Below are 57,671 nucleotides of genomic sequence, written 5' to 3' on the forward strand. Positions count from 1 at the left end.
ACCTTATCACTGCCTCCTGCATCAGGGGTCATCACACGGATAAATTCTGTGGTATCCTGTCCGTTCTGCCAGTCAAACTGAACCTGTATGCGGCCTTGATTTAATGGGTCTGTATTGGAAATTACCTTGGCAAACTGTGGTTCAGCTTTCGGGACTTCAAATTCAGGACGTGGAATAAAGCCTGTATCTGCCGCTATAGCTTCAAAATTTCCTGTGTAATATCCCCGTGCATCTACCTCGTGACTGATTTCCGTGATCATGAGCTTGGTAAAATAGGCGGTTTGATTAGTTGCAGATTTCCGCATTTCCACATCAGCAAGACATCCGGGATATAAAAATGGGACCGAAGTGCTTCCGGAAGTGATAAATACATTGACAGCTTTACTTCCTGCCGTTCCTTTTTGTGAGGCATCAATATCCATAAAGGTTGAAGCCTTGATAGGAGCTACTCTCAATGAAGGCGTGGTAAAGGTTGTTCTCGATATTTCATAAGCACGCTTTGCAATATCTGACTGATGGTTTATTTTTGAATCCCCTGTGGTAAGTTTTTCATTTTTGCTGCTGTTATAGCCATAAAAAGTAGGATTTACATGCTGGGCTTTCATTTTGATCTTAATGTCATGTACACTGCTTCCATACACCAGCTGAACCGGTTTTTCCTGTGGAGGGAGTTTTCCGAAATGGAGTACTTCACCGTCATAATAAAACTGCTCCCCATAGGCTTCTGCTATTCTTGCCAGATAATTGTAGTGCGTTTCTTCGTATTGTGAACTGTAAGAAACATTTCCATGCTGGGAATCTACCCTGAAATCAAATTTATTGGAGCCAAGACCTTCTTTGATCACCCAGTCTGCAATACTGTTCAGGCTGATTTCCTGGCGCCCGCCAAAACTCTGAATATGCGGGGCCGCATCTAAAAGGATGGTAGGACTGTTTCCACTAAGGACAATATTCCCCAGACTTCCTTTATCCTGACTGAATCCTACTTCTGTAATAACTCCCACGAAGTTTCTTTCAGGACTTTCCTCAACGTCTTTGTATTTGAACACGACTGTGATCCTTTTACCCAGGAAATTCTGCGCCTGTTCCAGATTGTGGTTTTCGGCACCTCCCAATGTATCATGGGCAAGGGTGAGATCAAACTCATGATGCTTAACGGCACTCTGGGTAAGTTTGAAATGCTTGAAATGTTTGATAATTTTACCTTCAATAATAATATCAAGCTTAATAACCCGGTTGATCCCTAAAAGCTCACTTTTGGGAATAGATCCGGCATTATGTATTTTAGAGGTTGGCTGGTCCGACCAGATTTTACTTTCCTTTATCAGTGGGGTATTCGGCCCGGAAGCCTGATTCAGAAATGTATTGCTGTAGGAGAGGGCCTGTCCGGCTGTCTGTACTGTTTTTTGAATTTTACTGTCGGCCTTTTTTACTGCTTCTTTGCCTGCATTATTAGCTGTAGCCTGCAGATTATCCAAACTTTTCTTGGATTTTGGATCTGGCTTTTTTGATGACTCATTATCTTGGAACATAACATATTTTTTCTGGGTTCGGGTTTTAAACAACAGTCCGGCTTACGGGTCTGTTTGAGATCTTTCTTATCACTCACGTCAGATAAAATACTGTATGGTCATGTCAACAGAATTAGTATCTTTTGTGAGGAAATTATCGTTCTGTTTTCACTTAATGTCCGGGTATATCCCGATATATTTTTTAACTTTAAAATAGAATTAATATTTTATTTACATGAATTTAATATTCTGAATTACAGACCTATAATATAATAATTAAAATCACGTACATGTGAAACAAATATAAGCAGCAATGAGGCAAATAGGAAAAAAGTAGATGCCAATTTCAGTTTTTGTCGTAGTTTTACTACTAACAGTTGTTAGGTTGTTGCTTTCTTATCTGAAAAACTCTCATTAATGTTATAAAAAGTAATTTATCAGGGGAAAATTTATAAAATAAATGGTTTAATTTTACCGGATCAAATTTCTTTTTTTCCTTATCTAAAGGAGAAATAAACAGATTAACACATGAAGAAAACAGGAATTATCGGCTGTGGATGGCTTGGATCAAAAATTGCCGATTCCATGTCAGGCAGGTACACTATATATACTACAGCAACAACGAAAGATAAAGCAGAAGACTTGTCAGCTAGAGGATTTAATGCTTCTGTGGCTGTCTTTCCGGATTTTCAGCTTGAAAAGAAACTCGAAGAATGGAGTGAGATTAAAGAGATGGATGTTCTGATTATTACCATTCCTATTTCCGGGAAAAGTTGCTGTGTAAGTTCACTTTATAACAGGATGCAGCATTTATTATCATTTATAGGTGATTTCAAAGGACAAATGTTTGTGATGAGCTCTACAGGAGTGTATCCGGATACTCCGGGAGAATATGCAGAAGAAAGCCTTTCGCCAGATGAGGTTGCGGGAGAGAGGATGATCAGAAATAAATATCCGCAGGCTAATATTCTCAGGCTGGCCGGATTGATGGGGGATAACAGGCTTCTTAAAAACTATAATGTGTCCAACCTTGATGCTCCGGTAAATCATATTCATTATGAAGATATCTGCAATATTATTGAAAAAATGATTGAAAGAGGTTCAGAAGGGAAGCTTTACAATATAGCAGCACCTAAGCATCCTTCAAAAGCACAAGTGATCAATACGCAGAAAGATCTACCTTTTCCGAAGGAGGATATAGCTGAAGGGAAAATAATTCTATCTTCAAAATTAACATCGGAATTAGACTTTATTTTTAAATATCCGGACCCGAAGGATTTTCATTGAAAAACTTTTTTTAAATAAAAAAATCTGCGAGAGAAAAAGATATTCTCTCGCAGATTTAGCAGATTACGCTGATGCTTGCGTTATATTTTTATTTAATGATTCTTTCCAGCACCCAATCAATAAGGTTCTTTTCAGAGGCATGATGATCTGCAGAGAATTCTCCACGTCTTCTGTTGGCGATAACGTTATTGACGGTAATGGCTTTGTGACCTAATAATTTTGAAAGTGCATAAATGGCTGAGGTTTCCATTTCAAAGTTCGTAATTCCAAGGTCATTCAACGTTTCCAGGAACTTATCATCAACTGCTTTTAAACGAAGCTGTCTTCCCTGAGGGGCATAGAATCCCGGGAAAGTGGCTGTATTTCCATGGTATTTGGCATCTTTATAATATTCTCCCATTTCTTCCGCCCAGTCCGAGAAATAAAGCATCGGCTTGATCTTTTCATAAGGAAATTTCTCCATAAAACTTTTGGAAAATTCATTCTCAAAACTGTAATCCTGATAAAAATGCATCAGTCCGTCCAGACCAACCACATTCTGGGTCACCAGCATATTATCTACCTGTACATCAGGGTTTACACTTCCGCAGGTTCCCATACGGAAAAGTTCCAGGGCTTTGTGTTCTGTCTTGAATTCTTTGTTTTTAAGATCAATATTCACCAAGGCATCAAGTTCGTTCATCACGATATCGATATTCTCTGTTCCGATACCTGTGGACATTACGGTAATTCTTTCCCCTCGCAATGTTCCAGTGTGAGTGTAAAATTCCCTTTTGTTTTTTTTGATCTCTACTTTGTCAAAATATTTTGAAACTTTTGCCACTCGGTCCGGATCTCCCACAAGGATGATCTTATCAGCAATATCTTCAGGTAAAAGGTTTAAGTGGTATACACTTCCGTCGTCATTCAGCACCAGCTCTGAGGCAGCAAGTTTATTTAGCATAATCTATATTTTTGTTTTTTTTAATTAATGAAAATAGCGTCTTTGTAAGGAGATCCGGCAAGATCATAAATAGTATCGTATTCTTCTACAATTCTTTTCTGACCCTGGAAAATCTCGTAGACTGTAACAATGGTCTTTTCAAAATTTTTCGGGTCTTTTCTTTGGGTAGTGATTTCATAAAATTTGTCACCTTTCTTTAATACGGAAACCATTTCTTCCTTGGTTGAGTTGTTGGAATCCATCATTCCCGGAAAATCCATCACAACATCTTTAAGGTCTGTATAATTTTTATAAGGCTTTGTCACCCCGTTTGAATAGACATATACATTGGGAATTTCCTTATTTTCTTCCAGGCGTATGAGGTAATAATCGTTGCCTTTTTTCTCTGCATAAACGGCCATTTCTTTCTTTTTCTGTGAAAATGCACAAACTGAAAGAAGACCCGCCGCCAATGCGAATAAAACTTTTGTATTCATGATCATATTTTGTTTTTAGTGAAATAATGTTAAAAATCCTCGCCCAATATCTTACGTCATCATTTTTTAACCGGCTTTTAGAAATCAGCCGTTTCCAAGTATAATGAATTTGATTTCGGGGTTTAAAATTAATAAAAATATTTTATCTGAAATGATAAACATTTTTTAATCTGTGCTTAAACTTAAGATAATATCGGAACAGTACTTTTGCCGCTAAAATTCCATGAGATTATATCCGCTGCTCGCTGTAGTTGTATTGATAGGTTTGGCTGTCATGTCCTTTAACCCGGTTGATAAAGGAAAAGAAAGTGAAAATACCTTTGTTAATAAAGGTTTGTCAGATTTTAAAAACAAGCTTGAGCAGCTGAAGTCGGATGTCTATAAATTCTCAGAAGATGAGATTTCTGTTGAAGAGCTCCGGAATTCTTTAAGCAATACCAGAAATTCGTTTAAGGAAATTGAGTTTTATGTTGCCTACCATTATCCGGAATTTACAAAAACACATCTTAATGCCGCTCCGCTGTTTCACATAGAGGCTGCAGGCACTTCTGCCTACACCTTGCCACCAGAAGGGCTTCAGGTACTGGACGAACTGATATTTTCTGATGAAGCTCCGGAAGAAAAAGAAAAGATTAAAACCATTACAGATTTTCTGTATAATTCTTATTCAGGTTTTTACCTGAGTGCCGTGAAGAATGGGTTAAGCCGCGGAAACAACAAAACACTGCCTTTAAGGATAGAACTGATAAGAATATATACTCTTGGAGTTACAGGCTTTGATACACCGGGTTCCCTGAATATTTCCGAAGAAGCTGCCCATGCATTGACAGGAATTAAACAATACATCAACGATGATGCTTATTTTAAGAACTATAATGTTCAGAAAGCTAATCAAATCCTTACTGAAGGGATAAGCTATCTTTCGGATCATAAAGATTTTGAAGCTTTTGACAGGATTGAGTTTTACAAAAAATATATCCAGCCTCTTTATGAAGAGTTGGGAAAATGGGACGGAAGAGAAGATGATCTCAAGGAGTTTTCCGGCTGGAATGTAAAGAGTAAGAATCTTTTCAGCAGCGATTTTCTGGATCCATATTTTTATACCCTGCTGAAATCTTCAGAAGACAATGCCAATCTCAGAAGTCTTGGAAAATCCATTTTCTATGATCAGAATTTAAGCCAGAACGGTAAAATGAGCTGTGCTGCCTGCCATCTTCAGGAAAATGCGTTTACAGACCTCAAAGTAAAATCGCAGAGTAATGTGGAAGGGAAAACTGTCCTGAGAAATTCTCCGTCCTTATACAATGCTGTTTTTGCCAAAAGATTTTTCTACGACCTGCGTGCATTTTATCTGGAACAGCAGGCGGAACATGTGATCTATAATGATGATGAATTCAATACCAGCTATGAAGAAATCATTCGGAAATTAAAAACAAAACCTGAATATAAAAAAGCCTTCCGTACTGCCTTTAAAGATGGCAAAATAAATAAGGAAAACTTCTCCAAGGCTTTAAGTTCCTATGTAGCCTCCTTGTATTCTTTCGACAGTGATTTTGACCGTTTTATGAGAAATGAAAAAGACATTTCTGAAGATGTCAAAAAAGGATATAATCTTTTCATGGGAAAAGCCAATTGTGCCACCTGTCATTTTGCTCCGCATTTTTCGGGTCTTGTGCCTCCGTTTTTTAATGAGAATGAATCCGAGGTCCTGGGCATTACAACAAAACCTGTGAATCAGCTTCCTGTTGAACTGGATTCTGATCCGGGAAGAGGAAACAGTCCTGTGAAAAAAGAAAAATCATGGATCTATGATTATTCTTTCAAAACAGTTACGGTTCGAAATATTGCGCTTACAAAACCTTATTTTCATAACGGAGCTTTCAATACCCTGGAAGAAGTATTGGATTTCTATAACGAAGGCGGAGGAGAAGGACTGGGCTTAAAAATGAAAAACCAAACCTTACCGCCGGATAAGCTGGATCTTACAAAAACGGAAATAAGACAGATTATTGCTTTCCTGAATTCTTTGACAGATATCAGCAGAGCGAGGTAATTGCGTTTCGGGTTTCGAGATGCGGTGTAAAGAAACTTTAAACTGTAAACTCGGAACTTGTAATCCGTATCATTTAACAATTATTTAATTCCCTTAACATTGGGTTATAAATTAATTAATATTCTCCTCTTTATATTTAAAGTCCTATTAACAGAGGTGCCGGGCCAAAAAAATAGTTTTGCAATGTCTAATAAATCAATAGAAAATGAAGAAAAAATTACTTACAATTGCGGCATTGGCAATGGTTGCCGGCTTTAGCGTACATGCGCAGACTTTTTTATTCAATAAAAACTCGTCATGGAGCTATAAAGACAATAACCAGGCGCTGGCAGATTCCTGGAAAGGGCAAACATTTGACATTTCAACATGGGCAGTCGGAAACGGACCTCTTGGATATGGCGACCCTGTAACTACAACGATCAGTTCAGGTCTTACAACAGCTTATTTTGCTAAAGATTTTACTGTGGACTTATCAACTCTTACTGATAATATGGAGCTTGGAGTGATGAGAGATGACGGAATTGTAGTTTACCTCAACGGAGTAGAGGTGGTGAGAGACAATATGCCTGCAGGTAGTATTGCTTTCAGTACACCGTCCAGCACTACAATTGATGGTGCGGCAGAAAATGTTTACAATATTTTCTCTATTCCGAAATCGAGTTTTGTAAATGGTACCAACAGGATTTCCGTAGAGCTTCATAATAGAACCGGAGCCAGTTCAGACCTTAGAATAGATGCTTATTTAAAGACTGTACCGGCTGTTCAGGGATGTACGGGAACACATATCAGTTGCTTTACTTCAATTGTTCCTACTGCACAAACCAATAAACTGATTATTCCGGCAGAACACAAATACCAGCTTATCTTAAAAGAAGGCGACAATTATACAGAAGGAGGCGGAATGGTAGGCGGCCAGAATGATTTTACAGCTTATGTTGACAAAGCAGGAAGCAGCACAAACGGGTATCTTTCTGTAAACCACGAAACAAATCCGGGAGGTGTTACCATGGCTGAGGTAAACTACAATGCCTCTACCAAACTTTGGCAGCTGACCAGATCCAGAGCTGTAAGCTTTTCAGATCCCAGCCTGGTTCAGACCATCAGAAACTGTTCAGGTGGAATTACTCCTTGGGGAACAGTAGTTACAGCCGAAGAATCTGTTACTTCCAATGATGTAAACAATGACGGTTATAAAGATTACGGATGGTTAGTGGAAATTGATCCAGCTACGGCACAGGTTATTTCTAAAAATGCCGACGGTTCCAAGGGAAAACTTTGGCAGATGGGTATTATGAACCATGAAAACGTAGTGATAAACAGTGCAGGAACTACAGCCTACTACGGAGAAGATGGTGGAACTCATATGGTTTATAAATATGTAATGGATACTCCAAATGATCTTTCTTCAGGAAACTTATATGTTTTAAAAGTTGATCAGGGATTAACCACAGCAGGAGATCCGGTAGGAACTACAGCTACCTGGGTTCAGGTTCCGAATAAATTGAAAGCGGATCAGAATAACACAACCGCTCTGGCACAATCGCTTGGAGGAACAAGATTCAACGGAGTGGAAGATGTGGATATCAGCCCATTAGACGGGAAAATCTATTTTACGGCAAAAGGCTTTGACAGAATATACCGTCTTCAGGATAACGGAACGACTGCTTCTCAGGTAGAAACCTTTGCAGGAGGTGCCGCTACAACCTATTCTTTCAATACTTCTCAGGGAACGAAAACTGAAGCGTGGGGCGATGGGAATGACAATCTTACTTTCGATGAACTTGGTAACCTTTGGGTTCTTCAGGATGGCGGAAAAAATTATATTTGGGTAATTGCCCCGGATCATACCCAGGCTAATCCTAAAGTAAGACTTTTTGCTTCTATGCCGGCGGGATCGGAGCCAACGGGACTAACGTTTACTCCTGATCATAAATTCGGTTTCTTCTCAATCCAGCACCCTGACTCTACAATTGCGACAGATATAGATGCAACAGGAAATACCATCGATTACAGAGGGAAATCCGCTACGATTGTTATTGCCTTAAAGCAAAACCTGGGAACTGCCGGAGCATTGGGAACTACTGAAACCCAAAAAGCTGAAAATACCGTTGAGGTTGCTCCGAATCCTACTTCAGGTAACGTAAAAATCAATTCACCAAAAGGACTGAAAGACATTTCAGTAACAGCATACAGCATGGATGGAAAGATTGTTTATACCAAGAAATTCAGCGGACTCAACAGATCATTGGATCTCGATTTTACCCAGCAGCTTGAAGGATCGCGAATTCTTGTTCTGAATATTGAGGCAGAAGGCGGTTTCCAGAAGACTGTGAAATTATTGAAAAAATAAATTATTAATATCCGGTTTCGGCGGCGGCAAAGCCGCCGCCGAAACCCTTTTACTCTATGAAAAAGCTTGTTTTATTGATTTCCGTTTTATCTTTATGCCATATCAGGGCACAGATTGATCCTGTAAAATATCCGACCTTTACCAGCATTGATGAGGCGTTAAACAGTGAAAAAACGGTTTATAGTATAAGCTTCAGGCAAAAAGGACTGTTCAACCTTCCACCGCAGATTTCCAAGTTAAAGTCCTTGTTTTTTCTAAACATTATGGGAAACAAGCTTGAAAAAATGGATCAGGAGATTTTTACCCTAACTGAGCTTGAGATTTTGAACGTGAATGAAAACAGTATCAAATACATCCCTGATGAAATAGGAAATTTGAAAAAGTTGAACACTTTCTCAATGAATCTCAATGGCCTTACAAGCATTAATCCCAATATTGCAAAACTTCAAAATTTGAAGGCGGTGCATCTTGATGCCAATAATCTCAATGTATTTCCGGAAGCGTTGATGGAAATTCCGGCTTTGGAAGAAATTAACCTTCAGGGAAACCAGATCAGTATTATTGTAGACCGTTTGTATGGGATCAAAAATTTAAAGTTTCTTAATTTATCTGAAAATCAGATTAATGACTTAGGGAATCTTTCCTTTCCTAGAAATTTAAAATATCTTGAGTTGCAGCAGAATGCTATTGTAAAGCTCCCTGAAAATCTTTTCAAAGCTCAGAATCTTGAATTTTTGAATGTAAGCAGCAATCATATCACAGAAATATCTCCTAAAATAAAAGGATTGGAAAATATAGTCAGCATGAATCTGGCCCATAATCATTTGAAAGATCTTCCTTCAGAAATAGCCCGGCTGAAAAAGCTGAAAACCCTTATCCTGACAGGAAACCCAATAGAAAAAATAAAGATTGAACGGTTAAAAAAACTGATGCCGGAAACCCAGATCTATTTCTAGATTTATCCGCCGACTCTTTTGGTTTTGTATCCCATTTCTTTAAGGATATTCATTATTTTGTCACGGTTATCCCCCTGAATAATGATCGTTCCGTCTTTCTCTGAGCCACCTATTCCCAGGGTGGTTTTTATTTTTTTAGAGATTTTCTTTAAATCTTCTTCACTGCCTTCCCAGCCTTCAACAATCGTTACAGGCTTGCCGTTTCTGCCTTTCTTCTCAAATTTGCATACCAAAGGCTCCTGCTGCTTAAATTCTTCTTTAGGCATTTCAAAATCCTGTTCCTCATGCTCAGGAAATAGGTTCTTTAACTGATCTCGTAAATCCATAAAGCAAAATTAAATAAATAATTTAGAAAAGTACATCAGCAAGTTTGAAAATTAATTACGCAATTTCTATTGATATAAGTAGCCTAAAAAAACATCATTTTTTCTCCTGATCTTTTCAAAATAAACCCTTCAAATTCGTCCATTCATCCGAAATTAGGTAAATTTGTGTAACAAAAAGTTATACAAAATGTCAAAAAAAGCAATATTAGCAATCCTTGACGGATGGGGACTGGGAACAAATCCTGAGGTTTCTGCCCTGGATAAAGCAAACACTCCATTTATAGACAGCTGTTATCAAAAATTTCCACATACAACATTAGAAGCCAGCGGCCTGGCTGTAGGGCTTCCTGCAGGACAGATGGGGAATTCTGAAGTAGGACACATGAATCTGGGAGCAGGAAGAGTGGTCTACCAGAACCTTGTAAAGCTGAATATGGCAGTTGAAAACGGAACACTGGGACAACAGCAGGTGATTCAGGATGCCTTCGAATATGCTAAAAGAGAAAATAAAAAGCTTCATTTTATCGGATTGGTTTCCAATGGTGGGGTGCATTCCCATATCAACCACTTGAAAGGATTACTTACTGCCGCTCATGAGTTCGGATTAAATGAAAACGTTTTTGTGCATGCTTTTACAGACGGAAGAGACTGTGATCCTCATTCAGGGCTGGGCTTTATAGAAGAGCTTCAGAACCATATGGCAGCTACCGTGGGTAAGCTGGCAACCGTGATCGGAAGATACTATGCCATGGACCGTGATAAAAGATGGGAGCGTGTAAAACTGGCGTATGATGCAATGGTAGAAGGTGTGGGGCTGCAAACGACAGATGCATTGGCTGCCATTAAAGATTCCTACAATAATAATGTAACTGATGAGTTCTTAAAACCCATTATTTTAGTCAATACCACAGCGACAGGAAATATCGTTCCGGTGGCAAAAATTGTGGATAATGATGTGGTGATCTGCTTCAATTTCCGTACAGACAGAGGGCGTGAAATCACAGAAGTGCTTTCCCAGAAAGATTTCCCTGAATTCTTTATGCGTAAGCTGAACCTTCACTATATTACTTTAACCAATTATGACAAGACCTTCCAGAATGTACAGGTTGTATTTGATGAAGAAGTTTTGAAGGAAACGATGGGTGAAATTCTTGAGAGAAACGGAAAAACACAGATCAGAATTGCGGAAACAGAGAAATACCCTCACGTAACATTCTTCTTTTCCGGAGGAAGGGAGGAAGAATTCAAGGGTGAGAGAAGACTCCTTTGCCCAAGTCCGAAAGATGTACCTACCTATGATCTTAAGCCTGAAATGTCAGCTTATGACATTACCAATGCCATTGTACCGGAACTCGAAAACGGAACTGCTGATTTTGTCTGCTTAAATTTTGCCAATACCGATATGGTAGGGCATACAGGTGTTTTTGAAGCTGCGGTAAAAGCCGCTGAAACCGTAGATAAATGCATTGAGAAAGTAGCAACCGCTGCCTACGAAAATGGTTATGCCGTGTTTATCCTGGCAGACCATGGAAATTCAGACGTAATGATCAATCCGGATGGAACGCCAAATACACAGCATTCCACTAATCTTGTTCCGTTTATTGTCATGGATAAAGATCATACTTGGAACCTGAAACCTGGAAAACTGGGCGATGTAGCGCCTACTATCTTAAAGGTAATGGGTGTGGAAATTCCGGAAGTAATGACAGGAGACATTTTAGTTAGCTAAAATTTAATAATATTGTCATAAAAATGCCGTTATTATAACAGATGGCGGCATTTTTGTATGATTTATATCAGTCATGGTATGGGTTGCATATATTATTATGCCACAAATAATAAATAAATCATATCTTTGCAAATTAAAAATCTATTTAGTAAGATGTATCAAAAGCTTGTTAGGAAAGAAGTAATGGGAATATTGGAAAAGGAAGTGAGTTCTTTTCTGGATAAATTTTTAACCCCGATTGAAAAAATTTGGCAGCCTTCTGACTACCTGCCGGATCCGTCAAGCTCAGATTTTAAATATGACCTGGAAGAAATCCAGACTTTTGCACGCGAAATGCCTTATGATCTTTTTGTAACATTAATCGGAGACTGTATCACCGAAGAAGCATTGCCTTCCTATGAGTCTTGGTTAATGGGTGTTGAAGGAATCAATCAGGAAGAAAAAGTGGGCTGGGCCAACTGGATAAGAGCATGGACTGCAGAAGAAAACAGACACGGAGATCTTCTGAACAAATATCTTTACCTGTGCGGAAGAGTCAACATGAGAGAGGTGGAAATTACTACCCAATATCTTATCAATGACGGATTTGATCTGGGTACAAGCATGGACCCTTACAGAAATTTCGTCTATACAAGCTTCCAGGAAACAGCAACCAATATCTCTCACCGTAGAGTAGGAACACTGGCAAAACAATCAGGAAACGGGAAACTGGCTAAAATGTGTGGTGTAATTGCTGCAGACGAAGCAAGACATGCCAAAGCTTACAAACATTTCGTTGCCAAAATCCTTGAAATAGATCCATCCGAAATGATCCTTGCTTTCGAAGATATGATGCGTAAGAAAATCGTTATGCCTGCCCACTTAATGAGACAGTCCGGACAGAAAGCCGGAGAACTTTGGGGACATTTCTCAGATGCTGCACAGAGATGCATGGTGTATACAGGAAACGATTATATCAATATTTTATCAGACCTGTTGGATGAATGGAAGATTGAGCATGTTAAAGGGCTTACCGAAAAAGCTGAAAAAGCTCAGGAATATTTGATGAAACTGCCTGCAAGACTGCAGAAAATTACCGACAGGGTTTCTACACCTGATCTTCAGTTCCAGTTTAATTGGGTGAAAAGTTAGTTCTATACTACTTAAATTATAAAAACTTAAGAGTGCCATCGTTTTCGGCACTCTTTTTATTTCTTATCTTTGCAAAGCTAAAAAAAGACAAAATGTTAAATAATAAAAAAATTGCTGTTGATTTCGACGGAACTATCGTGGATGATGCATATCCGGCAATTGGCAAAGCAAAAATTTTTGCTTTTGAAACACTAAAAAAACTTCAGGCAGAAGGATACAGATTGATCCTCTGGACATATAGACATGGAAAAACGTTAGACGAAGCCGTAGAATTCTGCAGACAGAACGGAGTAGAATTTTATGCTGTAAATTCCAGCTTTGAAGGAGAAGTTTTCGATGCTCAGAACCAATCCAGAAAACTGGATGCAGACTGGTTCATCGACGACAGGAACCTGGGAGGATTTCCGGGCTGGGGTGAAATCTACAATATTATCCAGGAAAGAATAGAGTTCCGTGTAGAAGGAAAAGAAGTTCTTGCCTATTCAAAACTGAAAAAAGAAAAGAAAAAAGGACTTTTCTGGTAGAATTTTTAGAAGTTAGAAGCTAGAGATTAAAAATTAGTTGCTTCACTTCGTTTAAATATAGCCAGAAAATCATAGATGCTAAGAATTGAATTATGACTGAAAATATCAGTGAAGCTGTAAATCTAATTTCTGGCATCTAATATCTAACATCTATATAAAAATGATTCAATTAAAAACAATAGAAGAGCTCCGTTTGATGAAGGAGAGTGCCCACCTGGTTTCAAAAACACTTGGTATGCTTGCCAAAGAAATAAAACCGGGAATCAATACCTTATATCTTGATAAGTTGGCTCATGATTTTATTAAAGATCACGGAGCAGAACCGGCTTTCTTAGGATATGGCGGTTTCCCGAATTCTTTATGCATTTCTCCGAATGATCAGGTGGTTCATGGTTTCCCTAATAAGGATATTGTAAAAGAAGGGGATGTTCTTTCTGTAGACTGTGGTGTTATTCTTAACGGTTTCGTAGGAGATCATGCCTATACATTTGAAATCGGGGAAGTAAAACCTGAGGTTAAAAAACTGTTGCAGGTAACCAAAGAATCTCTTTACAAAGGAATTGCACAGTGTGTAAGGGGGAAAAGAATAGGGGATATTTCCCATGCTATCCAGTCCCACTGTGAAAAAGAAGGGTATGGTGTGGTAAAAGAACTTGTAGGGCATGGTCTTGGAAGACAGATGCATGAAGATCCTCAGGTTCCGAATTACGGAAGACAGGGAAGCGGTAAAGTCATCAAAGACGGTCTGGCCATCGCTATTGAACCTATGGTCAACATGGGTACGGAAAAAGTAAAATTCCATAATGACGGATGGACGGTAACCACTTTGGATAATCTTCCTTCTGCCCACTTTGAGCATGATGTGGCGGTGATCAACGGGAAACCGGTCCTGCTTTCCACATTTAAATATGTTTATGAGGCTTTGGGAATCATAAGCGATGAAGAAAAGCCATTCCAATTGGATTTTTAATGAAAAAAGTAACTAAACTTTTACTTAATAAAATACCTCGCCCAATGCTTATCAAAATGAGTATCTGGGCGAGGCCTCTTATTTACCAGTTTTTCAAAGGAGATGAATTCTATGACCCGATCGATGGAAGATCTTACCGGAAATTCCTTCCTTACGGCTATGGAAAGCAAAGAGAAAATGCCCTGTCTCCGGGAACACTAAGCCTGGAAAGACACCGCCAGATGTGGCTTTATCTTCAGAACGAGACCGATTTTTTCATCAAAAATGCTAAAGTTCTGCATATTGCTCCCGAACAGGAATTTCTAAGGAAATTCAAAATGATGAAAAATCTGAACTATATTTCCGCAGACCTTTTCTCTCCAATTGTAGACGTGAAAGCAGATATTCTGGATCTTCCCTTTGAGGATAACAGTTTCGATATTGTATTCTGTAATCATGTCCTGGAACATATAGAAGATGATGCAAAGGCTATGAGTGAGCTTTACAGGGTAATGAAACCCGGAGGCTGGGGAATCTTTCAGGTTCCGATGAGAAACTCTATGGAAAAAACCTATGAAGATTTCTCTATCACAGATCCTAAAGAACGTCAGAAGCACTTTGGCCAGTACGACCATGTCCGCTGGTACGGAATGGATTATTTCGATCGTTTAAGAAAAGCCGGCTTTGAAACCGAACCTAATTTCTACTCGCAGAATTTTTCAGAAGAAGAAATTAAAAAATACGGGTTAAGAAAAAACGAAATCTTACCTGTAGTTTTCAAAAAATAAAACAATAAACCCGCTTTCTTTATGAAGACGGGTTTATTTAATATAGATAGAAATTGTTTTCTCGATTAGTGAGAGACAGATTTAAGTCCTACCACGGAACCAATCAGGGTGACGATGAAAAATATCCTCCAGAAGCTTACAGGATCCTTAAAAAAGAAAATTCCCATCAGGGCTGTTCCTACGGCTCCTATCCCTGTCCATACCGCATAAGCTGTCCCCATCGGAAGTGTTTGTGTAGCTTTGATCAGAAGTACCATACTGATGGTCATGGTAATCAGGAAGCCGGCATACCACAGATACATTTCTGTTCCGGAGGTTTCTTTGGCTTTTCCTAAGCATGATGCAAAAGCAACCTCAAATAATCCAGCGACAATTAAAATAATCCAATTCATTTTTTTTAATTTTCTCTCCTGCAAATTTCAGGATTTGAGAGGAAACAAAATTTTACATTTGTTAAAAAATCAAATTATTTTAATCAGAGTTGGGGGATGTAGTCAGGGGTCTGAAGCTGGAGGAGGGAAGTTATTGATTCCCGAAAGCATGGCTGGAAAGCAATTTTATTTTACTGTTCATCAAAGTTAAAGATAACTGTTGAAAATGAATGTCCGATAGTAACGTCCAGCTCCCATCTTCCATCTTCAAGTCCCCTTATTTGATCTCCGAACGTATCCTGCTGAGGCTTACCTGTGTAATTCCAAGATAAGAAGCAATATGTCCCAGTTGAACTCTTTTTAAAAGGTCTGGTTTATTAGCCATGAGATCTCTATAACGTTCCAGAGAGGTTTTGAACTGCCTCGAAATAATCAGTTCTTCCGTTCTTACAAGCTCCCGTTCTGCGAATTTTCGTCCCCAGTTAGCAATATGAATATCTTCATTGAAAAGTTTTTTCAGATTTTCTGTTTCCAGGATGTACAGGTCACAGTCTTCCAGAAGCTCGATGCTTTCATAACCAGGCTTGTCTTCCACATAACTCTTCATGGAAACGATGGTTTCACCTTCACTGCCAAACCAGAATGTAATATCATTATCCGCAGTGGAAGCATACGCCCGCACAATACCTTTCCTGATAAAATAGATATGAGGAATGATTTTATCTGCTTCCATGAGGCAGAAGTTTTTCGGATATGAGACTTCTCTGATATGCTGTTTTAAAGCAGCTTTGGAAGCTTCGGGCATAAGATAAATATGGTCAAGGATCTGGTCTATATCCATAGAATTCTAAAATATCAGTTTAATCAAGTAATATTTATTGGAAGGTTTTTACTTTTTAAGGTTTTTTCGCTGTTTTTTCCACTTCCTCAAATGCAGACTGAGCAAAGTCTTTCCACCTGTTTTGATGTTCAACAGGGATCTGAACCCATCCGTTCATCTTTTTTCCTTCCGATGGTTCAAAAATGGAAGCACCACTTAAATCCAAAGCTTCTTCCAAGAGCTCCCCGCTAAGCTTTATTGCAATATTTTCATTTTTAGATAACAGGAAAGTCTTCCCATTGGAAGCTTTAAGGCAGAGCGCACCAAACATTTTCCCCTGTTGGGCCTCCGGCATTTTAGCCGCCAGTTCTGCAAAATGCTTTTCTGCTTCGGTCATAATTCAATTTTGCCATAAATATATTACTTTTTCGATGGCTGTACTTACTTTTCGCAGAAACAAAACCCAATTAAATTTTGTTTTCACTAACTTTGCACCCGGTTCAATATTGAGCCTAAAAAATAATATATGCACAAAGCAGGATTCGTAAATATAGTCGGAAAGCCTAATGCCGGAAAATCTACCTTATTAAACCAGTTAATGGGGGAGAAGCTGGCTATTGTAACACAAAAGGCACAGACAACACGCCACAGGATTTTTGGAATTTATAATGAAGATGATTTACAGATCGTATTTTCGGATACGCCCGGAGTTTTAGATGCCAAGTATGGCCTTCAGGAAAAAATGATGGATTTTGTAAAGGATTCTTTACAGGATGCGGATGTATTCTTATTCATTGTAGATGTTACCGATAAAGCCGAACCTTCAGAATTTTTAATTGATAAACTGAATAAGATCCCGGTTCCGGTATTGCTTCTTCTGAATAAAGTAGATCAGACCACACAGGAAGGTCTGGAAAAGTTGGTGGAAGACTGGCACAACAGGATTCCGAAAGCGGAAATTCTTCCTATTTCTGCCCTGAATGCTTTCAATACAGATATTATTCTGCCAAAATTAAGATCCCTGCTTCCGGAGAACCCGCCTTATTATGATAAAGATCTGTACACCGATAAACCTGAGCGTTTTTTTGTGAACGAAGCGATCCGTGAAAAAATTCTTCTTAACTATGAGAAAGAAATCCCGTATTCTGTAGAGGTCGTTACCGAGCAGTTTAAAGAAAAAGAAGGAATTATTTTCATCGATTCTATTATTTATGTAGAAAGAGATACCCAGAAAGGAATTATCATCGGACATAAAGGAGAAGCCATTAAAAAAGTAGGAACAGAAGCCAGGTTGGATCTGGAAAAATTCTTTTCTAAGAAAATACATTTAAACCTTTTCGTGAAAGTGAAAAAAGACTGGCGTAAAAATGACAGGGATCTGAAAAATTTCGGATACAGATAAACTAAAAACACCTGAAATTCCGTTCTATTAAAAGATTTTTAGTAACTTTAATCTAAATTTTTAGTAAATGAACTATTTTCAGTCCAATTCCAGCTCACTACCTAAAGATATTGTTTTATTCGCAGTGAGAGTATTTGTAGGTTTTGCTATGCTTTCTCACGGTTTTCCGAAACTTCAGATGCTGTTGGAAGGCGGTAAAATTGAGTTCTTCGACTTTATAGGATTAGGTCCTTTGGTGACTCTCGTTCTTACGGTTATTGCTGAATTCGTTTGTTCAATACTCCTCATATTAGGCCTTTTTACAAGAGTTTCTTTAGGTTTCCTCATCTTTACAATGGCCATTGCTGCTTTTGTAGTGCACGGGGCAGATCTTTTTGAGAAAAGAGAATTGAGCCTTATCTACCTGTCTGTTTATCTTCTGCTGATGGCCTTTGGTGCCGGAAAAATATCAGTGGATCATATGATAGAAAAAAGAAAAAGAGCTTCGGATTGGTAATCCGGTTGAGATAAAACAAAAGAGCATTAGAAATAATGCTCTTTTTTATATGCTATGATTCATAATTTCGATTTTCTGAAAATAATGACTTGAATAAGCTATTTCAGGTGCTTAAAATCACTATTTTCGTAGAAAATGAATTATATGAAGATAAAACTGACAATTTGCCTTCTGGCATTTCTCAATTTCTATGATGCACAGGAAAATATTACTTATCAAAAGCCATCCGCTGAAATTTTAAAGCTTGCAGATTACGAAAGACCTCCAAGTGTTCTTATGAACAGCAAAAAAGACTGGGTGGTCTTCACTTACCGTCCTACCTATAAAACTCTGGAAGATCTTAACCAGCAGGAAATGAAGCTTGCCGGATTAAGGATCAATCCGGTTACCAATATTTCAAGCAGTGTTACTTATTCCAATAATCTGAAGATCAGAAAGATTAATGATAAAAATGAAGTCCAGGTAAAGAACCTGCCTGCCAATGCTAAGATTACCTATATTTCATTCTCACCGGATGAAAAGACACTGGCATTTACCCATACTACAGATAAAGGAGTTGAACTTTGGATCGTCAATCTCGAAACTGCTTTAGCTAAAAAAATTACAGCTGACAATCTGAATGCGAATTTAGGAACGCCATATACGTGGTCCAATGATTCACAAAGCCTGCTGATCAGAACTCTTCCTCAAAACAGACCGGCTCTGATAGATGCCAGCAAAGACCTTCCAACAGGACCTATCGTTTCTACTGCTGACGGTAAAGTTTCCCAGAACAGAACTTATCAGGATCTTCTTAAAAATCCTCAGGATGAAAAAAACTTTGAAGTTCTTACCGCCTCTGAGATTTATAACGTTGACCTGAACGGAAACCTTAAAAAAGTAAAAGATCAGGATATGTATTCCGGCTTAAGCTTTTCCCCAGACGGAAATTATTTAATGGCTACTGTGATCAAAAAGCCATTTTCGTATATCGTTCCATTAAACAGGTTTCCTTCGACGACTACTGTATATGATCTGAAAGGAAATGCTGTAAAAACAGTAAACGATGTTCCTCTGAATGAAATCATGCCGAAAGGATTTTCATCGGTAAGAACCGGAAAAAGAAGTATGGGCTGGAGAAATGATGCGCCGGCTACTTTAGTGTTTGCCGAAGCGCTGGATGGAGGAGACCAATCTAAAGCTGCGGAATACAGGGATGAGATCTTCACCTGGGAAGCTCCTTTTACTGCTGCTCCGAAGTCATTTTTTAAAACAAAACAGAGGTATGAAGGGGTAAGCTGGACAAACGACCATTATGCTGTAGTTTCTGAAGGCTGGTACGATACAAGAAATACCAAATCTTTCCTGATAGACCTTAATAACGGGGAATCAAAAGTTATTGATGACAGAAACTATCAGGACGTTTACAGTGACCCAGGAAATTTTAATACGGCAAAAAACCAGTACGGCAGAACTGTTATTGATATGAAAGGCGGGAAAACCTATCTTATAGGAGACGGATTCACGAAAGACGGGCAGCATCCTTTCATTGACGAAATGGATGTAAAATCACTGAAAAAGAAAAGACTCTACACTTCCAATATAAAAAATGGTAAGGAAGAGATCATTGACATCCTTAATCCGTCAAAAGGAGAAATCTTAACGACTCAACAGTCCCCGAGCCTTTATCCGAATTATTTTAAAAAGAATATTAAATCCAATAAGGCTGAAGCTGTAACGCATTTTGCCAACCCTTTTGAAAGCATTAAAGATGTTTACAAAGAGGTGATCACCTATAAAAGAAATGACGGAGTTACTTTAACAGGTACCCTTTATCTGCCTGCAAACTACGACAGAAAAGCTAAAAAAGAAAAACTTCCTTTACTGATCTGGGCATATCCTACAGAATATAAGGATAAAAATACGGCTGGACAGAATACCCAGAATCCGAACGATTTTACCTTCCCATATTACGGATCTTTCGTATACTGGACCACGAAAGGATATGCTGTGCTGGATGATGCTGCATTCCCGATCATCGGGGAAGGCAAAACAGAACCGAATGATACCTTTATTCCGCAGTTGATTGCCAACGGAAGAGCTGCCATTGATGCGGTAGATCAGCTGGGGTATATTGACAGAACTAAAGTAGCTGTAGGAGGTCATTCATACGGTGCGTTTATGACTGCTAACCTTTTGACCCATTCTAAAGATTATGCCTGTGGTATTGCAAGAAGCGGTGCTTATAACAGAACCCTGACCCCGTTTGGATTCCAGAGCGAGCAGAGAAATTACTGGGATGTTCCTGAAATTTACAACACCATGTCACCGTTCATGAACGCAGACAAAATGAAAACACCATTGTTATTGGTTCATGGTGATGCAGACAATAACCCGGGAACTTTCACTTTACAGACGGAAAGATATTTCCAGGCTCTGAAAAACCTGGGAGCTCCTGTAAAAATGGTTCTGCTTCCGAAAGAAGCTCACGGTTATGTTGCCAAAGAGAATATTTTACACCTTTTGTGGGAGCAGGATCAGTTCCTTGAGAAGTGTCTGAAGAAATAGAATAATTTAACAAAAAGCCCGTTCACTTTTGGAATGGGCTTTTTATTTAAGTTTTGAAAATTATCAGTCTTAACAAAATTTTATTTGTAATTAATAATGTTACTATGCCAATAATTAGACGTTTTGAACAGAATAAACAGTCATTAGAGGAGTTTTATAAAGAGCTAATTCCAAAATCTGATGCCCAGATCGGAGATGCAGGAACTCTAATGCTGAAAGTTTTGAAATCCATCAATAAAATGTTTAAGAAAACTGTTTTGTATGGATTAACTTCTCACGCATCATTACTTATATTTAATAATGATTTTGAGGATTCAGATTATTATATTGTTATTAATGCTTTTAAGTCCGGGTATTATGATGAATATAGAATCGAGTATGTGATTCCGGAAAATGATAGACCTTGGGAAGGAGCAACTATAAACGGAAGCTCCACAGCATTGGAGGAATTTGAAAAAATGGTCATCATTTCAATGTATAATTCCAGAGGATGGAAAGACAATAGCGAATTGGAAAAACTATATCATGGATAATAAAAAACTGTTCATTTGGACCTTTTTCATAAGTATTTCACTATTTCATCAATACTTTTCAGCTCCATAAAATGGCTATGCTCCAGATGGTGTTCATGCTGCTCATGGCTCCAGGTCACATGATAAGGAATATGCGCTGCAAAACCTCCGATCTCCAATACAGGAAGAACATCGGATTTTATTGAATTTCCAAGCATCAGAAAGTGTTCCGGTTGACAATCCAGATGTTTCAGCAGCTTTTGATAATCGCTTTCCTTTTTATCACTCATAATTTCTATATGATGAAAGTAGTCCTGCAATCCTGAATTTTTAAGCTTCCTTTCCTGATCCAGCAGGTCGCCTTTTGTGGCTACAACCAGCCTGTATTTTCCTTTTAATGCATCCAGTGTTTCGGTAACGCCTTCCAATAATTCTATAGGTTTCTGCAGGAGTTCCTGGCCAATTTCAATAGTTCTGTTAATTAATTGCATCGATGCCGTGCCTTCCGAAATTCTGCTTACGGTTTCTATCATACACAGCATAAAACCTTTTACACCATAACCGTAAAGATGAAGATTCTGCATTTCAGTTTTAAATAATTCCTGGGAAACCGAATGCTGGGGTAGATAGTTTTCAAGAAGTGTACAGAATTCCTTTTCTGCTTCCTGGAAATAAGGCTCGTTGATCCAAAGGGTGTCATCAGCATCAAATGCGATGGTTGTTATATGATTATTCATTTTACTTTTGTAATTTTCTGCTGGCAAAATTCAGTATAAAAATTCAATCACAAAAGGACATTTGTCCCGGATAAGAAATGCTAAGAACCAATCAGCTGTTTTTAAATTACCTGGAAGATCTTTACGAAAAACAGGAGCGGAAGGAAGATATTATTATCAGATCATTTTCCAAAGGCGAAAGGATATTCACACAGAATGAAAATCCTTCTAAAATAATGTTGATTAAAGATGGTATTACCAAATGTTTCTTCGTTGAAGAAAATGATAAGGAATATATTGTTGAATTTCTTGGGAAAGGTGAGATTACCGGAGAAATAGAACTGATACGGAATATTCCCTGTCTGTGCAGTATTGAAGCTGTAACCGATGTTACCGTTTATGCTATTACGATACCATATTTTAAGAATTTAATCAAAAATGATCTTTCATTGAATAATCTGCTGCTGGATGTATTTACGGAACGTATTGTGAATACTTCCAGAAGGGCTTCCTATCAGCAGCTTTACGCGGCAGAACATACCCTTGCGCAGCTTCTTGAACTTCAGGCACAGCAGAAAATAGAAATTTCCAAAGAAGACATGGCAGCTTACCTGGGAATTACAGTAAGAAGCCTGAACAGGACTTTGAAAAACCTGGGTGTGTAAATTCTGTCCTGTTCTAAGCAATGAATTATAAATTATTAACCCTACTTTGCCTGTAAAAAGATCATGAACCTTATTTTTGCAAAGAATTAAACCGGAATTTATAAAAAATGGAAGAGCTGAAATTCAGAAATGCTGACCTGAAAGATTTGGAAAAAATAGTTGAGATCTACAATTCCACTATCCCGTCGAGAATGGTAACTGCAGATGTGGAAAATGTTTCTGTGGAAAGCAGAAAAAAATGGTTTAACGAGCATAATCCTCAAACAAGGCCGCTTTGGGTGGTTGAAGATCAGAATGGTCAAACCATAGGCTGGGTAAGCTTTAGCTCATTCCACGAAAGGGCTGCTTACAACGGAACGGTAGAGGTGAGCATTTATCTGGATGAAAGCTGCAGAGGGAAAGGTTATGGGAAGTCAATTCTTAAATATTGCATTGATAATGCCGGGAAATTCGGGGTCAATAATCTGGTCGCTCTTATTTTTCTTCATAATGAAGCCAGCTTAAAGCTTTTCAGGAATTTCGGATTTGAGGATTGGGGAACACTACCCGATGTAGCCATTTTGGATGGAGTAGAGAGAAGCCTGAAGATTTTAGGGAAAAGAGTAGGGTAAACCGTCATTGCGAACAGACTAAAGGTCTGCGAACGTAGTTCAGAAGCGACGAAGTAATCTCAAAGGGACTTGTCTTATTTAGAAATATTATTTAATATTACTGAAAACTCTCTAATAAGCTGTGTTCTTAAGTCGTTTGTTGCAACATTATCAGTCTGAGCGGAGTCGAAGACTTTATAATGTCATTCGATTATTTTAAAATAAAAGTTTCCAATTATTATTAATGATTTAAATTATATCAATAAAAATGAATTGCGCGAAGTCGGAGACTTCGCGCAATTCATTTAAGAAAATTTTTATTACATTCCGATCCTAATAAGGTTTTTAATTGTTGATCCAGTGTGAGCAAACTATTAGAAATAAAATAGTCCAATAGTAACTTCCATCCTCTTCTTCCTGCTTCTATTCAATTAATTTTGCTTAATTTTCTTCGCAGACATATTCAAAAACCGTTTCACCAGGAAAACAGCAGAAACCGTTAGTCCCAATCCTAAAGCGATCCACATTCCGAAAGCACCCATTTTCAAAGTGACACACAGAAAATAGCCTAAAGGAATCGTAATTACCCAATAGGCAATAAAAGTATAGATCGACGGGATCTTTACATCCTGGATTCCTCTGAGCATTCCTAAAGCCGTTACCTGTACTCCGTCCGAAAGCTGGAATAAAGCGGCAATGATCATTAATTTCGAGGCCAGCATAATGACTTCAACTTCCTCTTTTTTGGTAAAGAAAGTGGGTAATATATTTCTTCCCAGAATAAAGACCAATCCGCAGATACACATAAAAATAAAAGCTATTTTCAGATTATTGATCCCGACTTTTCTCAGTTCGACAAAATTTTGTTCTCCTAGCTTTCTTCCGATCATGACCGTTGATGCCACACTGAATCCTACACAAAGGTTAAAGGTAAATGAAGCCATGCTCAGCGCAATCTGGTGGGAAGCAATATCATGAGCTGAAATTAGCCCGCAGATAAATGCAGCTCCGGCAAAAGCTGTTACTTCAAAGAACATCTGTAAAGCGGTAGGCAGACCCAATTTTACCATCTTATCAAACATATTTCTGGAGAAAACCTGAATTTTTAAAGAAAAATCTTTAATGTAACGTCTTGTTTTTTTGTCTTTAACCAATACAACATACAGGAAAACCACCATAAATATTCTGGAGATGAGCGTGGCTAAGGCAGATCCTTTTACCCCCATTTCAGGAAAGATCCAGAGTCCTTTGATGAAAACATAGTTTAAGGCAATATTGATGATATTCGCAATGATGGTAGCTTTGGTAACGCCTATGGTATAGGAAAGACCTTCAGAAACTTCACGAAGCGTCTGGAAAGCCATGAAAGGAATCATACTGATCGCCATAATACTGAGGAAGTGTACTGTATTAGGAATGATCTTTTCCGGCTGTCCTGAATGGTAAAGCAATGGCATTCCCAAAAACAGAACAGCCATTAAAATAATTCCTACAGACATATTGATTACAAAGCCATGGCTGAAAACGGAATTAATAGTTCCGTGATCCTGCTTGGAGTGTGCCTCAGAGACCAGAGGGGGAATAGCAAATGAAAATCCCAGCGCCAGCACGAACACCGAGAAAAATACGGCATTTCCCAAGGAAACGGAAGCCAGGGCATCCGCACCTAAAAGTTTTCCGACAATAATATTGTCGAACAGATTCACCGAGACCTGACCAACCTGCGTAAGCATAACAGGAAGAGCCAGAGTCAGGCATTCTTTCGTATAGTTTTTGTTTAAAAAGTTCATTGTATTTTATGATTCATATATAGTTTATACTTAAAAAAAGGCAAAAAAAAATTGCAGTAAGGCTACTGCAATTTTATAATATATTTAATGTTCAATTAAATTATTTCCTTACAAAACTGGCAACATCCTCCTCAGAAACAGTATTTCCGCCAAGAATAATTAATCTTTCCACCACATTTCTCAATTCTCTGATATTTCCTGTCCACGAAAGAACTTTAAGCGCGTCAATCGCTTTATCATCAAATTTTTTCACGGCAGTACCATGCTCATCGGCAATTAATCCGGAAAAATGATCCACCAATAATTTGATATCCTCTTTTCTGTCATCCAACGGCGGAACGTAGATCTCAATCACAGAAAGTCTGTGATAAAGGTCTTCCCTGAATTTTCCTTCTTCAATTTCCTTCTGCATGTTTTTGTTGGTAGCAGCAATTACCCTTACATCTACCTTAATTTCCTTATCGCTTCCCACAGGAGAAACCTTGCTTTCCTGCAATGCCCTCAAAACCTTGGCCTGAGCAATAAGGCTCATATCTCCGATCTCATCCAAAAAGATCGTACCTCCGTTGGCCTGCTCGAATTTTCCCTGCTTATCCTTAATAGCCCCTGTAAAAGAACCCTTTACATGTCCGAAAAGCTCAGATTCAATAAGCTCAGAAGGAATGGCAGCACAGTTTACCTCTACCATTGGTCCTCTTGCACGCTCACTTTGATTATGGATAGCATGGGCTACCAGCTCTTTTCCTGCACCATTGGGTCCTGTAATCAGAACACGGGCATCAGAAGCAGCTACTTTTTCGATCATATCCTGGATCTTTTTCAGAGCAGGAGAATCACCGATCATCTGGTATTTTTTACTGACCTTTCTTTTTAAGGTTTTATTTTCGGTTTGAAGATTTTTATTTTCCTTCTTAAGACTTTCTTTAGCTAAAGCATTTTTTACGCTTGTAATCAGCCTGTTGATGTCGATAGGTTTGGAAATGAAATCGTACGCTCCCTCTTTTAAGCAGGAAACAGCAGAATCAATGTCTGCGTGGCCTGAGATCATGATGAAAGTACTTTCAGGCTTCAGAACCATACTTTGTTTCAAAAGTTCAGTTCCTGAAAGCTTAGGCATCTTGATATCAGAGATCACCAATGCGAAATCTTCTTTTTCTATCTGTTTGTAGCCTTCAAGGCCATCTTCAGCGATAACAAATTCGTAATCGGTAAGTTCATCAGAAAGGATACTGTGTAATACTCCCGAGATTGCTTTTTCGTCTTCTACAATAAGGATTTTTTGCATAGTTGCAAATTTAGATTTTTTGATTCAATTATTAGCAAAAACTATACCTAAATATACTATTTTGAGTAATCTCTTCTGCCGAAAATGGCGGATCCAACCCTTACGGAATTGGCACCGCATTCAATGGCAGCCGGGAAATCATCACTCATTCCCATGGATAAAGTTTCCAGTGTTTTTAACTGATTTAATTCATCAAAAAGTCCTTTTAATATTAAAAACTCCCTTTTTACCTGTTTCTTATCTTCTGTAAATGTAGCCATCCCCATCAGGCCGGTAATCTCTACATTCGGAAATTCTCCGGCCAGATATTGCTGGAATAATGCTTTTGCTTCAGCCGGTTCGAGACCGAATTTAGTTTCTTCTTCGGCTATTTTTACCTGAAGCAGGACCTTGATTTTCCTGTTGCTCTTTCCGGCCTCTTTACTGATTTCTGAAAGAAGTTTTTCAGAATCCACACTTTGGATGGTGTCAATAAAAGGAGCGATATATTTTACTTTATTGGTCTGTAGATGCCCGATCAGGTGCCACTGGATATCCTTCGGAAGGAGAGGGTACTTCTCCATAAGCTCCTGAACTTTATTTTCCCCGAAGACTTTCTGCCCCAGGTCATAGACTTCCTGAATGGCTTCAACCGGATGTGTTTTGGACACGGCTACCAGCTGAACTCCTGCTGGCAGCTGATCTTTTATTGCTGTATAATTTTCTTTAATATCCATACATGCAAATTTCTGAATTTTAAAAGCAAAAAACTAATGAATCTGTAAAATAGTTGCCAGCTGTCAGTTTGCCTCAATATACCTGTCATTTCATCAATTTAAAATCTCATTAATCTGCGGATATTGGGAAATCTTCCTGAATACAAACTTGTTGCTTTTCTGAAGCTTTTCGATAAACATATCCAATTCATTAATGGAATCTGCATCTCTGAGGTATTGATCATGGGTAAGGAATACGAGGTGTCTTGATGTTTTTTCCAGATCGTTGAAAAAAATGCTGTCTACCTTTTTGATCATGGCTTCATGGCTTCCCTTTAAAGTCATTTTTTGGGAAGGTCTCCATTCAAGATCCCAGCCGATTACTTTGTAGCCTGCTTTTTTAAGGCTGTTGGCAGCATCGGTAGAGCTTTTGATATCGGTCTCGTTAATGTTGTTCAGTCTCCAGATATTTCTGCCGGGTGTTCTCGCGATCATATCATAAAGCTTAAGGCTGTCTCTGGCAATGTTAAAATCATGAACTACCGCCTCAGGATTTTTATAAAAATCGGTGTATTTATTGTGGGCATGGCTAAAGCTGTGGTTAGCCAGTTCAATCAGAGGATTATTTTTTAAAAGCTCAAGATCATCTTTCTGCCTTTTGCTTCCATAGGCATGTTTTCCTACGAGAAAAGCGGTAGCACAAACATTTCTTTTGTTTAAAATTTTAAGTAGGTTTTCTGTTCCCTGGTTAGGGCCATCATCAAAAGTAAGGTAGATGATTCTTTTATCGGATTCTACATTCTCATCATCTATTTTGGGGACCGGTTTTGCGGTGGGATGTTCCAGTGAGACGGTTTTTTCAAACTCTTTCACTTCGGTTTTGCCATTACAGCCATTGAATACAATTGAAGCCGCACTCACCAATGCAGTCATCCCAAGAAAAGCCATATTTTTTGACTTTTCTCCCAAAAATTTTTTCATAAAGATAATGGAGATTAAATCGTTAAAAAATTGTTAAAATAATTGCTAAAATGTTAACAAATAATATGCCATATTCTCTTAAATAAATGGTTTTTAATTTTATTTTAAGATCTTTATTTTAAAGTGTTTTTTGATAAAATGAAAAGTCTTGAGTTTATGTTTTCTTATTCTCTTTTTTTTAACAGTTGAAAATATGAAAACAATAGCCTTTCTCTATTTTTATTGAAGGAGTATTATTTTCCTTTCTGTGGGATTTATTTTGGCAGAAGAAGATCTTTATTTTAAAATTTTTTTCAGGTAAAGAGAATTCTTAATAGCTGCCGTTCCCCAGGTATTATTGAAAAATATAAATGCTTTCTTTTCCGAATGAATGATTTTTTCAGCAAGCTTATCGATAAACTCTGAGCTGTATTCGGATTTATAAAGAACGGGTTTGCCATGAAGCCTGTAATACAAGATTTCAGGATGGTTAATAATGACATCCTCCGGAAGGTTTCCTGGAAAGCTGACCCCTGAAAAAACAATATTATGATCTTTTAAAAGAGTGAAAATTTCTTCAGACCACCAGGAATCGTGACGGAATTCTATTACATTTAAATATTCAAAATCAAGGTTGTTGAGAATCAGGGCAATATTTTCCTCTGATTTCCTGAATGAAGGCGGAAACTGGTATAAAAACCCGGAAAGCTTTTCTTTCAGATGAGTTTCAATGTGTTCACAGAACTCTGAAATCTCCTGTTTGGTATCTTTCAGACGTTTCTCATGTGAAATTGCTTTTGGTATTTTGATGAAAAATCTGAAGCTATCGGGAGTTTCATCATACCATTTTGAAAGCGTTTTTGCAGTAGGCTTTCTGTAAAAAGTAGAATTGATCTCTACCGAATTGAAAGCCTGTGAATATAAGGTAAGAAAGTCTTTACTCGGGGTATTTTCAGGATATAGCGACCCTTTCCAGTCGTTATTGTAAAATCCCGAACATCCAATGTAAAGACTTTCCTTTTTCATGATATTTATTTTATTTCCGTATCCAGATTGACAGAGTTCAGCCTTAATGAATTGAGAATGACAGAAAGTGAACTGACACTCATTGCCGCTGCTGCAATCATGGGTGACAATAGTATTCCAAAGAAAGGATACAATAATCCTGCCGCTACCGGAATTCCCAGTACATTGTAAATAAATGCAAAGAACAGGTTTTCTTTGATGTTCTTAAGAAGCTTTTCACTGAGCAGCTTCGCTTTGGCTACGCCTAATATATCACCTTTTAATAATGTAATTTCTGCACTCTCCATGGCAACATCGGTCCCGGTTCCCATTGCAATTCCTACGTCAGACTGTGCCAAGGCAGGGGAGTCATTGATCCCGTCACCGGTCATGGCTACAATCTTACCCTGCTGCTGAAGTTTTTTTACTTCATTCAGTTTATCCTCAGGCAGGCAGCCTGCTTTATAATGTTTGATTCCTAATTCATCCGCAACTGCTTTTGCAGTATGTTCGTTATCTCCTGTCATCATGATCACATCAATTCCTTCATTCATCAGGCGCTGAACGGCTTTTCTGGAAGTTTCCTTAATTTTATCTGTAAAGCTGATAAACCCTAATACGGACTTATCTCGTGCAATGTAAGATATGGTATGTGCTTTCGACTGTACTTCTGCAGCTTTTTGTTTCAGATCATCGGGAACAGACATGTTATGCGAAGTAATAAGGCTTTCGTTTCCTAAGTAAACCATTTTTCCATTGATATTTCCCTGTACTCCTTTTCCTGAAACATTTTCGAATTGATCAACCTTTTGAGGGACTAAATTTTCTTCTTTTGCTTTTTTTATTACCGCATTGGATAATGGATGCTCAGAATTCTGATTCAGTGAAAATGCTATTTTCAGAATTTCTTCTCTGTTCGCGTTTCCTGATAGCTCAATATGTTCCACAGATGGTTTTCCTTCAGTTAAGGTTCCTGTTTTATCAGTAATCAGAACATTGATTTTATTCATCTGTTCCAGCGCTTCGGCATTCTTAATCAGGATACCACTTTTGGCTCCTTTCCCGATTCCGACCATCAGGGACATGGGAGTTGCGAGGCCTAATGCACACGGACATGCCACGATCAATACTGCAACGGCATTAACGAAGGCGAATAAGCTTCTTTTTCCTTCCGGCCCGAAAAACTGCCATAATATAAAGGTAAGCACAGCAATGAGGATCACAACCGGAACAAAAACCTTGGAAACCTTATCCGTCAGTTTCTGTATGGGTGCCCGGCTTCGGCTGGCTTCATTGACCATTTTGATGATTTGCGAAAGAAGGGTTTCGTCGCCTACCTTTTCAGCTTTCATGATGAATACCTTATTTCCGTTGATGGTTCCTGAAGAAACTTTATCATCAATGTTTTTTTCTACAGGGACAGGTTCACCGGTGATCATGCTTTCATCGACCAGGGAATTCCCTTCTGTGATTTTTCCGTCAACCGGAATTTTTTCACCTGGTTTTACCTTAAGGAAATCTCCGATTTTTACCTGGGAAAGCAAAACTCTTTTTTCTTCCCCGTTTACGATAAGATTAGCTTCATCAGGAGAAAGATTCATGAGTTCTTTAATAGCATTTCCTGTTTTTTTGTGAGCGGCAGCCTCCATCAACTGTCCTAAAATTACAAGCGTTAAAATCACACAGACGGCTTCAAAATACAACGGGATTTCATGATTGTGACCTCTGATTTCATGAGGAATGATATCCGGGAAAGCCAAAGCTGTAATACTGAAAATAAATGCTGCGGCAACGCCTAAAGCAATCAGGCTGAACATATTTAAATTCCATGTTTTAAATGAAACCCAGCCTCTTTTCAGCAGGAACCATCCTGAGTAAAACATTACCGGAAGTGTCAGGGCAAGCTCAATAAACCCCTGTATTTTATGGGAAAAAGGGAAATTAATCAACATTCCGCCCATTGAAAGAATGAAGACAGGAACTGTAAAGAGAAGAGAAATAATAAATTTCCTTTTTAAAATATGGTATGTTTCATCTTCTTCATCATCTCCGGTGTCGGGCATTCTTACAAGGTCCATTCCACAGATCGGACAATCTCCGGGCTCGTCCCTAATGATCTCGGGATGCATGGGACAGGTATATTTTGCTGTTTTCTTTTCAGGATATTTTACAAGATCCATCCCGCAGACAGGACACCCTACATTGGAATCATAGGTTTTGTCGCCCTCGCAGTACATTGGACAATAATATTTTCCGGCCATGTCATCTGTAACTTTCGGGGTTTCATGATGATGGCTGTGTTGATGGTTGTGAGAAGTCGCATTTTTAACAACATCTTCTGTGATTTCTTCCAGATGCATGTGGCAGACCGGACAGTCACCTTTTTCATCATAGACTTTATCTCCTTCACAAAACATCGGGCAATAATATTTACCTATACTGTCTTTAAAATTTTCCGGAAGATGGGTTGATGAGTAAGCAGGCTTGTAGTTCGGATCTTTGGCTTGTTTTTCTTCGATGGGAACCAGATACATATTACAAACCGGGCACCTTTCGCCTTGTTTAAAGTATACTTTATCACCTTCGCATTCCATTGGGCAGTAATATACGGAAGAAGGGGAAACCCTGTCCTGGGGTTTTACAAATGTAGTCTCAGGTTGGTTGGGTTCTTCCAGTCTGTATTTTCCTATTTCTTCCAAAGCTTTATTGAGAACTGAAAGCTGGATTTCGTTATCAGAAGTGACGGTAACTGTATTATTCTCCAGATTTACATCGGCTGTAACGCCTTCAATACTGTTGAGTTGCCCGGAAATTTTTTTCTGACAGCCGGAACATGTCATTCCGAGTATATTATATTGTCTGTTCATGATCCTTGAATTTATACTACAAATGTCCAAAATGAAGTGGTAAGACTGTTATAAATTTAAGGATAATAGTTATAGAATTTGGTTTTAGGGTTTTGAGTGGGTTTGAGGGTAGGAGTGTGGGAGGCTTTGAGAGTAGAAGAGCTTATAGTGTGTTATATTCAAACTCTAAAACGCTCTGACTCTCAAACTCAAACACTCAGAAACTCAGAAACTGTCCAGGGTTTTTCTTTGATGATCCTTCAGTTTCTTGAATTCTGTAGGGGTAAATCCAGTGATATTCCTGAACTGGGAAGAAAGATGCTGAACACTTTTATAGCCAAGCTTTCCGGCGATTTCTGTGAGGGTGAATTCATTATAAAGAAGCAGCTCCTTTACTTTTTCAATTTTGTGAAGGATAAAGAATTGTTCCAATGTAATATTTTCGTTCTGGGAAAAGGTTTTGGAAAGAGAGCTGTAGTCTTTGTGGATTTTTGAGCTTAAAAATTCTGAAAGAAGGAAGTTTTCATCAATGTCCAGTTCACTGATTTTGATGATGATGATATTTTTAATTTTATCAACAAGCTGATGCGCAGAGTCTTTTATTCTTTCAAAACCTGTGTCGAGCAGGCTCTTCTCTATAGCCGCCATCTTTTCTTCAGAAACATCTGCCTTGGTTTCTACTTCTCCCAATGTAACTGAGTGGATTGCTATTTCTTTCTCGCTGAATATTTTTTCCACTGCGGAAATACAGCGGTTGCAAACCATATTTTTGATGAAGATTTTCATGGCTTGCTCAATCTGTCTTTTACAAATTCTATCTGTGTTTTCCCGTGTGGTGCAGGATTTCCTTCGCTGTCCAAATTCACCATTACGATCTTGTCTACCGTAATGATGGTCTGATGGGTCATTTTGTTTCTTACATCACATTTTAAAGTAATGGATGACGACCCGAAATGGGTGGCTTCAATCCCGATTTCTATAATATCTCCCTGTTTTGCGGAGCTTACAAAGTTGATCTCTGAAATAAATTTCGTCACTACTTTTGTATTTTCCAGCTGAATGATTGCGTAAAGCGCCGCCTCTTCATCGATCCATTGTAAAAGTCTTCCTCCAAAAAGGGAATGGTTGGGGTTCAGGTCTTCAGGCTTTACCCATTTTCTGGTATGATAGTTCATGTTTTAATGATTTACCTGACAAATTTAAGGTTAAAAACCGGGTTTATCAAGAAAACAGCATTTACTGATCTGAAGAAAATGATTCATTTTCTCAATCATATTCTTTTGGAGCGCATTGCTTTTACTTTTTTTATGCGATTATCCTTTAAGAAATGTTGATATTCTTTGCTTTCAACAGGGAAAATAGCCACTTTGCCATCCTGGTTGTTATGAATCCCAAATCCATATCGTTTGGCCAGTGGGGAAGATCTGAGGCAGGGCTGTCCTTTAGAGAAAAAATGCATCTTTGCCTGTTCTTTCTCATTTTCTGAAATGTCATTTTTCAGGGCATAGCATTCGAAAATAATATCATCGGAAGTATACCGGTAAGGGTTTTTAATGATCTGATTATATTGAAGTTCCGCCAAAGTCTTTATTTTCTTTTCAGGCGGAGTTTCAGCACTGGAGACAGGGCAGTCATCGGCGACTTCAATGAAGGTATTGATATAATTGGTAGTGTGTTTCATATATTTTATCCTGTTTTGATGTTAAATATTCCAGATATTAAGCGTTAAGAACCTTATTTTCTAATATTCTGCAAGATGATTTTATTATGTTAACTAACTTTAACTTTCTATGAAAATTAGTTTAATTATTGTTTTTCGATAATTAATTATTTATTAAAGATAAATTTTAACTTTGAATTCATGGCAGCGTGATAAATGGCTTAAAAAAAACTTTGATTTATAATTTTTAATTGTATCTTGCATTCGTTTATATTTGGAATCAATATTTGTTCATTAATTTATGTTGTTTTTCTCTTATATACCAAATTTTTATTAATTTATAATTTTTATTTAAAATGAACATTTTTGTTTCAAACATCAATTACGCAACTAAAGAGTATGAGTTGCACGATCTATTCGCAGAATTTGGTGATGTATCATCAGCTAAAATTGTTACAGACAGAGAAACTGGCCGTTCAAGAGGTTTCGGTTTTGTAGAAATGGGCGATGAAGAAGGAAAACAAGCTGTTGAAGCTCTTAACCAGAAAGAATTTAACGGAAAAACATTAAACGTATCTGAGGCTAAGCCAAGAGAAGAAAAACCAAGAAGAAGCTTCGACAACAACAGAGGCGGTGGTTACGGAAACAACCGTGGTAACGGTGGTGGATACGGTGGTGGAAACAACCGTGGAGGTAACGGCGGCGGAAACCGTTGGTAAAAATATAAGGCGGCTTTCAAGCCGCTTTTTTTATGTACAATTATCCCTTCCTGATGTATTCGGGGAGGGATAATTATTTATTTTCTGCCAGGAACGATAGAGAGTTTGACTTAAATGCTTATTAAATCTACTTTTCCCTGATCAGTAACAAAGCATTGTCATAAGATATATCCTTTCTTTTATTGTAAGGATTCTCTTCTTTTAAAATACTTGGGAAAATTATTTTGATGTGATATTTTCCAAGGTTACCTTCCATGGCAATCTCTTTCATCTTTGCGGTTCCTGCTTTGGTGGAAACACTTTCAAACAGCTTATTTATTGCAGGTCCGAAATCTATGGTTTCTTTTGAATTGAGAGTGACTTTTATTGTTTTTAAATCATTTGTTTTCTGTTGGGAATCTATCAGGAAGGTATCTCCATTCACTTCTTTTGATTCCCGCATGTCGTTGTTAAAATTAATTAAATACTGATATCCCTGGATATAAGCTATTTTCGTTTCAGATTCCAGGATAAGATTTTCATATACGGAGTTTTCCTGGGTTTTGCTGACATGGGAAAATGCCTCTTTAATAGTAGTGCCGACAGCCCAGGAATAAGGTTGTTCAAAGTCGTCTGCCAGAAGACTGCGCGTTTGTCCGGAAACCAGATTCAGCAGGAAGTCTTTTTGTTTTCTTTCTGCCAGAAAATAGAATTTATTGGCTAGTTCATCTACAAGCGTATCAGAAACTTTCTTTTGAAAATCTATTTTGCTGTTCACCAAAAGTTTATTTTCTTCAAGAAGTGTTATCAATTGATTTTTCTGGCTTCTTTTGGCAACACTGAAGGCATTGAAGTAAGGAAAGATTAGTGAAAATATACCAAATATGAATAAGCTCACAGGAATGAATTTTATACTCGCTTTTCTGCTGAATACGAAATAAACAACCACACTCAGTAACCATAGTGCCAGCAACAATACAAAGTATCTGGGCTCTGTATAACCGTATTCCAGAATTCTTGTAAATATGGCTGTAAATAATAGAACCAGTAAAGGGATTATAGTGTAATAAAAAAGCTTGGAAAATATTTTGACCCAGGATTTTGCTTTCTCTTCCTTAAGCGGATAAACTAACAGTAAAGCAAGGATGCCCACAACGCTGTAAGCCAGGATCAGATAAGAAACCCATCCTCTCGGAAGTTCCCAGTTGATGATGATTTTAAATGAATAAAAGTAAAGGATGATCAGATAAATGAAAAGCAGGGGAATCAGGACGAACTGGGTAAAGAATTTAAGCACTACAGGATAAGTTCCATCTTTTTCAAGATAACTCAGGCCGGTTTCATTAAAGAGCAGAAAAATAAAAGAACTCCCGAATATGGCTAATACATAGAAAGTATCAAGGTAAAGTTTGTCGTGGAAATTAAAATCAAACAGCTTATCAATTGCCAGAATTGCCAGTTCCACACCTCCTGTAAGAACACCTGTAAAAACGGCCGTCAGGAAAATATTAACGAAAAGGTTTTTGTTATACTGCCAGAAACTAAGTTCTTTATTTTTTTCTAAAAATGCAATAAAAGAAACCAGTAAATGAAATAGCAGAAAGGCAATCGCTATAATAAAACCCTGAACTTCATTGAAATCCTTCCTATTTTCGGGTAAAATGAAATAGAATCCCACCAGTAAAGCAGTTCCAAGTACTTCCAGTAGTAATCTTTTCCCAATTCTTTGGGACAGAATTTTCAAAGCAAACATCAAAGAAATTCCAAGGCCGCAGCAAATCATAAATTTTGAATAGGTAAAGAAAGCTTCCTTATCATATTCTTTCTCCAACATGCATATTGCTCCGATAGAGGCGAGCAGACTCATTAATAAAACCATTGGATAGCGCAACAGTACATCCTGTGCCTTTCCAACTATTTCCCGGAATTTCGTTTTCATGATCTGCGTATTTGTGTTTAATCTTTTTTCTTTTTCTTCTTTTTGTCCTTATCTTTATCTTTTCCTTTGGCCTTTTTAGTCTTTTTAGGATTTAAAATCTCATCCGCATACTCAAATTTCGGTTCCTCAATCTTTGCCGGTACGATTTCAATTTTAAGGTCGAAATAATTTTTCAGATCATCCTGGGATATCAGTTTTTCATTAAACAAAAGCTCAAGCATTTCCTTCCCCGAATCATTAAAAAAGTTGTGTGAAAGTTCTTTCAGTAGAAATTTTCTGTATTCTTCAGAAGGAACCACCACCGTGTACTTAAAGATTCTTCCTTCTTTTTGAGTCGTGATATAACCTTTTTCCACCAGGATTTTCAGATAAGTGGAAACGGTATTCTGGTGCGGCTTCGGTTCGGGATGCTGCTCCATGATGTCTTTAAGATAAAAAGATTCAAGCTTCCAGAACAGCTTCATAAAATTTTCCTCAGCAGCGGTAAGATGATTGATTTTCATAGAATTCTTAATGTTGAAATTGTATATTGCAATAAAGATAAATAAAAGATACCACAAATGCTATTCCGGCACCCATAAATACTTCCTTTACGGTATGTCTTTTTAGAATAATTCTTGTGATTCCCACCAAAGCGGCGATCCCAAGCCATACCAGCCCCGCCTTCCAGTCTAGAGAGAAAAAGAGTGCTGCAACAAATACATTAAAGGCTGTATGCATCGAGCTTTTAATAAAGAAATTGCTGATCTGCATGGTGAAAACAAGAATCAGTATAAACAGCATAACGAGATCAATGTATCCGTTTCGGAAATAGTTAAAAACAAGATATATAACCACACAGGCGGCAATAAAAATATAAAGACTTTTCCTCTGAACCCTGTCAGAGACATCCATATTCGTATATCTACCTGTTTTTACATTCCATACCAACCATATCACAACCGGAAGGATGATCATTAATAATAAAGGCATAAAATAAAGAAGAGAATCTTTCAGTGAATATTCCCTTACACTCATATAGATGAAAAAAATTAATAAAGAAATAAGAGGATTGAAAAAATCTGAAATGATTCTTGAAATTTTATGCACCAGTAAAGGCTGTTTTTCTTCCATGTTTAAGTTTAAAATTCAAATATAACACTATAAGCAAAAAAACAATTAGTATGTATACGATAAAAACAAAGTTTTTTTTATAATTTTGCTCAAATATTCATCATAAAAAAGCAAGAGCTAGCACATGAAAGAATTTTCTAAAGAGGTATACCTGAAGTGGTATGAAGATATGACTATGTGGAGAAGGTTTGAAGACAAATGCCGTTCTCTTTATCTAAAACAAAAGATCAGAGGTTTTTTACATTTGTATAACGGTCAGGAGGCTATTCCTGCCGGCTTCACGCATGCAATGGATTTAACGAAGGACAGTATGATTACTGCTTACAGATGCCACATCCATCCAATGGCGATGGGGGTAGATCCTAAAAGAATCATGGCTGAACTTTGCGGTAAAGCTACCGGAACGTCCGGAGGGATGGGCGGATCTATGCACATTTTCAGCAAAGAGCACCGTTTTTACGGAGGACACGGTATTGTAGGGGGACAGATTCCTTTAGGAGCCGGAATTGCTTTTGCAGATAAATATTTTGACAGAAAAGCTGTAAACATCTGTTTCTTCGGGGACGGAGCAGCAAGACAGGGATCGCTTCATGAAACATTCAATATGGCGATGAACTGGAAACTTCCTGTAGTATTTGTGGTGGAAAACAACCAGTATGCAATGGGAACTTCTGTAAAAAGAACAGCTAACCACGAAGATATCTATAAATTAGGTTTAGGATATGAAATGCCTTGCCTGGCTGTAGATGCAATGGATCCTGAAAAAGTAGCTGAAGCAGCTTACGAAGCAATAGAAAGAGCAAGAAGAGGAGACGGGCCTACCTTCATTGAAGCAAGAACGTACCGTTACAGAGGACACTCTATGTCTGATGCAGAGCCTTACAGAAGCAAAGAAGAAGTAGCGATTCATAAAAATGATGATCCTATGGAGCTGGTAAAACACAGAATCCTGGAAAACGGTTGGGCTACAGAAGCTGAGTTGGAAGCAATCGACAATAAGTCAAGAGAGTTTGTAGAAGAATGCGTTGAGTTCATGGAAAATTCACCGTATCCGGATCCGGAGAAAATCTACGAATATGTTTATGCTCAGGAAAATTATCCGTTCTTAGATAAATTAGAAAACTAAAAGATAATGAATCAATTTGAAAGTTTGAAAATTTGAAAATGATTTATTATCACATCTTTTTTAATTTTCAAATTAGCAAATTACCAAATTTTCAAATTAAAAAAAATTATGGCAGAAGTAATTACGATGCCCCGCCTTTCGGATACTATGACGGAAGGTAAAGTGGCAAAATGGCATAAAAAAGTAGGCGATAAAGTAAAAGAAGGAGATATTTTAGCTGAAATTGAGACAGATAAAGCTGTTCAGGATTTCGAATCTGAAATAGAAGGAACTCTTTTATATATTGGTGTAGAAGAAGGCGCTGCTGCTGCTGTAGATTCTGTTTTAGCGATTATCGGTAATGAAGGAGAAGACATTTCAGGGTTAACAGGTGGAGCTGCTGCTCCTGCTGCAGGCGGATCTGAAGAGAAAAAGTCTGAAGAAGAATCAAAAACAGAAAATAATGCTACAAGTGTAGAGCAGACTACTGCAGAAGTTCCTGCAGGTGTAGAAATTATTACAATGCCAAGACTTTCTGATACAATGACAGAAGGTAAAGTGGCGAAATGGCATAAAAACGTTGGCGATACTGTAAAAGAAGGAGATCTTCTTGCTGAGATCGAAACTGATAAAGCGGTTCAGGATTTTGAATCTGAATTCAACGGAGTATTATTGAAGCAGGGTGTAGAAGAAGGCGGTGCTGCTCCGGTAGATTCAGTATTGGCAATTATAGGTCCGGAAGGAACTGATGTTTCTGCGGTAGGTGCTCCAAAAGCAGCTTCTCCAGCTTCTGAAAAACCTGCTGAACAGAAAACCGAAGCTCAAGCAGAAGAGAAAGCGGCTCCGGCAGCAAGTACTTCATCTTCTGACAGAGTAGCCATTTCTCCGTTAGCCAAGAAAATGGCCCAGGATAAAGGTGTTGATATCAACAGCGTTCATGGTTCAGGCGAAAACGGAAGAATCGTTAAAAAAGATATTGAAAATTATCAGCCTTCTCAGGCTCAGGCAGCTCAGCCAGCAGCTTCTGCTCCGGCAGCGGCACAGGTTGCATTGAGCTTTGTTCAGGGTGAAGATACGGAAACTCCAAACTCTCAGGTAAGAAATATTATTGCAAAACGTCTTTCTGAAAGTAAGTTCTCTGCTCCTCACTATTACCTGATGGTAGAGATTAATATGGATAAAGCCATTGAAGCCAGAAAAGAAATCAATTCCTTACCGGATACCAAAATTTCTTTCAATGATATGATCATCAAGGCGACGGCTGTAGCTTTAAGAAAGCATCCACAGGTAAATTCAAGCTGGGCAGGAGATAAGATCATCCACAGAGGAAATATCAACGTGGGTGTGGCAGTAGCTATTCCTGACGGATTAGTGGTTCCTGTACTGAAGAATACAGACCAGATGAACTACACGCAGATTTCTGCCGCTGTGAAAGATATGGCTTCAAGAGCTAAGAGCAAAGGCTTGAAAGCAAATGAAATGGAAGGTTCTACATTCTCTATTTCCAACCTTGGAATGTTCGGAATCGAAACCTTTACAAGTATCATCAACCAGCCGAACTCTGCCATCCTATCTGTAGGAGCAATCATTGAGAAGCCGATTGTAAAAGACGGTCAGATTGTAGTAGGAAATATTATGAAGCTTTCACTGGCATGTGACCACAGAGTGGTAGACGGTGCTACGGGAGCTCAGTTCTTACAAACTTTAAAAACATATCTGGAAAGTCCTTTAACTTTGTTACTGTAACATTCTGTATTATACAATATTAAAACCTCTCATTTCGAGAGGTTTTTTGGTTTAAACTAATCAATAAATTTATACAATACCGCCTTGAAAGTATAATTAATTAAAGTATTTGTTCTGTAAAGTATAAAAAAAATTAAATTATTATTTTTTGTTTTAATTAATTATGTTTTTACTTTGGTAATTGCTATTTTTGAATCATGATTAAAGCAAGTAATATCCATAAATCTTATGGAAATTTAGAAGTACTGAAAGGTGTTGATATCCACATTAAAACAGGTGAGGTGGTTTCTATTGTAGGTGAATCCGGAGCTGGAAAATCTACATTGCTTCAGATTTTAGGAACGCTGGATCATCCAAGTAACTCTAATAAGTACAATACGGAAATCAGCATTGCAGGAGAGTCTTTCATCAATATGAATGATAAGCAGCTTTCTAAATTCAGAAACCAGAATATCGGTTTTGTTTTTCAGTTCCACCAGCTTCTTCCTGAATTTACAGCTTTAGAAAATGTGCTTCTTCCAACAAAAATTGGAGGGGCGAATGAAAAAGAAGCTTTGGAAAAGGCATATGCTTTATTTGAAGACCTTAAAATAGAACAGAGATTGAATCATAAGCCCAATCAGTTATCCGGGGGAGAAGCACAAAGGGTAGCCGTAGCAAGAGCCTTGATTAATTCTCCTAAAATTATTTTTGCGGATGAGCCTACGGGAAACTTAGACTCAAAAAATGCAGATGATCTTCACAGATTATTTTTTGACCTTAGAGATAAGTATAATCAGACTTTTGTGATTGTAACCCACAACCCGAACCTTGCCGAGATTACAGACCGGAAACTGGTGATGAAAGACGGGATGATTATTGAATAAAATACCTTGGGTTTTATTAACTTAGAATCCTATTTTTAACTTTATAGCACACAAATGACCATAAAATTCCTTGCCCAAGACGACAGACCCAGAGAAAAATTCTTACTGAAAGGAAAGAGTTCGCTTTCTGATTCTGAACTTCTGGCCATCATTATGGGAAGTGGCAGCAGGGATGAAAGTGCACTGGAATTAGCCAGAAAGATTTTAGCTTCAGTCAATAACAACTGGCATCAGTTAAGCCTTCTTTCCAACAAAGAATTGATGAAGTTCAAAGGAGTGGGGGAAGTAAAAGCAGTTTCTATTATTGCAGCATTAGAAATAGGTAAAAGGAGAATAATCCAGGAAATACCTGAAAAAGCGGTGATTTCAAATAGTAACGACGCCTATTCTATTCTTAAAAATAAATTGTCAGATTTAAGGACTGAAGAGTTTTGGGCCATATATCTTAACCAGAGCAATAAGATTATTCATATTTCACAGTTAACGCAAGGCGGAATAAGCCAGTCCGTTGTAGATGTAAGAGTTTTATTTAAAACTGCTTTGGATCATTTTTCAACAGGAATTATCATCGCCCATAATCATCCGTCTGGAAGCTTGAAGCCTAGTAAAGAAGATATCAGCATTACAAAGAAAATAGACGAAGCAGGGAAAACATTGAGCATACAGCTTTTAGACCACATCATCGTTACACACGATGCATACCTTAGTTTCTCAGATGAAGGATTATTATGATTAGAAGACTGAAATACGACGAGATTGATTTTAAAAAATATACAGACTGCCTTGAAAAATCAGAACAGAGGAAATATTCAGCGTCAAAAAACTTCCTGGATGTAACCACTAATAAACAGTGGGAGGTTTTAGTTCTTAATCATTATGAAGCTGTAATGCCTGTTCCTTTTATTCTCAAGAAAGGAATAAAAATTGTGCATAATCCATTGATATGCCAGCAGCTAGGTGTTTTTTCTGATAAAGATGATAAAAAGATCAATGAAAAGTTTTTACATTTTCTTCAGAAGAACTATCTGATAAGGGCTTACCATTTCAATGAGACCAACAGTTTTGATTCAAAATTAAAAACCAAAAAGAATTTTCTTCTATATCCTGATGAGTATGCCAAGGTTTTTGCCAAATACTCACCCAAGAGAAAAAGGAAACTCAGACTGGATGAGGAAGTCATAGAAAATTCAGAGCTTAAAGAATTGAGTTATCAGGAAGCAGAGATTTTTATTAAGAACAATGTGATAGGGCTGGATAAAGAAAATGATACGGCTACTTTGCTTAAAACTCTGGAAACTTTCCATTTATCAAAACATTTAAAGTTTTTAGCTTTTTATTATCATCATGAGATCACCAATATGATAGCTATCTACTCAGATTATGATACAATTGCGCTTTTAGGAACTTTTAATGATAAAAAATATATTAAAATGGCTGGAGCATCCACGCTTATCAATCACGTCATAAAAGAGAATATAGAGCATTCCATTTTTGATTTTGAAGGAGGCAATCTTCCCAGCATTGAAGAGTTTTTCAGAGGCTTCAGGCCCGTACTTAAACACTATGCAGTCATAGAAAATTCCAAAAAAACATTGATTAAAAATTTTACAGGATTTTTAATGAGAGGAAAGTTTTTTTAAGATTAATATCATGTTGAATTCACTATTTAGAATGATTTTAATTAAATATTATTCTGTATCTTTATAAAGTATTTATTCTAATAATCAAGCCATGCTAAAGCAGATCCGTCATTATAAATTACCCTATATTATTTACAATTTTTTTAATAAGAAAAAATTACAGCATAATATTCCTTTGTATAAAAAATACGGACTCAATAAAAGCTACTTTTCCAGTATTTCAAGTGCTGATTTTGCCCATCTTCCTGCTTCGGAACGAACAATAAACAGGAATAAACTCATCAATACTGCCTTTTTCAAAGAACTGACCGAAGAGAATAAAGAAAGTGCTCTTCAGTATGATGAAAACGGTTACATGATCTTGAGAAATTTTATCACAGCAGATGATGCCGATAAAATTAATGCTGAAATTGAAAAGCTGATGGAAAACGGAACCCTGAAATTCATCTATGGCGGAAAGCTGATGTTTGCCATCCATCATTCTGAAATGATTAAAAGCATTGGCAACGATAAGAATTTACTGGATTTTTTGTCTGTACTTTTAGACGGTAAAGCCAAACTTTTCCAGAGCATCAATTTCATTAACGGCAGCCAGCAGAAAACGCATTCAGACAGTATTCATATGACCACTTATCCGCTTGGCGGGCTTCTGGGAGTATGGATCGCCTTGGAAGATGTGGATGAGACCAACGGTGCTTTGCATTATATTCCGAAAAGCCATAAGCTCCCTTATTTTCTTAATTCCGATTACGATAATGAAGGCGATGCATTGAAAATCGGTAAAAAAAGCTATCGTGCATATGAAGAATTTTTGGAGTCAAAAGTTCGTGAACTTGGGTTGAAAAAGGAAATCTTTAAAGCAAAAAAAGGTGATATGCTCATATGGCATGCTAATATTCTTCATGGCGGCGAACCGCATACGGATAAAAACAGAACAAGAAAAAGTCTGGTTTATCACTTTTTTGATGAAAACAGCGTATGCTATCATGAGGTGACGCAAAGACCAGCCTTGTTTGAGCTGTAATTTCATGCTTTCTACAAAGAATTGCTAAATAATTACGGCTGAAAGAATAGTTTTTTTACTTTTGCATTCTTACGAATACCCAACACGCAAATGAAAAAAAGCAGAAATATTCTTGTTTTTATTTTTTCCCTCTATCTATGCCTCATGTCCTACTATTTGTATACCCACCAGTATTACAACGTAGATCTGGAAGCTTATGTAGGGCTTGTTTATAAAGCCGAATATCCGGATATGAAAATGGAGGATATTCATCAAAAAGTATATGCTGAATTAAAAGGTACCAATCCAAAACTTTTCGGAATTACGCCGCAGGATGAGGAAATTGCAAAAGGGGAGAACACCTACTATAAAGTTTTGTCGGAAAATCCAAAAGCTTATGAAGAAGAGCTGCAGCTGTTTTCGGTAAAACCATTTTATAACTTTGTTAACCTGATGTTCTTTAAATTGGGTTTAAAAGTAACAACCTCTATATTTCTGACCTCCATACTCTCTTATTCTTTTATTCTGATTCTGATATTCTGTTTCCTGATCAGGGTCGTAAAGAATTATCCTTTGGCATTCATCATAACCATTTTAATTTCATTATTCAAGCCGCTTCTGGAAGCCAGCAGGCATGCTTCGGCAGACAGTTTGTCCTGTTTATTACTCTTATTAAGCCTGTATACTTTTATCGTAAGTAAAAAACATCTTGCAGCTACGGTTTTTGCGATGCTTTGTGTTTTAACGAGACCGGAATATTTCATTTTATACACCTTTCTTTATGTTCTGGTTTATTTATATAGAAACAGCCTTCAGATTAAGACCGTTAAAGTATTTTGGTCTTATGCCTACATCTTTTTATCTTTTTTTCTGATCCAGTATTTTAATCAGATTTCATGGTCCACTTTATTTATGAACCAGTTTACAAAAGTTCAGATCTATCCGATATCCTCTCCGGATCCGTTCTATTTACCGGATTATTTGAATTTTATAAAGAAAACCATCATGCTGGACTTTAACGGATCATATTTTCCGCTGCTCTTGTTGTTTATTGTCATTATTCTGGCGAATCAATTTTCTTTGAGCAGTAAAAAAAGCCTGGCACAATGCTTATTCTTTGCTTCTGTTTATGTCTCCGTCTTTTTAAGATATTTGGTTTTTCCAAGCCTTGCTAACAGGATGATGATTGGTTTTTATCTTATGATAATCCTGTCACTCATCTATATTCAGAATTCTAAAACTGATATATTTAAAAACTCTTTAGAAGCCGGAAAATAATTAGTAATTTTGCGGTCTAAAATTATGGCTAGTTTTTCAGGATATTTACCGTATGCCTTTGCATTGATTATCGCAATTCCTTTTTTGGTTTTGCTGAGGCAATTTGTACACTCGTACATCACTCTTAAAAATCAGGAGATCAAGCTTCTTTCTGTAAAATCAAACTCAGAAAATAAAGCCCATTCCTATGAAAGAATGACTCTTTTTTTAGAAAGAATAAAACCCTCAAACATCATCCAGAAATTTGATAATGGTTTAGCCGTACACGAATTCATCTTTCTTACGGAAAAAACCATCAATGAAGAATTTGAATATAATTCTTCCCAGCAGCTGTATATCACAAAAGCCTCATGGGCTAATATTGTAGATTCCAAGAATGCTTTGATCGATTTGCTTCACAAAACCTACGACGGGTTGAAAGGAAATGCAGATCTTGAAGAATTCAAAACCATTTTCATCATGAACTACATGGAAGGAGACGATTATATTGCTGCTACCATAGAAGACCTTAGAAGAGAAATTTTAATTATAACTTAAAAATAACAGATAAATAATGATTCCAAATTTTAAAGCACATCCATGGCACGGGGTTTCTGCAGGAGAAGATGCGCCAAATGTTGTAAACGTATTCGTGGAAATCGTTCCTTCAGATACTATTAAATATGAAGTAGATAAAGAAACAGGATTTTTAAAGGTAGACAGGCCTCAGAAATTTTCTAATATTATTCCCGCTCTATACGGATTTGTTCCAAGAACATATTGCCACAATGAAGTAATGAAACTGGCTATAGAAGCCGGAGCTGATGACGTAACGGAAGGTGATCATGACCCGCTTGATATCTGTGTGTTAAGCTCTCACAATATTCATTCAGGAGGATTATTAATGGAAGCTATTCCAATCGGTGGATTCAAAATGATTGATGGAGGTGAAGCTGATGATAAAATCGTTGCCGTAATGATCGGTGACCACGCATTCGGACACTTCAGAGATATTGCAGAACTTCCTGAAGCAGAAGTGAAAAGACTGATGCACTATTTCCTGACGTATAAGAATTTACCTGATGAGCCTGCAAAATGCAGAATTCATGAAGTATACGGAGCTGAGCATGCTAAAAAAGTGATCAAAGCTTCTCAAAAAGACTATGCGGAAAAATTCGGAGGCTAAAAACAGCATTCCAAAATTATAATAAAAGCAGATGAATTTTCATCTGCTTTTTTATTTGTTTCAATAGGCATATAAAATTGATGCTAAAATATATTATTAACCCAGGCTTAATAAACCAATAGAATTTTTGTTATATTTATAAAACTAATTACTATTTATTAATATAAAAATAATAAACTATGGATTTGTTCTATTTAATTCCGGTTTTTGGTGTTGTCGCCTTAGTGTATACTTTCCTGCAGAGTAATTGGGTAAGTAAGCAGAATGCCGGAAATGAAAAAATGAAAATAATCAGCGGTCATATCGCTGACGGTGCCATGGCTTTTTTAAAGGCCGAGTACAAGATTTTAACCTATTTCGTAGTGGTAGTAGCCATATTACTTGCTGTAATGGGATCCACCAACTCCAATTCTCACTGGAGTATCGGGATAGCTTTTGCAGTAGGAGCTGTATTTTCTGCTCTGGCAGGATTTATAGGAATGAAGATTGCTACAAAAGCGAACGTAAGGACGGCAGAAGCTGCAAAAACTTCACTTTCCAAAGCACTTAAAGTTTCCTTTGCCGGAGGTTCCGTTATGGGAATGGGAGTTGCCGGATTGGCAGTTCTGGGGCTGGGCTCTCTTTTTCTGATCATTAAACAGATTTTCGCTCCCGATGCCACAGTAGACTCTCATGAGATGGAAAAAACAATCGAAATTCTTACCGGGTTTTCTCTGGGTGCAGAATCCATTGCCCTTTTTGCAAGAGTAGGTGGCGGTATTTATACCAAGGCTGCTGACGTAGGTGCTGACCTTGTAGGAAAGGTAGAAGCGGGAATCCCTGAAGATGATCCAAGAAATCCCGCAACTATTGCGGATAATGTAGGAGACAATGTAGGGGATGTGGCAGGAATGGGAGCCGATTTATTCGGTTCTTACGTTGCAACCGTACTTGCAACAATGGTTTTAGGTAGGGAAACAATGTCTGATGATTCATTCGGAGGCTTTGCACCGATCCTTCTTCCAATGCTTATTGCCGGTACAGGGATCATTTTCTCTATGATAGGGACTTTGTTTGTAAGAATTAATGATAATGAAGGCTCATCTACTTCCAGTGTTCAGAATGCCCTAAATTTAGGGAACTGGGGGAGTATCGTCATCACGGCTATATCCTCTTACTTCCTGGTCAATTACATACTTCCTGAAAAAATGATGCTCAGAGGACATGAATTCACTAAAATGGGGGTCTTCGGAGCTATAATGGTAGGACTTGTCGTAGGAACTTTAATGAGTATTATTACAGAATATTATACGGCCATGGGTAAAAGACCAGTCTCCAGTATTGTAAGACAGTCTTCTACAGGTCATGCAACAAATATTATCGGAGGCCTAGCAGTAGGGATGGAATCTACCTTGCTTCCGATCATTGTATTGGCAGGAGGTATTTACGGATCTTATTTGTGTGCCGGACTTTACGGAGTTGCTATCGCAGCAGCCGGAATGATGGCTACTACTGCCATGCAGCTTGCTATTGATGCTTTCGGACCGATTGCAGACAATGCCGGAGGAATTGCTGAAATGAGTGAACTCCCAAAAGAAGTACGTGAAAAAACAGATATTCTGGATGCCGTAGGAAACACCACGGCAGCTACAGGAAAGGGTTTTGCCATTGCTTCTGCGGCATTAACGGCGCTGGCTTTATTTGCGGCGTTCGTAGGAATTGCAGGTATTGATGGGATTGATATTTACAGAGCCGATGTTCTGGCAGGATTATTTGTAGGGGGAATGATTCCTTTCATATTTTCCTCACTTGCCATTACAGCAGTAGGACAGGCAGCCATGGCGATGGTAGAAGAGGTAAGAAGGCAGTTTCGCGAAATTCCGGGGATTTTGGAAGGAAAAGCCCAGCCTGAGTACGAAAAATGTGTAGCTATTTCCACGGATGCGTCCATCAGAAAAATGATGCTTCCGGGAGCGATCGCCATTATTTCACCTTTATTGATCGGGTTTATCTTCGGGCCTGAAGTTCTGGGAGGATTCCTGGCAGGAGCTACTGTAAGTGGTGTTCTGATGGGGATGTTCCAGAATAATGCCGGAGGTGCATGGGATAATGCCAAAAAATCATTTGAAAAAGGCGTTGATATCAATGGACAGACCTATTATAAAGGCTCAGAACCCCATAAGGCTTCCGTAACGGGAGATACGGTAGGAGATCCGTTTAAAGATACTTCAGGACCATCTATGAATATTCTCATCAAGCTGATGTCCATTGTTTCACTGGTGATTGCTCCAACCCTGGCTGTATTGCATAAGGATAAAATTGAAGCTAACAGAAAAGCTAGACTGGAAAGCTTGACCAAAGCTTACAATGTAAACTCTTCCACAACCCATACAGATATTCAGGCAATTCCCGGTGCTCCGGCAGAAATTAAGGGACATCTTAATGAAAACGGAGACTTTGTCTATGAAACCGGAACTATTCAGGAAGTAAAACTGAAAGGAGGAAAAACAATTACATTAGGAGAAGGAAGCAGGCTTTTCCAGCTGTATAATGCTGTAAAACAAAAGGATCAGACGGTAATAGATCCTAATAACTGGTATACGGTAGAAAATCTTTATTTTGAAACCGGTTCCAGTGATTTGAAGCCAGGCTCTGATGTACAGCTGAATAATCTTGCTGAAATTTTAAATGATTATCCGGATCTGAAAATAAAGCTTGGAGGATATACAGATAATACCGGTAATGAAGAAAGCAATATGAAACTGTCAAACCTCCGGGCACAGACAGCAAAACTGAAGCTTCTTGAATTAGGAATTTCTTCAGACAGGGTAGAAGCGGAAGGTTACGGTTCCCAACACCCGGTTTGTGAAGCTAATGATACCGATGAATGTAAAGCAAAAAACAGAAGAATTGATGTAAGGGTTTTAAGCCTCTAAGATCAATAAGCAAATATTTAAAGCACTGCCGCAAGCAGTGCTTTTTTGATATCTAAAAATCTGTGAAATCCGTGGGTAAATAAAATTTTATTTTTTCTTTTATATCCCGCAGATCTCACAGATTTACACAGAACTTCATACAAAGATGATAATTCTTGTAATACCGAGTTGCAGAGATGTAATATTTCTCTAAAGATTTTTCTGAAGATGCTCCAAAGCCTGAATAATCACCTCATCTTTCTTAGCAAAACTGAACCGTATATAATCCGAATTCTGCCGTGAATTGTAGAATGCAGAAAGAGGCAGGCAGGCTGTTTTTTTCTCTATGGTAAGCCATTTGGAAAACTCTACATCAGTCATGGTTTTAGATACATTTCTGAAATTGACAACCTGGAAAACACTTCCTTCAGATTTTTTTGCTGCCTGAAGCGGAGTATAGGCAATCATTTCATTGAATATATCTCTTTTGCGTTGCATGATATGCATATTTTCATAAGGATCGAATACTTCCAGATATCTGGCAATAGCATATTGCGCAGGGGCATTCGCACTGTAGGAAATATACTGCTGATGGCATCTGAATTTTGAGGTAAGGAATTCTGAGGCCAGTAGATAGCTGACTTTCCAGCCGGAAGTATGAAACATTTTCCCAAAAGAAAAAATACAGAAAGTCCTTTTTTTCAGCTCAGGATGGAGAAAAGAACTGTAATGCTCAAGTCCGTCATAGCAGTAGGTATCATAAATTTCTTCTGATACCAGGTAAATTTCCTGGTGCTTAATCAGGTTGTATAGCTGATCCCAGTCGCTTTGTTTCCAGATGGTTCCCGAAGGATTTTGTGGGGAATTAACGATAATGGCTTTTGTTTTTTCAGAAATACAATTTTGAAGCCTTTCCCAGTTTAAGGTAAAATCATTGTCAAGATCATAATATACAGGAATGCCGCCGTTGAGTACTACGGAAGGACCGTAAGTATAATATGAAGGTTGAATAATAATAACTTCATCTCCCTGATTTAAAATAGATTTAAGGGCGGTATGTAAAGCAAAAGTTGCACATGGGATAACAGTTACCTCGTTTTCCTTAAGTTTGAGGCTGTTTTTACGGGAGGCATTATAGGTAATGATATTGTTGATAAGCAACGGACTTCCGGCAAGTGGCTCATAATGATGGGTGTTGCAATCTATAGCTTCCCTTAGAAAGGATTTCAGCCGTTCATCAATATCAAAATCGGGAAGTCCCAGTGACAGATCAAAACTCTTGTGTTTTGCTGCAAGTTCAGACATTTCCGTGAAAAAGGAATAATGTGTAAATCCGTAAATTTTTTCCATCTATATTGCATTTATATCAAATATAAGAAAAATACACATTCATTGAAGATTAAATAAAATTTGTTATTTTTAAGCAAATTATTATCATATGAAAAAAATTCTTATCCCGTTGATCAGCCTGGCTATGGCAGTCAGTTGCGGAACAACGAAAACTCCTGAAGGAGCCAAGGCACAATCTCCCACCGTTGCAAAAGGAGATAAAGCATTTCTGTCTGCATATAAGACCATTAAAGCTGATGAGCTAAAGAAAAACTTATATGTAATTGCTTCTGATGAAATGGGTGGAAGAGATACTGGAAGCCCCGGCCAGAAAAAAGCGGGTGAGTATATGATTAATTTTTATAAAAACCTGGGAATTGCTCCTCCAAAGGCTTTAGGATCCTATTACCAGAAGGTTCCTTCCGAATTTATGAAGAAAAGGGGCGGCGGCAATCTTCCGGACTCTGAAAATATCCTGGCTTTTATTGAAGGAAGTGAAAAGCCTGAAGAAATTGTAGTAATTTCTGGACACTACGACCATGTTGGTACTAGAAATGGAGTCGTTTACAACGGAGCCGATGATGACGGAAGCGGAACTGTAGCCGTTATGCAGATTGCAAAAGCTTTTCAGGAAGCTAAAAAGGCTGGAAACGGCCCTAAAAGATCAATCCTGTTTCTTCATGTAACAGGCGAGGAGCATGGTCTGTTTGGATCCGATTACTATACCAGCAATCCTGTATTTCCACTCGCCAATACCGTAGTTGACCTCAATATTGATATGATCGGCCGAGACGATGCAGAGAACAGAGGAAAACAATACGTTTATGTAATTGGTTCGGAAATGCTGAGTTCAGAGCTTAAAGTAATCAATGAAGCAGCCAATAAAAAGACCAATAACCTTGAGCTGAATTATAAATATGATGATCCGGCAGATACAGAAAGGTTGTATTACCGTTCAGATCATTATAATTTTGCTAAAAATAATATTCCGGTAGCATTTTTCTTCGACGGGATTCATGAAGATTATCACAAGCCTACTGATGATCCTGAGAAAATTGATTATCCATTGCTGGAAAAAAGAGCCCAGCTGGTTTTCGCTACCGCATGGGAAATTGCAAACAGACCGGAAAGGATTGTTGTAGATAAAAAATAAGTTTTGTTGGATCATTGCAAAAGGGATATATACTGGAGGTGATATAAATTTTCAGAATCAGAACTTTGCAGTGATCCAACATTTTTTTGAATTTAAAATTGATTGCTAGCCAGTATTAAAATGGATATACTCATACGTGAAGCCAGACCGGAAGATATTCCACAGATCCAGATCGTTAGAAATGCTGTTAAAGAAAACATCCTTTCTGATCCGTCATTGGTTTCCGATGCAGATTGTGAAGAATTCCTGTTTGAAAGAGGAAAAGGCTGGGTTAGTGAAGCAGAGTCACGAATTGTCGGTTTTTCTATTGCAGACCTCAGGGAAAATAATATCTGGGCTTTGTTTGTACATCCTGATTTTGAGGATATCGGCATCGGACGAAAGCTTCATGATATCATGCTCAACTGGTATTTCGGGCAGACTAAAGAAAAGATGTGGCTGGGAACCTCTCCCGATACAAGAGCTGAAATATTCTACAGAAAATCAGGTTGGAAAGAAACAGGAACGCATGGAAAGGGAGAAATCAAATTTGAAATGACTTATAACAACTGGAAAAGCAGAAAATCATGATACAGGAAGTAAAATCTATCAGGCCCTTCATAGGAGCCAAAAATTTCGAAATAAGCCGGAGCTTCTACAGAGACCTTGGGTTTGAAGAAGTAATTCTTGAGCCTAAAATGTCCTTGTTTAAAAGACAGGAAACAGCTTTTTATCTTCAGGATTATTATGCTAAAGATTGGGTAGACAATACTATGATCTTTATGGAAGTGATTAATACAGATGACTTTTGGAAGGAACTTCAGACCCTGAATCTTACTGAAAAGTATAAAGGCGTAAAGCTTACTCCGGTCAGGACAATGGATTGGGGAAAAGAATGCTTCGTACACGATCCATCCGGGATTTTGTGGCATTTTGGCGAATTTTTTTAATGACATAAAAAAATATGATTTACGCTTTTGATACTTATTACTATGATGATCATGCCAATACCGTATGTATTGCGTTTGAAGACTGGACTTCGGAAATTGAATCCGGAATCTTCACTGAAAAAACCCTCATCAGTTCCGGGTATGAAAGTGGTGCTTTTTATAAAAGGGAATTGCCCTGCATTTTGAGTCTGCTGAAAAAAATTGACTTAAAAGAAGGGGATATTATTATTGTTGATGGTTACGTAACTCTTGATAATGATGGCAAAATAGGGCTTGGAGGCTATCTTTATAAAGGTCTGGACCATAAATATGCTATTATCGGGATTGCAAAAAATGAGTTTGCATCACCGGATTCCCAAAGAAGAAATGTCCTGAGAGGGGAAAGCAAAACCCCTTTATTCCTCACTGCAAAAGGAGCAGATGTAGATGATATTCTTCCAAAAGTAAAGAGAATGCACGGAGCTTACAGAATACCAACACTTTTGAAAAAGCTGGATCAGCTTTCAAGAGCATAAATTTGTTGTAAAAGTATGTCAGCAATTTCTATATTGATCTTAATATTTCTAAGCTTTAATTAATTTATTTTACTCGTTTTTAGTCAATTTATCGAAAGCTGATAAATATCATTCGTTTGTTATTTTTATTAATTCTAAATAAATATAAATTTGTCTCAACAAAATATAGGAATTAATGAAGAAACTATCTACTCTTTCTGCGGTGGTATTTTATATGATGATGAACGGGCAGTATTGTACACCGGCATTTCAGTATGGCGCGGACAGCAATATGATTACCAATGTCAGCTTTGGAACCATCAATAATACATCAACATCACAATCGGCCAATGTGCAGGTATATGAAGATTTTACTTCAATGTCAGCAGATATTCAGGCAGGGAACAATTATCAGATCTCTGTAAAAGGGCCTTCCAGCACTTTCCCGAGTGATGTGATGGTATTCATTGATTTTAATAAAAACGGAAGCTTTGATGATGCAGGAGAAAGCTTTTATATTGGGAGACTTGAAGCAGCGAATCCCTTCAATGCCTTAACAGTAACCGGTACGGTTTCAGTTCCCGCTCATGCAGCAACAGGTAGTACAAGAATGAGAGTGCTGAAAAATACAAACACAGCTGCTTATTCCAATCCCAATGCACCCAATTCTATTCTTACAGCATGTGATACCAGCCTTAGGGCAGGACAGGCAGAAGATTATACCGTTAATATTACAGGAAATACAATTGTTTTCCCAGCCCCGTATTGTGGAACTGAAAATGTCTCTACCCTTACCGTTAGCGAAATTACCAAAGTAGAATTTGCCGGGATTACAAATGAAAGCTCTGTAAACAGTACTTCCGATGCGCTGGAGAACTTTACCGGTACGGTTTTCAATGTGAATAGAGGAAATTCTTATCCCATAACGATAACAGGAGAAACACAGGGGCAAACTACTGTTTCGGTTTATGCATACATCGATCTTAATCATAATAATACATTTGATGCCCACGAGATATTCAACCTTGGCTACCTGGATAATTCCGATCCTATTCCGGGTAAAGAATCGGGGGTGACGACCGGAACCATTACAATTCCGGCCGATGCTGTGCTGGACGAGACCCGTTTCAGAATTGTCAAAGCTTATGAATCAAGTTCATGGATGGGAACCCTCGAAAATCTGCCCTGCCCTGCAGGATGGTTCATAGGACAGGTTGAAGATTATACACTGAATGTACTGGCGTCCAATCTGGCTACATCAGAAGCTGTAAAAAAATCGTCAGCAATAATTTACCCGAATCCTACATCAGGAACTGTTATATTAAAAACTGAAGAGAAGTTTGAAAAATATGAAGTTTACAACTTATCAGCACAAAAAATCCTGGAAGGAACCTCAGGCATAGTCAATATGGATCGTCTGGCAACCGGAACCTACCTGATCAGGATATATACCGGTGATAAAAAAATTATTACTGAGAAAATCATCAAAAAATAAACACTTTATCTAATCATATCCATATCAATTTTTGTTTTTTTAAGCCGGCAGATTTATCTGTCGGTTTTCTTTTATGAAAAATAAAGAAAGCTTATAAAAATAACAGTTTAAAAACAGAAAGATATACCTGCTGCTTAATCAAATCAATCGCAGATAATCAAAATTAAACTTTGCGTTAAAATAGCCTTATAAAAATTTTTGCAAAGAAGATTATCCCAACAGTTTAATATCTACCTCTAAAAATTTTTAAATTTTTGAATCCAGTATTTCCAGTAAATCGTGCTTTGAAAGCTTCTGAATTCCGTTTCCATCCGTTTGAAGCAGATTCTGGGCCAGTTCATTTTTCTTTTTCTGCAGGCTTAAGATTTTCTCTTCAACCGTATTGGAGCAGATAAGCCGGACAGCAATTACATTTTTGGTCTGCCCGATCCGGTAGCTCCGGTCAATGGCCTGGTTCTCAGCTGCAGGATTCCACCACGGATCTACGAGGTAGATATAATCTGCTTCGGTAAGGTTAAGTCCTACACCTCCTGCTTTTAAACTGATCAGAAATACCCGGATTTCGTCATTTTCCTGAAAATGATTCACAACTTTACCTCTGTTTTTCGTTTGCCCGGTAAGATATTCAAATGGAATTTCTTTATTTTCAAGTTCAGTTTTAATTAAATCCAGCATCTCTACAAACTGTGAGAATACCAATATTTTATGGCCCCTGGACTTGTTTTGGATCTGTTCCATCAGTATTTCTACCTTTACAGCATGATCACCGGAATATCCTTCTTTTAAAAGGACAGGAGAATTACAGATCTGCCGGAGCCGGGTAAGCCCTGTAAGGACATGCATGCTGTTTTTATTCAGGTCATCGTCGTCATTGGCAGCAATAAATTCACGAAGCTCTTTTTCGTAAGCATCATAAATTTTGCGCTGTTCAGCATTCATTTCGCAGTAAATAACCATTTCTGTTTTTTCCGGAAGCTCCTTGGCTACCTGTTTTTTGGTCCTGCGGAGAATAAAAGGCCTTATTTTCTGCTGAAGTTCCTGGGCACGTTTACCATATTCAAATTTATCAATAGGGACAGCGTAAATATCTTTAAAATACTGCTTGCTTCCCAAAAGCCCCGGACAGGCAAAAGAAAGCTGGCTGTAAAGATCGAAAGTATTGTTCTCAACAGGCGTTCCGGTAAGAACGAACCTGTTTCTTGAATTCAGCAGACGCGTAGCTTTGTATCTTTCTGAATCAGGATTCTTAATGGTCTGTGATTCATCAAGGAAAACACAGTTGAAGCGGAAATTTTTCAGGAAGCGGATATCCGAAAGCAGCATTCCGTAGCTGATCAGTATGACCTCGTATTCAGAAAAATGTTCCGTAGCTTTCAGTCGGTCGGCTCCATAATGTACCATAGTTTTTATGGAAGGGGCAAACTTATCTATTTCTTCTTGCCAGTTGAACAGCAGAGAAGTGGGAACTACAATAAGATTGGTGACAGGTCCGCGTTTTTCCCGCTGGGAAAGAATAAAAGCAAGTACCTGTAGTGTTTTTCCGAGACCCATATCATCAGCAAGACATCCGCCGAAATTGAACCCGTCCAAAAAATTCAGCCAGTTCAGCCCGTCATGCTGATAATCCCTCAATGATGCATTTAACCCTGAAGGAATACTGGTGTAGGGAATATCTTTAACCGATGAAAACTGAAGTGAGTAAGAAGAAAGCTCTTCCTGTACCTCGCTGCTTAAAATATCTTTCTCAAACAATGAAGATACTTCTGTAAAATTGATTTTTGGGATTTTAAGATCTTCAGCTTCAATTTCCCCGATCCGGAAAAACTCATTCATTCTGCTGATCCATTCTTCCGGGAGAACTCCAAGGGTTCCGTCATCCAGCTGAACAAATTTGCTTCTGTTCCGGATCGCACGGTGAAGCTGTTTCAGGGCAGCCTCTTTCTGGCCGAAACTGACTTTTAATTTAGCATTGAACCAATCCAGTCCGCTGGTAATCTGAATATTGACCTTGGCTTTATAAGAGTTGAGTTTAGTGTTTTTAAGCTCATTGAACCCAAGAATAATAATCCCTTCATTTCTCCATACGTCAAAGGCATGAAGAAACCAGTCCTGATCCAGAAATTTATCTTTGTGCAGATAAAAATAATCATACCCATCCATCTGTTCTTCAAAGTCAGGATGCTGCTTCAGGATCAGGGAAGTAAAACGTGATTCTTCAGCGTCACTTCTGTCAATTTTAAATACATTACCGTTCTGGTCAGTATCAAAAAGCTGTTTCCTTGAATAAACGGCCACTTCTACCTGTCCGTATTTCATAACCGGAGTCAGAGCAATATAATTTCCCTGCTGCCGGAGATAAATGATCCGTTCATTCCTGTGATCTTTTTCTTCAAGCTGGATTGATGCTGCAGGCTGTATATAGTTGTAATTGATGTGAATGCGTTCCTCCAGTGAAGAAAGGACATTCTGCATGAATGCTTCATATTTTGAGGTATGAACAAGCAAAATCTCGTTATTGGCTTTAAAAAACCTGATTACCCTCAGCATATCAGAATCATGTACAAAACTGAACGTATTTCTGCTGTAGACAAAGTATTCATTCCGGATCATTACATTTTTAAAAGGAATGGAAATATCATTGAATTGCAGCTCTCCTGTTACTTCATAAAAAGGATCTTTCTTGAATACATTAAGCTGTACTTCGGCCTTTAAAAGTTCAAGGTGGATAGGTACGAGAGATTTGGATGATATAGTTTCGGAAAGTTCCCTGTCGTGATAATAAGTCTCCAAACCGAGTGGATTCTCTACGATCAGCTTCAGGGCTTCCAGTTCAGCGGTATTGTAATCTTCGTTATAATTATTCTGAAATGCTGAAACAGCAGTATAAAATTTAATATGCTGAGGTTCTTCGGCATTCCAGATGAGCTGCATGGCATCAACAGGCTGTACGGGATTTTTGATCTTTCCGGTCTGGGTGGTTTCGGCCTCCATAAGAGAAAAATTAAGATGGCTGTAGTAACGGTGCCTCCCGATAACCAGTATTTTTCTTTTTCCGCTGTCCTGTAATGCCAGTTCGTGGATTACCGATGAACGCTGAGGAATAAGATGCTGTTTAAAAAGGTCTTCATCAATAGGCAGCATTTCTTTGATCTTAGGATGAACCTCAATTTTATGGTCTGTGTATTTTAATTCGAAATACATATCGAGATCAGGTTCATTTTCCAGGCCGTAACTTTTTGCTTTGGTAATAAACAGTTTCTTGCGGAGAAAAGGATCAAAAAAAGTTCTGAAGTTTTTCTCTTCTAAGATTCCGTGCATCACTTCTGCCTGATGTACGCAAAGCTTGTCTTTAGGACTGCTGCATGTGCATGTACTTACAATAGAGCTTCCTATCTGGCTTACGGAAACATCAGGATAGTCATTCAAAGGAGACCGCTTGCT

53 protein-coding genes (2 of these 53 running past the window's edge) are annotated in these 57,671 nt (G+C 38.0%); 31 read left to right on the forward strand and 22 right to left on the reverse strand.

Going from position 1 to position 57,671, the window contains the following annotated elements; all coding sequences use genetic code 11:
- Positions 1–1,532, reverse strand: partial view of a type VI secretion system Vgr family protein gene (locus ACM40_RS16710; RefSeq protein ID WP_048503937.1) — the 5' portion only. It extends 613 nt beyond the left edge of the window; the window shows 1,532 of its 2,145 coding nt (coding positions 1–1,532); the start codon lies at positions 1,530–1,532; its stop codon lies beyond the left edge, outside the window.
- Between the two features lie 507 nt (positions 1,533–2,039).
- Here ACM40_RS16710 and ACM40_RS16715 point away from each other — a divergent pair.
- Entirely contained in the window at positions 2,040–2,798 is a 759-nt protein-coding gene (locus tag ACM40_RS16715; protein WP_048503938.1) for a hypothetical protein, read from the forward strand.
- 88 nt (positions 2,799–2,886) lie between these two features.
- Here ACM40_RS16715 and ACM40_RS16720 read toward each other — a convergent pair whose 3' ends face one another.
- Positions 2,887–3,741: a nucleoside phosphorylase gene (locus tag ACM40_RS16720; protein ID WP_048503939.1), complete on the reverse strand. Its 855-nt coding sequence runs from the start codon at positions 3,739–3,741 to the stop codon at positions 2,887–2,889.
- Positions 3,742–3,761: 20 nt separating this feature from the next.
- Complete coding sequence (locus ACM40_RS16725; RefSeq protein WP_048504037.1) at positions 3,762–4,217, reverse strand: hypothetical protein; 456 nt, start codon at positions 4,215–4,217, stop codon at positions 3,762–3,764.
- A 223-nt stretch (positions 4,218–4,440) separates the two neighbouring features.
- On the opposite strand from ACM40_RS16725, the gene ACM40_RS16730 reads away from it, so the two are divergent.
- The 3 genes from ACM40_RS16730 (at position 4,441) to ACM40_RS16740 (ending at position 9,576) form a co-directional block, all read left to right on the forward strand.
- Positions 4,441–6,270, forward strand: coding sequence for a cytochrome-c peroxidase (locus ACM40_RS16730; protein ID WP_048503940.1), 1,830 nt, complete (start codon positions 4,441–4,443; stop codon positions 6,268–6,270).
- Positions 6,271–6,475: 205 nt separating this feature from the next.
- Positions 6,476–8,620, forward strand: coding sequence for an alkaline phosphatase PhoX (locus ACM40_RS16735; protein WP_048503941.1), 2,145 nt, complete (start codon positions 6,476–6,478; stop codon positions 8,618–8,620).
- A gap of 56 nt (positions 8,621–8,676) precedes the next feature.
- Positions 8,677–9,576: a leucine-rich repeat domain-containing protein gene (locus ACM40_RS16740; protein WP_048503942.1), complete on the forward strand. Its 900-nt coding sequence runs from the start codon at positions 8,677–8,679 to the stop codon at positions 9,574–9,576.
- A gap of 2 nt (positions 9,577–9,578) precedes the next feature.
- Here ACM40_RS16740 and ACM40_RS16745 read toward each other — a convergent pair whose 3' ends face one another.
- A complete protein-coding gene (locus ACM40_RS16745; protein ID WP_040999102.1) occupies positions 9,579–9,902 on the reverse strand; it encodes a translation initiation factor in 324 nt (107 codons plus the stop codon).
- 187 nt (positions 9,903–10,089) lie between these two features.
- Here ACM40_RS16745 and gpmI point away from each other — a divergent pair, with 187 nt between their 5' ends.
- From gpmI to ACM40_RS16770, 5 genes are all read left to right on the forward strand, one after another.
- On the forward strand, positions 10,090–11,631 hold the full coding sequence (gene gpmI, locus ACM40_RS16750) for a 2,3-bisphosphoglycerate-independent phosphoglycerate mutase (protein WP_048503943.1): 1,542 nt from the start codon (positions 10,090–10,092) through the stop codon (positions 11,629–11,631).
- Between the two features lie 153 nt (positions 11,632–11,784).
- Positions 11,785–12,762 (forward strand): acyl-ACP desaturase, encoded by a 978-nt coding sequence (locus tag ACM40_RS16755; protein WP_048503944.1) that lies wholly within the window; start codon positions 11,785–11,787, stop codon positions 12,760–12,762.
- A 92-nt stretch (positions 12,763–12,854) separates the two neighbouring features.
- A complete protein-coding gene (locus tag ACM40_RS16760; protein WP_048503945.1) occupies positions 12,855–13,286 on the forward strand; it encodes a BT0820 family HAD-type phosphatase in 432 nt (143 codons plus the stop codon).
- Positions 13,287–13,446: 160 nt separating this feature from the next.
- Entirely contained in the window at positions 13,447–14,256 is an 810-nt protein-coding gene (gene map, locus ACM40_RS16765; protein ID WP_048503946.1) for a type I methionyl aminopeptidase, read from the forward strand.
- Positions 14,256–15,023 carry a class I SAM-dependent methyltransferase gene (locus ACM40_RS16770; protein ID WP_048503947.1) on the forward strand — a complete coding sequence of 256 codons (768 nt, stop codon included), beginning with the start codon at positions 14,256–14,258 and terminating at the stop codon, positions 15,021–15,023. Before map ends, ACM40_RS16770 begins: the two co-directional genes overlap by 1 nt.
- 65 nt (positions 15,024–15,088) lie before the next feature.
- On the opposite strand, the gene ACM40_RS16775 is transcribed toward ACM40_RS16770, so the two are convergent.
- The 3 genes from ACM40_RS16775 to ACM40_RS16785 all read right to left on the reverse strand — a co-directional run bounded on the left by ACM40_RS16775 (position 15,089) and on the right by ACM40_RS16785 (position 16,611).
- Positions 15,089–15,415, reverse strand: a complete 327-nt coding sequence (locus ACM40_RS16775) for a DMT family transporter (protein WP_040999109.1) — start codon at positions 15,413–15,415, stop codon at positions 15,089–15,091.
- A gap of 256 nt (positions 15,416–15,671) precedes the next feature.
- Complete coding sequence (locus ACM40_RS16780) at positions 15,672–16,235, reverse strand: Crp/Fnr family transcriptional regulator (RefSeq protein ID WP_048503948.1); 564 nt, start codon at positions 16,233–16,235, stop codon at positions 15,672–15,674.
- A gap of 55 nt (positions 16,236–16,290) precedes the next feature.
- On the reverse strand, positions 16,291–16,611 hold the full coding sequence (locus tag ACM40_RS16785; RefSeq protein ID WP_048503949.1) for a hypothetical protein: 321 nt from the start codon (positions 16,609–16,611) through the stop codon (positions 16,291–16,293).
- A 129-nt stretch (positions 16,612–16,740) separates the two neighbouring features.
- On the opposite strand from ACM40_RS16785, the gene era reads away from it, so the two are divergent.
- The 4 genes from era (at position 16,741) to ACM40_RS16805 (ending at position 21,192) form a co-directional block, all read left to right on the forward strand.
- Entirely contained in the window at positions 16,741–17,616 is an 876-nt protein-coding gene (gene era, locus ACM40_RS16790; RefSeq protein WP_040999113.1) for a GTPase Era, read from the forward strand.
- Positions 17,617–17,683: 67 nt separating this feature from the next.
- Complete coding sequence (locus tag ACM40_RS16795; protein WP_048503950.1) at positions 17,684–18,112, forward strand: DoxX family protein; 429 nt, start codon at positions 17,684–17,686, stop codon at positions 18,110–18,112.
- A gap of 144 nt (positions 18,113–18,256) precedes the next feature.
- Positions 18,257–20,659, forward strand: coding sequence for an alpha/beta hydrolase family protein (locus ACM40_RS16800; RefSeq protein ID WP_048503951.1), 2,403 nt, complete (start codon positions 18,257–18,259; stop codon positions 20,657–20,659).
- 104 nt (positions 20,660–20,763) lie between these two features.
- Positions 20,764–21,192, forward strand: coding sequence for a hypothetical protein (locus ACM40_RS16805; RefSeq protein WP_048503952.1), 429 nt, complete (start codon positions 20,764–20,766; stop codon positions 21,190–21,192).
- Positions 21,193–21,218: 26 nt separating this feature from the next.
- Here ACM40_RS16805 and ACM40_RS16810 read toward each other — a convergent pair whose 3' ends face one another.
- The gene (locus tag ACM40_RS16810) at positions 21,219–21,908 is read right to left on the reverse strand and encodes an HAD family hydrolase (RefSeq protein WP_048503953.1); all 690 of its coding nucleotides are present in this window, start codon (positions 21,906–21,908) and stop codon (positions 21,219–21,221) included.
- 77 nt (positions 21,909–21,985) lie between these two features.
- Between ACM40_RS16810 and ACM40_RS16815 the strand changes: the two genes are divergently transcribed.
- Positions 21,986–22,552, forward strand: coding sequence for a Crp/Fnr family transcriptional regulator (locus tag ACM40_RS16815; protein ID WP_048503954.1), 567 nt, complete (start codon positions 21,986–21,988; stop codon positions 22,550–22,552).
- Positions 22,553–22,659: 107 nt separating this feature from the next.
- The gene (locus ACM40_RS16820; protein ID WP_083996894.1) at positions 22,660–23,163 is read left to right on the forward strand and encodes a GNAT family N-acetyltransferase; all 504 of its coding nucleotides are present in this window, start codon (positions 22,660–22,662) and stop codon (positions 23,161–23,163) included.
- Positions 23,164–23,573: 410 nt separating this feature from the next.
- On the opposite strand, the gene ACM40_RS16825 is transcribed toward ACM40_RS16820, so the two are convergent.
- The 9 genes from ACM40_RS16825 to ACM40_RS16865 all read right to left on the reverse strand — a co-directional run bounded on the left by ACM40_RS16825 (position 23,574) and on the right by ACM40_RS16865 (position 33,404).
- Complete coding sequence (locus ACM40_RS16825) at positions 23,574–24,932, reverse strand: MATE family efflux transporter (RefSeq protein ID WP_048503955.1); 1,359 nt, start codon at positions 24,930–24,932, stop codon at positions 23,574–23,576.
- Positions 24,933–25,032: 100 nt separating this feature from the next.
- The gene (locus ACM40_RS16830) at positions 25,033–26,217 is read right to left on the reverse strand and encodes a sigma-54-dependent transcriptional regulator (protein WP_048503956.1); all 1,185 of its coding nucleotides are present in this window, start codon (positions 26,215–26,217) and stop codon (positions 25,033–25,035) included.
- Positions 26,218–26,273: 56 nt separating this feature from the next.
- Positions 26,274–26,933, reverse strand: coding sequence for a YggS family pyridoxal phosphate-dependent enzyme (locus ACM40_RS16835; RefSeq protein ID WP_048503957.1), 660 nt, complete (start codon positions 26,931–26,933; stop codon positions 26,274–26,276).
- A 93-nt stretch (positions 26,934–27,026) separates the two neighbouring features.
- On the reverse strand, positions 27,027–27,893 hold the full coding sequence (locus ACM40_RS16840) for a polysaccharide deacetylase family protein (protein ID WP_048503958.1): 867 nt from the start codon (positions 27,891–27,893) through the stop codon (positions 27,027–27,029).
- 276 nt (positions 27,894–28,169) lie between these two features.
- Complete coding sequence (locus ACM40_RS16845) at positions 28,170–28,898, reverse strand: DUF72 domain-containing protein (protein WP_048503959.1); 729 nt, start codon at positions 28,896–28,898, stop codon at positions 28,170–28,172.
- Between the two features lie 5 nt (positions 28,899–28,903).
- Complete coding sequence (locus ACM40_RS16850; protein WP_048503960.1) at positions 28,904–31,744, reverse strand: heavy metal translocating P-type ATPase; 2,841 nt, start codon at positions 31,742–31,744, stop codon at positions 28,904–28,906.
- A 204-nt stretch (positions 31,745–31,948) separates the two neighbouring features.
- The gene (locus tag ACM40_RS16855; RefSeq protein WP_048503961.1) at positions 31,949–32,509 is read right to left on the reverse strand and encodes a helix-turn-helix domain-containing protein; all 561 of its coding nucleotides are present in this window, start codon (positions 32,507–32,509) and stop codon (positions 31,949–31,951) included.
- Entirely contained in the window at positions 32,506–32,898 is a 393-nt protein-coding gene (locus ACM40_RS16860) for an acyl-CoA thioesterase (protein WP_048503962.1), read from the reverse strand. Before ACM40_RS16860 ends, ACM40_RS16855 begins: the two co-directional genes overlap by 4 nt.
- A gap of 95 nt (positions 32,899–32,993) precedes the next feature.
- Entirely contained in the window at positions 32,994–33,404 is a 411-nt protein-coding gene (locus tag ACM40_RS16865) for a DUF6157 family protein (RefSeq protein ID WP_048503963.1), read from the reverse strand.
- A gap of 335 nt (positions 33,405–33,739) precedes the next feature.
- Here ACM40_RS16865 and ACM40_RS16870 point away from each other — a divergent pair, with 335 nt between their 5' ends.
- Positions 33,740–34,102 (forward strand): RNA recognition motif domain-containing protein, encoded by a 363-nt coding sequence (locus ACM40_RS16870; protein WP_048503964.1) that lies wholly within the window; start codon positions 33,740–33,742, stop codon positions 34,100–34,102.
- Positions 34,103–34,229: 127 nt separating this feature from the next.
- On the opposite strand, the gene ACM40_RS16875 is transcribed toward ACM40_RS16870, so the two are convergent.
- The 3 genes from ACM40_RS16875 to ACM40_RS16885 are packed head-to-tail and all read right to left on the reverse strand — an operon-like array spanning position 34,230 to position 37,133.
- The gene (locus ACM40_RS16875) at positions 34,230–36,020 is read right to left on the reverse strand and encodes a DUF4153 domain-containing protein (RefSeq protein WP_048503965.1); all 1,791 of its coding nucleotides are present in this window, start codon (positions 36,018–36,020) and stop codon (positions 34,230–34,232) included.
- A gap of 17 nt (positions 36,021–36,037) precedes the next feature.
- A complete protein-coding gene (locus tag ACM40_RS16880; RefSeq protein WP_048503966.1) occupies positions 36,038–36,523 on the reverse strand; it encodes a BlaI/MecI/CopY family transcriptional regulator in 486 nt (161 codons plus the stop codon).
- Positions 36,524–36,530: 7 nt separating this feature from the next.
- Positions 36,531–37,133 (reverse strand): phosphatase PAP2 family protein, encoded by a 603-nt coding sequence (locus tag ACM40_RS16885; protein ID WP_048503967.1) that lies wholly within the window; start codon positions 37,131–37,133, stop codon positions 36,531–36,533.
- A 124-nt stretch (positions 37,134–37,257) separates the two neighbouring features.
- Between ACM40_RS16885 and pdhA the strand changes: the two genes are divergently transcribed.
- The 10 genes from pdhA (at position 37,258) to ACM40_RS16935 (ending at position 48,851) form a co-directional block, all read left to right on the forward strand.
- Complete coding sequence (pdhA, locus tag ACM40_RS16890) at positions 37,258–38,259, forward strand: pyruvate dehydrogenase (acetyl-transferring) E1 component subunit alpha (protein ID WP_040999142.1); 1,002 nt, start codon at positions 37,258–37,260, stop codon at positions 38,257–38,259.
- A gap of 108 nt (positions 38,260–38,367) precedes the next feature.
- The gene (locus ACM40_RS16895) at positions 38,368–39,984 is read left to right on the forward strand and encodes a pyruvate dehydrogenase complex dihydrolipoamide acetyltransferase (RefSeq protein ID WP_048503968.1); all 1,617 of its coding nucleotides are present in this window, start codon (positions 38,368–38,370) and stop codon (positions 39,982–39,984) included.
- Positions 39,985–40,181: 197 nt separating this feature from the next.
- Entirely contained in the window at positions 40,182–40,850 is a 669-nt protein-coding gene (locus ACM40_RS16900) for an ABC transporter ATP-binding protein (RefSeq protein WP_040999146.1), read from the forward strand.
- A gap of 54 nt (positions 40,851–40,904) precedes the next feature.
- Complete coding sequence (gene radC / locus ACM40_RS16905; RefSeq protein ID WP_048503969.1) at positions 40,905–41,582, forward strand: RadC family protein; 678 nt, start codon at positions 40,905–40,907, stop codon at positions 41,580–41,582.
- Complete coding sequence (locus ACM40_RS16910) at positions 41,579–42,490, forward strand: hypothetical protein (RefSeq protein WP_048503970.1); 912 nt, start codon at positions 41,579–41,581, stop codon at positions 42,488–42,490. The genes radC and ACM40_RS16910 overlap by 4 nt, the downstream gene beginning before the upstream one ends.
- Before the next feature lie 91 nt (positions 42,491–42,581).
- Positions 42,582–43,514, forward strand: coding sequence for a phytanoyl-CoA dioxygenase family protein (locus tag ACM40_RS16915; RefSeq protein ID WP_048503971.1), 933 nt, complete (start codon positions 42,582–42,584; stop codon positions 43,512–43,514).
- A 144-nt stretch (positions 43,515–43,658) separates the two neighbouring features.
- Entirely contained in the window at positions 43,659–44,771 is a 1,113-nt protein-coding gene (locus tag ACM40_RS16920; RefSeq protein WP_131705384.1) for a hypothetical protein, read from the forward strand.
- 24 nt (positions 44,772–44,795) lie between these two features.
- Complete coding sequence (locus tag ACM40_RS16925; protein ID WP_048503973.1) at positions 44,796–45,308, forward strand: hypothetical protein; 513 nt, start codon at positions 44,796–44,798, stop codon at positions 45,306–45,308.
- Positions 45,309–45,324: 16 nt separating this feature from the next.
- Positions 45,325–45,936, forward strand: a complete 612-nt coding sequence (locus tag ACM40_RS16930; protein WP_048503974.1) for an inorganic pyrophosphatase — start codon at positions 45,325–45,327, stop codon at positions 45,934–45,936.
- A gap of 179 nt (positions 45,937–46,115) precedes the next feature.
- Positions 46,116–48,851 carry a sodium-translocating pyrophosphatase gene (locus tag ACM40_RS16935; protein ID WP_048503975.1) on the forward strand — a complete coding sequence of 912 codons (2,736 nt, stop codon included), beginning with the start codon at positions 46,116–46,118 and terminating at the stop codon, positions 48,849–48,851.
- A 189-nt stretch (positions 48,852–49,040) separates the two neighbouring features.
- On the opposite strand, the gene ACM40_RS16940 is transcribed toward ACM40_RS16935, so the two are convergent.
- Positions 49,041–50,180, reverse strand: a complete 1,140-nt coding sequence (locus tag ACM40_RS16940; RefSeq protein WP_048503976.1) for an aminotransferase class I/II-fold pyridoxal phosphate-dependent enzyme — start codon at positions 50,178–50,180, stop codon at positions 49,041–49,043.
- 88 nt (positions 50,181–50,268) lie between these two features.
- On the opposite strand from ACM40_RS16940, the gene ACM40_RS16945 reads away from it, so the two are divergent.
- From ACM40_RS16945 to ACM40_RS16965, 5 genes are all read left to right on the forward strand, one after another.
- Positions 50,269–51,312 carry a M28 family metallopeptidase gene (locus tag ACM40_RS16945; RefSeq protein ID WP_048503977.1) on the forward strand — a complete coding sequence of 348 codons (1,044 nt, stop codon included), beginning with the start codon at positions 50,269–50,271 and terminating at the stop codon, positions 51,310–51,312.
- 120 nt (positions 51,313–51,432) lie between these two features.
- Positions 51,433–51,882 (forward strand): GNAT family N-acetyltransferase, encoded by a 450-nt coding sequence (locus ACM40_RS16950; RefSeq protein ID WP_228376200.1) that lies wholly within the window; start codon positions 51,433–51,435, stop codon positions 51,880–51,882.
- Positions 51,879–52,241 (forward strand): VOC family protein, encoded by a 363-nt coding sequence (locus ACM40_RS16955; protein WP_048503978.1) that lies wholly within the window; start codon positions 51,879–51,881, stop codon positions 52,239–52,241. Before ACM40_RS16950 ends, ACM40_RS16955 begins: the two co-directional genes overlap by 4 nt.
- A gap of 14 nt (positions 52,242–52,255) precedes the next feature.
- Positions 52,256–52,756, forward strand: coding sequence for an endonuclease V (locus ACM40_RS16960; protein ID WP_048503979.1), 501 nt, complete (start codon positions 52,256–52,258; stop codon positions 52,754–52,756).
- Between the two features lie 175 nt (positions 52,757–52,931).
- Positions 52,932–54,230, forward strand: a complete 1,299-nt coding sequence (locus tag ACM40_RS16965; RefSeq protein WP_048503980.1) for a GEVED domain-containing protein — start codon at positions 52,932–52,934, stop codon at positions 54,228–54,230.
- 246 nt (positions 54,231–54,476) lie between these two features.
- Here ACM40_RS16965 and ACM40_RS16970 read toward each other — a convergent pair whose 3' ends face one another.
- Positions 54,477–57,671: the 3' portion of a DEAD/DEAH box helicase gene (locus tag ACM40_RS16970; protein ID WP_048503981.1), read on the reverse strand. 147 nt of this gene lie beyond the right edge of the window; 3,195 of the gene's 3,342 nt are visible here — the last part of the coding sequence; the start codon falls outside the window, past its right edge — the gene reads right to left on this strand; the stop codon is at positions 54,477–54,479.

The sequence above is a fragment of the Chryseobacterium sp. BLS98 genome, from assembly GCF_001045445.1.
In the GTDB taxonomy this organism is placed as follows: domain Bacteria; phylum Bacteroidota; class Bacteroidia; order Flavobacteriales; family Weeksellaceae; genus Chryseobacterium.

Excerpts from the sequence above, each read along its gene's own strand:
- ACM40_RS16730 (WP_048503940.1), top strand. The coding sequence starts at position 4,441 with ATGAGATTATATCCGCTGCTCGCTGTAGTTGTATTGATAGGTTTGGCT.
- ACM40_RS16715 (WP_048503938.1), top strand. The coding sequence starts at position 2,040 with ATGAAGAAAACAGGAATTATCGGCTGTGGATGGCTTGGATCAAAAATT.
- ACM40_RS16780 (WP_048503948.1), bottom strand. The coding sequence starts at position 16,235 with ATGGATATAGACCAGATCCTTGACCATATTTATCTTATGCCCGAAGCT.
- pdhA (WP_040999142.1), top strand. The coding sequence starts at position 37,258 with ATGAAAGAATTTTCTAAAGAGGTATACCTGAAGTGGTATGAAGATATG.
- ACM40_RS16745 (WP_040999102.1), bottom strand. The coding sequence starts at position 9,902 with ATGGATTTACGAGATCAGTTAAAGAACCTATTTCCTGAGCATGAGGAA.
- ACM40_RS16925 (WP_048503973.1), top strand. The coding sequence starts at position 44,796 with ATGGCTAGTTTTTCAGGATATTTACCGTATGCCTTTGCATTGATTATC.
- ACM40_RS16850 (WP_048503960.1), bottom strand. The coding sequence starts at position 31,744 with ATGAACAGACAATATAATATACTCGGAATGACATGTTCCGGCTGTCAG.
- ACM40_RS16945 (WP_048503977.1), top strand. The coding sequence starts at position 50,269 with ATGAAAAAAATTCTTATCCCGTTGATCAGCCTGGCTATGGCAGTCAGT.
- era (WP_040999113.1), top strand. The coding sequence starts at position 16,741 with ATGCACAAAGCAGGATTCGTAAATATAGTCGGAAAGCCTAATGCCGGA.
- ACM40_RS16720 (WP_048503939.1), bottom strand. The coding sequence starts at position 3,741 with ATGCTAAATAAACTTGCTGCCTCAGAGCTGGTGCTGAATGACGACGGA.
- ACM40_RS16960 (WP_048503979.1), top strand. The coding sequence starts at position 52,256 with ATGATTTACGCTTTTGATACTTATTACTATGATGATCATGCCAATACC.
- ACM40_RS16920 (WP_131705384.1), top strand. The coding sequence starts at position 43,659 with ATGTCCTACTATTTGTATACCCACCAGTATTACAACGTAGATCTGGAA.
- ACM40_RS16910 (WP_048503970.1), top strand. The coding sequence starts at position 41,579 with ATGATTAGAAGACTGAAATACGACGAGATTGATTTTAAAAAATATACA.
- radC (WP_048503969.1), top strand. The coding sequence starts at position 40,905 with ATGACCATAAAATTCCTTGCCCAAGACGACAGACCCAGAGAAAAATTC.
- ACM40_RS16785 (WP_048503949.1), bottom strand. The coding sequence starts at position 16,611 with ATGACCGAAGCAGAAAAGCATTTTGCAGAACTGGCGGCTAAAATGCCG.
- ACM40_RS16955 (WP_048503978.1), top strand. The coding sequence starts at position 51,879 with ATGATACAGGAAGTAAAATCTATCAGGCCCTTCATAGGAGCCAAAAAT.
- ACM40_RS16830 (WP_048503956.1), bottom strand. The coding sequence starts at position 26,217 with ATGCAAAAAATCCTTATTGTAGAAGACGAAAAAGCAATCTCGGGAGTA.
- ACM40_RS16800 (WP_048503951.1), top strand. The coding sequence starts at position 18,257 with ATGAAGATAAAACTGACAATTTGCCTTCTGGCATTTCTCAATTTCTAT.
- ACM40_RS16915 (WP_048503971.1), top strand. The coding sequence starts at position 42,582 with ATGCTAAAGCAGATCCGTCATTATAAATTACCCTATATTATTTACAAT.
- ACM40_RS16885 (WP_048503967.1), bottom strand. The coding sequence starts at position 37,133 with ATGGAAGAAAAACAGCCTTTACTGGTGCATAAAATTTCAAGAATCATT.
- ACM40_RS16940 (WP_048503976.1), bottom strand. The coding sequence starts at position 50,180 with ATGGAAAAAATTTACGGATTTACACATTATTCCTTTTTCACGGAAATG.
- gpmI (WP_048503943.1), top strand. The coding sequence starts at position 10,090 with ATGTCAAAAAAAGCAATATTAGCAATCCTTGACGGATGGGGACTGGGA.
- ACM40_RS16770 (WP_048503947.1), top strand. The coding sequence starts at position 14,256 with ATGAAAAAAGTAACTAAACTTTTACTTAATAAAATACCTCGCCCAATG.
- ACM40_RS16805 (WP_048503952.1), top strand. The coding sequence starts at position 20,764 with ATGCCAATAATTAGACGTTTTGAACAGAATAAACAGTCATTAGAGGAG.
- ACM40_RS16755 (WP_048503944.1), top strand. The coding sequence starts at position 11,785 with ATGTATCAAAAGCTTGTTAGGAAAGAAGTAATGGGAATATTGGAAAAG.
- ACM40_RS16950 (WP_228376200.1), top strand. The coding sequence starts at position 51,433 with ATGGATATACTCATACGTGAAGCCAGACCGGAAGATATTCCACAGATC.
- ACM40_RS16740 (WP_048503942.1), top strand. The coding sequence starts at position 8,677 with ATGAAAAAGCTTGTTTTATTGATTTCCGTTTTATCTTTATGCCATATC.
- ACM40_RS16810 (WP_048503953.1), bottom strand. The coding sequence starts at position 21,908 with ATGAATAATCATATAACAACCATCGCATTTGATGCTGATGACACCCTT.
- ACM40_RS16900 (WP_040999146.1), top strand. The coding sequence starts at position 40,182 with ATGATTAAAGCAAGTAATATCCATAAATCTTATGGAAATTTAGAAGTA.
- ACM40_RS16880 (WP_048503966.1), bottom strand. The coding sequence starts at position 36,523 with ATGAAAATCAATCATCTTACCGCTGCTGAGGAAAATTTTATGAAGCTG.
- ACM40_RS16795 (WP_048503950.1), top strand. The coding sequence starts at position 17,684 with ATGAACTATTTTCAGTCCAATTCCAGCTCACTACCTAAAGATATTGTT.
- ACM40_RS16835 (WP_048503957.1), bottom strand. The coding sequence starts at position 26,933 with ATGGATATTAAAGAAAATTATACAGCAATAAAAGATCAGCTGCCAGCA.
- ACM40_RS16870 (WP_048503964.1), top strand. The coding sequence starts at position 33,740 with ATGAACATTTTTGTTTCAAACATCAATTACGCAACTAAAGAGTATGAG.
- ACM40_RS16725 (WP_048504037.1), bottom strand. The coding sequence starts at position 4,217 with ATGAATACAAAAGTTTTATTCGCATTGGCGGCGGGTCTTCTTTCAGTT.
- ACM40_RS16815 (WP_048503954.1), top strand. The coding sequence starts at position 21,986 with ATGCTAAGAACCAATCAGCTGTTTTTAAATTACCTGGAAGATCTTTAC.
- ACM40_RS16820 (WP_083996894.1), top strand. The coding sequence starts at position 22,660 with ATGGAAGAGCTGAAATTCAGAAATGCTGACCTGAAAGATTTGGAAAAA.
- ACM40_RS16865 (WP_048503963.1), bottom strand. The coding sequence starts at position 33,404 with ATGAAACACACTACCAATTATATCAATACCTTCATTGAAGTCGCCGAT.
- ACM40_RS16855 (WP_048503961.1), bottom strand. The coding sequence starts at position 32,509 with ATGAAAATCTTCATCAAAAATATGGTTTGCAACCGCTGTATTTCCGCA.
- ACM40_RS16860 (WP_048503962.1), bottom strand. The coding sequence starts at position 32,898 with ATGAACTATCATACCAGAAAATGGGTAAAGCCTGAAGACCTGAACCCC.
- ACM40_RS16760 (WP_048503945.1), top strand. The coding sequence starts at position 12,855 with ATGTTAAATAATAAAAAAATTGCTGTTGATTTCGACGGAACTATCGTG.
- ACM40_RS16775 (WP_040999109.1), bottom strand. The coding sequence starts at position 15,415 with ATGAATTGGATTATTTTAATTGTCGCTGGATTATTTGAGGTTGCTTTT.
- ACM40_RS16930 (WP_048503974.1), top strand. The coding sequence starts at position 45,325 with ATGATTCCAAATTTTAAAGCACATCCATGGCACGGGGTTTCTGCAGGA.
- ACM40_RS16825 (WP_048503955.1), bottom strand. The coding sequence starts at position 24,932 with ATGAACTTTTTAAACAAAAACTATACGAAAGAATGCCTGACTCTGGCT.
- ACM40_RS16965 (WP_048503980.1), top strand. The coding sequence starts at position 52,932 with ATGAAGAAACTATCTACTCTTTCTGCGGTGGTATTTTATATGATGATG.
- ACM40_RS16840 (WP_048503958.1), bottom strand. The coding sequence starts at position 27,893 with ATGAAAAAATTTTTGGGAGAAAAGTCAAAAAATATGGCTTTTCTTGGG.
- ACM40_RS16845 (WP_048503959.1), bottom strand. The coding sequence starts at position 28,898 with ATGAAAAAGGAAAGTCTTTACATTGGATGTTCGGGATTTTACAATAAC.
- ACM40_RS16935 (WP_048503975.1), top strand. The coding sequence starts at position 46,116 with ATGGATTTGTTCTATTTAATTCCGGTTTTTGGTGTTGTCGCCTTAGTG.
- ACM40_RS16895 (WP_048503968.1), top strand. The coding sequence starts at position 38,368 with ATGGCAGAAGTAATTACGATGCCCCGCCTTTCGGATACTATGACGGAA.
- map (WP_048503946.1), top strand. The coding sequence starts at position 13,447 with ATGATTCAATTAAAAACAATAGAAGAGCTCCGTTTGATGAAGGAGAGT.
- ACM40_RS16735 (WP_048503941.1), top strand. The coding sequence starts at position 6,476 with ATGAAGAAAAAATTACTTACAATTGCGGCATTGGCAATGGTTGCCGGC.
- ACM40_RS16875 (WP_048503965.1), bottom strand. The coding sequence starts at position 36,020 with ATGAAAACGAAATTCCGGGAAATAGTTGGAAAGGCACAGGATGTACTG.